Origin of the sequence: Streptomyces sp. NPDC085524 (genome assembly GCF_044541755.1) — a bacterium.
In the GTDB taxonomy this organism is placed as follows: domain Bacteria; phylum Actinomycetota; class Actinomycetes; order Streptomycetales; family Streptomycetaceae; genus Streptomyces.
Genome location: NZ_JBITTH010000024.1, coordinates 1 through 56959, shown reverse-complemented (window position 1 = coordinate 56959; position 56959 = coordinate 1). Strand labels below are relative to the sequence as shown.

Genomic DNA, 56959 nt, shown 5'->3' with positions numbered 1-56959 from the left:
CTTCGTGGCCGCCATCGCCTTCGCCACCATCCTCGCGGTGGTCGCCGGGATCACCCTGGCCTCCTCCGCCTCCGTCGCCCACGACCTGTACGCCTCCCTCAAGCGGCGGCATGCCCGGCAGCGCAGCGAGGTCGCAGTGGCCCGGACCGCGGCCGTGGGCATCGGGGCGGTGGCGATCGCGCTCGGACTGCTCGCCCAGAACCTCAACGTGGCCTTCCTGGTGGGGCTGGCCTTCGCGGTGGCTGCCTCGGCCAATCTGCCGGTGCTGCTGTACTCGCTGTTCTGGCGCGGGTTCACCACCCGCGGAGCCGTCTGGTCGGTCTACGGCGGGCTGATTCCGGCGGTACTGCTGGTCCTGGTTTCGCCGGTGGTGTCGGGCAGCCCGGAGTCCCTCTTCCCGGGGGCGGACTTCCAGTACTTCCCGCTCCAGAACCCGGGGATCGTCTCGATCCCGCTGGGCTTCCTGGCGGGCTGGCTGGGCACCGTCACCTCGGTGGAAGAGGCGGACGAGGCGAAGCACGCGGAGACCGAGGTCCGCTCGCTCACCGGCGCCGGGGCGGTGTGAGCCGTCAGGCCCCCTCGGAGGGCAGCCAGGTGTAGCGGTGCTCCGGACGGCCGGTCTCGCCGTAGCGCAGGGCGAGGGTGACGCGGCCGCTGCGGTCGAGGAGCTTCAGGTAGCGCTGGGCGGTCTGGCGGCTGATGCCCGCACGGTCGGCGATCTGCTGGGTGGACAGGGGGCCCTCGGCGGAGCGCAGGACCTGGCGGACCAGTTCGGCGGTGGTCCGGGAATGGCCCTTGGGGAGCTCGTTCGGGGATCCGGCAGCGGCCAGGGCCCCGAAGATCCGGTCCACCTCGGCCTGCTCGGCCTCGCCGCCGGTGTCCAGCGCGCGGCGCAGCGTGCCGTACGCCTCCAGCCGGGAGCGCAGGCCGGCGAAGGTGAAGGGCTTGACCAGGTACTGGAGGGCGCCGAGGCGCATGGCGGCCTGGACGGTGGCCAGGTCGCGCGCGGCCGTGACCATGATCACGTCCGTGCCGTGGCCGAGCCGGCGCATGTGGCGGACGAGGTCGAGGCCGTTCTCGTCGGGCAGGTAGTGGTCCAGCAGGACCAGGTCCACGGGATGCCGGGTGAGGAACTCCAGTGCCTCGGCGGCGGAGTGGACCCGGCCCGCCACGTGGAAGCCGGGAACCTTCGCCACGTAGGCCGCGTTGATCAGGGCAACACGCACGTCGTCGTCGACGACCAATACGTGGATCGGGGTCTCGTTCATCGCAGGGCCTCCGGGAGTACGACGGAGAATTCCGCCCCTCCGTCCGCTGTCCCGCCGGCCCGGGCCGTGCCGCCCTGCCGCTCCGCGAGGCGGCGTACGAGGGCGAGGCCCAGCCCGCGCTCGCGGTGGGCCTCGGGCTGCTTGGTCGACCAGCCCTCGGTGAAGATCTCCTCGCGGTGTGCGGCCGCGACCCCGGGGCCGCTGTCGCGCACCCGCAGGACCGCCGCCCGGCCTTCGGCGCGCAGTTCCACCTCGACCAGCGGCGATGCCGAGCCGACGGCGGCGTCCAGGGCGTTGTCCACCAGGTTCCCGACGATCGTGACGAGACCGCCCGGGTCCACCAGGCGGTCGGGGAGGAGGCTGGCCGCGGCCAGGCGCAGCGGGACGCCGCGCTCCGCCGCCACGGTCGCCTTGCCCACCAGGAGGGCGGCCAGCAAGGGGTCGTGGACCTTCTCGGTGACCTGCTCGGCGGTGGTGCGGTGCACGCCGACGACCTCCGTCACGAATTCCACCGCCTCCTCGTGCAGGCCCAGCTCCAGCAGGCCGAGGAGGGTGTGGAGACGGTTGGCGTGCTCGTGGTCCTGGGCGCGCAGGGCGTCGATCAGGCCCCGGGTGGAGTCGAGCTCGCGGCTCAGGTGCTCCAGTTCGGTGCGGTCGCGGAGGGTGGCGACGGCTCCGCCGTCCTCGGTGGGCATCCGGTTGGCGACCAGGACCCTGGGTCCCTGCACGGTGAGCAGGTCCCGGCCGGTGACCCGGCCGGACAGTACGTCGGCGGTGCGGCCTGCGCCGAGCACCTCGTCCAGCGGGCGTCCGGTGAGGCTGCCCGCGGGCGCCGTGGCCGCGTAGTCCGCCGTGCCCGCACTGCCGGCCGTGCTCGCGGAGCCGGCGCCGGGTGCCGTGCCGGGAGGGGCCGGGGAGTGCTGCGGGGTGAGGCCGAGCAGGCGGGCTGCCTCGTCGTTGACCAGGCGGACCCGGCCGTGCCGGTCGAGGGCGATCACGCCTTCGCGGATGGAGTGCAGCATCGCCTCGCGCTCCGCGAGCAGCCCGGCGATGTCGGAGAAGGCCAGGTCCCGGGTCTGCCGCTGGATCCTGCGGGACAGCAGGTAGGCGACGAGGGCGCCTGCCGCGAGGGCGCCGCCGGCGTACGCGAACAGCCCGGGGATGGCGCCGAGCAGCCGGTCGCGGACTCCGTCGTAGGCGATGCCGACCGAGACGGCTCCGACGATCTCTCCGTCGGCGGCGATCAGCGGGACCTTGCCCCGTGCCGAGCGGCCCAGGGTGCCCTCGTCGATCTCCATGACCTCACGGCCGGCCAGAGCCTCGCTCGGGTCGGTCGAGACGGGCAGTCCGATGCGGTCGGGGCTGGGGTGCGAGTGGCGGATCCCGTCCAGGTCGAGGACGACCACGTACTCGGCCCCGGTGGCCCGCCGCAGCCGCTCGGCGGTGGCCTGCACCGGGCTGTCCGCCGTCGCCCCGGAGTCCAGGAGGTCGGCGGCCAGGGAGGGGTCGGCCGCCGCGCTCTGGGCGATGGCCAGGGCGCGCCGCATGGCCTGGTCGTCGAGCTGTGCGCCGAGCGGTGCCAGGAACAGCCCGGTGGCCAGCACGACGACCCCGGCGGCGATGGCCAGCTGGGTCAGCAGGATCTGGGAGACGGCCCGTCTGGGCAGCCCGAGGCGCCGAGCGCTCATGTGGGGGAACCGCATGGACACCAACCGTAGGTCGGCCTCGGCACAAGCGGTATACGGGAGTCCCCGAGAACCATCTCGTCGCCGCACTCGCGATGGCATAGGCGCCCACGCTCGCCGTCTTCCCGGTCTTCCAGCGCAACATCATGAGCGGCCTGACGGCGGGCTCCCTCAAGGTCTGACCCGCGCTGGGGCCGCCCCCGGGCCAGGGCCGCCCCGAACCACGGCCGCCCCGCCCACGGGCCGCCCCCGCGTCCGCAGCTTCGCCGACGGGGACGGCACCGGCGACCTCGCGGGCGTCCGGGCCCTGCTGCCGTACCTCGCCGAACCCGGCGTGGACGCGCTCTGGTTCACCCCCTGGTCACGGCATCGGCTGCGGCGGGCGGGGCCCCTGGTACTGGCCGCTGGGCCGCATGCGCAGGGGGCGCTCCTGGTACTCCTCCAGCGCGTGCGCGATCCAGCCCGCCGTCCGGGACACCGCGAAGACCGTCTCCCCGGCCTCCGCCTCCATCCCGCAGGACACCGTCAGCACCGCCAGCGCCAGGTCCACATTGGGGTGCAGACCGCCCTGCCGGGCCATGACCGCGGCCACCTCCCGGGCCGCACCCAGGGCCGGACCGGCCTGCGCCAGGCCCTCCAGCCGGTCGAAGAGGGCCCGCGCCCGCGGGTCTTCGCCCCGGTACAGCCGGTGGCCCAGGCCCGGTACCCGGCGGCCCGCCCGCAGGTACTCCGCCACCACCGGCGCGGCCCCGCCCCGCTCCAGGACCTCCACCAGCATCCGGTGCGCCAGACGTCCGGCCGCGCCGTGCAGCGGACCCTCCAGCGCGCCGAGTCCCGCGGACACCGCCGCGTACGGATGGGCCCGTGCCGAGGCGGCGACCCGTACGGCCAGCGTGGAGGCGGCCAGATCGTGGTCCACCAGCAGCCCGAGCGCCAGGTCCAGCGCGGCGAGCGCATCCGGGTCCGGCTCCCGCGTGGTCAGGCGCGACCACAACTGCCGGGTGATGCGGCCGTCCCCGGCCCACTGGGCGGGGCCCAGCACCGGCAGTGCGGCGACCAGTGTGGGGATCAGGCAGCGCGCGGAGCCCAGTACGGCCGCCTCCGAGAGGTCGAAGCGCAGCGGATCGGCCACGGCCGCGGCGGCGACCGCCACCCGGAGCCGGTCGACCGGCCCGCTGTGCTCGGGCAGGGCCGCCACCGCCCGCCGGGCAGCGGCGAGGGGCTCCGGAGGAGCGGTGAACCGGGCGCCGTGGCCGATCGCCCCCGTCCAGAGCCATTCGGCCACCTCCTCGTAGCGGTACCGGGAGGCCAGGGCCACCGCGTCCACGCCCCGGAAGTAGTACCGGTCGGACTCGATGAGCGTGAGGGAGGTGCGTACGGACAGCTCCCCGCCCGCCGGAGCCGCGGCCTCGCGCCGGCTCCGCCGGGCCAGCTCCTCCACCTCGGCCGCATCGAAGGTGCTGCCCCGGCCGACGGGGTCGCGGCGGCTGGTGAGCTGGCCGCGGCTGACGTACGCGTACACCGTCGCCGGCTTCACCCCGAGCAGCCGGGCCGCTTCCTGCGTGCCGATCCTGCGCCCGTGAGCCGTTTCGGCGTCCCTCTCGTCGCTCATGGCGCACACCTTACAGAGTCCCCGTCAATGTTGATTCAATCAACTTTGACAAGGATTCAATCCATCATGGATGGTCGATCCATGAACACCACCGTCGAAGTACCCCGCGGTCTCGCGGGAGTCGTGGTCACCGAAACCGAGCTCGGTGACGTCCGGGGCCGTGAGGGCTTCTACCACTACCGCCAGTACTCGGCCGTCGAGCTCGCGGCCGGCCGCAGTTTCGAGGACGTCTGGCACCTGATGTTCCGCGGGGCGCTGCCCGCGGACGCCGCCGAGCGCGCCGCCTTCGCCGCCGAGATCGCCCCGCTGCGCCGGCTCCCCGAAGAGGTCCGCGACGCCCTCCCCGCCCTCGCGCGGGCCACCGCGCTCTCCGGCCCCCTCGCAGGGCTGCGCACCGGCCTCTCGCTGCTCGGTGCCTCGGCCGGCTTCCGGCCGGTCTACGACATCGACCCGGCCCGCCGAGCCGCCGACGCGCTCGCCGCCTGCGCCGCCGTACCGACCCTGCTCACCGCCCTGCACCGGCTGGGGCAGGGCCTGGAACCGGTCGAGCCGCGCGACGACCTCCCGTATGCCGAGAACTACCTGTACATGCTCACCGGGCAGGAACCCGATCCGGCCAAGGCCCGCGCGGTGGAGCGCTACCTCATCTCCACCGTCGACCACGGCTTCAACGCCTCCACCTTCACCGCCCGCGTCATCGCCTCCACCGGCGCCGACGTCGCCGCCTGCCTGACCGGTGCGATCGGTGCGCTCTCCGGTCCGCTGCACGGCGGCGCCCCCAGCCGGGCCCTCGACACCCTCGACGCGATCGGCACCGCCGACCGGATCGGGCCGTGGATCCGCGAGCGGGTCCTGGCGGGGGACCGGATCATGGGCTTCGGCCACCCCGTGTACCGCACCGAGGACCCCCGCTCGCGGATGCTGCGGGACATCGCGCGCCAGTTCGGCGGCCCCCTCGTGGACTTCGCCGTCGAGGTCGAGCGCCAGGTGGAGGAGATCCTCGCCGAGCTCAAGCCCGGCCGCGAACTGCACACGAACGTGGAGTTCTACGCGGGCGTGGTCATGGAGCTGTGCGGACTGCCCCGGGAGATGTTCACCCCCACGTTCTGTGCGGCCCGCGTGGTCGGCTGGAGCGCGAACGTCCTCGAACAGGCCGCCGACTCGAAGATCATCCGCCCTGCGGCCCGCTACACCGGCCCCACCCCGCCACAGCCGGTTCCCGCCCTCGACTGACCGCGCCGGTGGCCCGCCTGGCTACGATCGACCGGGTGAGCAGCAGGCAGACCATCCCGCCCATCCCCGTCGTCGTCCTCTCCGGATTCCTCGGATCGGGCAAGACCACCGTGCTGAACCACCTCCTCGCCAACCGCGGAGGCACCCGGATCGGAGTCGTCGTCAACGACTTCGGGTCGATCGAGATCGACGCCATGTCGGTGGCCGGACAGCTCGGCGACTCGATGGTCTCCCTCGGCGGGGGCTGTCTGTGCTGTGCCGTCGACGGCAGCGAGCTCGACGCGTACCTGGACAAGCTCGCCGCACCCGTCCACCGCATCGACGTGATCGTCATCGAGGCGAGCGGTCTGGCCGAGCCCCAGGAAATGGTCCGGATGCTCGTCGCCAACGAGAACCCGGCCGTCCGCTACGGCGGGCTGGTACAGGTCGTGGACGCGGCGGAGTTCGACGCGACCCGGACTGCGCACCCGGAGACCGACCGCCACCTCGCCGTGGCCGACCTCGTGGTGCTCAACAAGACCGACCGGGTGGACCGGGCCGAGCAGGCCCGCATCGGGGGACTGCTGGCCGGCCTGTGCGCCCCGGGCACGCCGGTCGTCGCCGCCGATCACGGGCGGATCGACCCCGAGCTGCTCTTCGACCGCCGCCCCTGGACCGAGACGCGCGGTCAGCTCTCCTTCGAGGACCTCCTGGCGGAGGCCGAGGACCACGGCCACGACCACGACACGCACGCGCACGCCGCCTACGACACCGTCGAGTTCGTCAGCGGACAGGCCCTCTCGCCGCGCCGGTTCATCGACTTCCTCGACCGCCGCCCGGCCGGCCTCTACCGGATCAAGGGCTTCGTGAACTTCGGCGTCCCCGGGCACGAGGAGAAGTACGAGGTCCACGCGGTCGGCCGCTTCCTCCGGTTCGCCCCCGGGCCCTGGGGGCGGGGCGAGGAGCGCCTGACCCAGCTCGTCCTGATCGGCTCCGGCACGGACGGGCCGGGCCTGCTCCGCGAACTGGAGGCCTGCCGGGAGGAGGCGCCGCACGAGCTCGGCCCCGAGAGCATGTGGGGGGTGCTGCGGTACGTGGCACGGCCCGCGGAGCCGGGGCCGGAGCCGGAGCTGGAGCCGGGGCCGACGGCCCCGGACTCGGAGGACCGGACCGAGACCTCCTAGCCGCTCGGACCCGCCCGGACCCCTACTCCACCTCGATGCCGAACTCCCGCAGCAGGTCCTCCAGTCCGCCCCGGTAGCCCTTGCCGCCGATCACGAAGTCCCAGTCGCCGTTGGCCCGGCGCCGGAACGAGCCCAGCACCAGCGCGGTCTCACCCGCCCGCCCGTCGGAGACCTCCAGCTGCCCGAGCTCCGAGCCGGCCGCGTCGAGCAGCCGGATCCGGGCGTCCGTGAAGCCCGCCAGGTCGGCGTGCGGATCGACCTCCGGGTCCACCGCGGCGACCAGCACCAGCCGGTCCGCCTCGCGCGGCAGGGCGTCGAAGGCGACCTCGACCGCCGCCTTGTCGGGCGCCGCGTGCGCCCGGGCCCGTACCGAACCGTCCGGCGTCCGCGGGTTGTTGAAGAACACGAAGTGCTCCTCGCTCAGCACCCGGTTGCCCGTGCAGACGAGCGCGCACACGTCGAGGGCGACCGAGCCCGACCAGGACATGCCGAGCACGTTGTGCTCCGCCGGAGGGGCCGCCGGCTCGGGCGTCCGCTGCGCCGGACCGCCGCCGAGGCGTCCGCGCAGCCCGTACTGGTGCAGCAGCTCCACGAGCTTGACGCCGGGGACCAGCTCGAGCGGTTTGCCCTCGGCGAACTCGTACGATCCGGCACCGAACGAAGCGGTGGTGACCAGTACCCCCTTGTTCGCGCCCGTGGCCTGGACCGTGCCGTACAGCTCCCGCACCACGTCGGGATTGAGCCGACTGCGGTAGCGCTTGACCTGTACCACGATCCGGCCGCCCCGGAGCGGAGCCGGGTCCCTCGCCTCGATGTCCACGCCGCCGTCGCCGGAGCGCTGGGTGGTCACGGCCTCCATGCCCATCGCCCGGAAGAGCTCCGCAACGAGCCGCTCGAACTCGATCGGGTCCATCTCGAAGAGATCCGGCTCGTCCCCGTCTCCCGCGGTGTGGCCGCCGTGGCTGACGACCCCGCCGCCCACCTCGTCGGGCCTGCGCCCCGGGCGGCGTACCGCGGCCGGCTGCTCGGGCTTCGCGGACAGCTCGCCGCGCAACCCCTCCACCAGGCAGTCCACTGCGCTGACCTGCTCCAGCCGGAGCCCCGCAAAAGCGGGCCGGGCCGCCGACACCGTGGCGAGCACGAGCTGTGCCTCCAGCCCCGTCACCGGATCGGGGGCGTCCACGAAGCCGTTGACGACCACCGAGTCGAGTGCGCCGAATTCGTCCGCCGCGTACAGCTCGTGGACCACCAGGAGAACGCACTGCGCCAGCAGGTCCCGGTACAGCTTCCGCCGCTCTGCCGCCGAGCGGGCTGTCTCCTTGTCCTGGCCCGTACTCGGCATGTACCGGACCGACTTGAGCTCGGGTACCACCGCGAACCCCGGCAGCTCCCAGTCCAGTACCAGCTGGCGCGGCCCCGGATCGTAGGCGGCCGTCACCTGCCTCGGCAGCGCCTCGGGCCAGGCCGTCGAGGCGTACAGGGCGGCCGAGAAGTACTCCACCACCGCTTCCGCGTCACCCGCCCGCAGGGCTCCAGCCAGTTCGGTGAGGCCGCTGTTGTGCGCCCGTATGCCGGCGAGCTGTTCCGCTGCCCACCGGTCGTACTGCTGCCGGTACGCCGCCAGCTGCTGCTGCCGCTGTGCCTCCGCGGCGTTCGCGGCCTGCCATGCCTGGGTGTACCGGGCGTGCGCCTCGCGTTCCGCCTGGGCCCGGCGGTTCGAGCCCAGCGTCCAGCCCGTGCTCTGCTGGAACTGGTGCAGCTGCGGCATCGGTACGGGATGTGCCAGCGCGCCCGGGACGAAGGGGTCGACCTGCTCGGGCCGGACCAGCCCGGCCATTCGGAACGCGGGCGCCCGGCACCCCGCCGCCAACAGGCCCTGGAGGGCCGCGACCTCCGCCTCGACGAGCTCCGTACGCCGGCGGGCGTCGGCCTCGCGGTGCTGGCGGTCCGCGGCACGCAGCTCCCGTCGGCGCTGATCGGCCTGGCGTTGCTGGATCACCTGCGTCTGCTGCATCCGGCGCTGGGCCTCCGCCCAGTCCCCGATCACTCCGCCCGCGCGACGACTCATCAGCTCTGTTCTCCCCACCCCACCAGTGCCAGGGGGAAAACACTAGTCGGCAAATGGGGTGTCCGGTCCCGGACCGGACACCCCCGCCCTGCTTCTACAGCGCCGGTCCCGCCAGCGTCGCGACCACCGCCGGCAGTGCGGCGCCCGAGCCGTCGCGGCGCGGGTCCGGGGCCGGGAGTTCGGCCGGGGTGCCGTTCGCCGCGGCCGCGCGGGCCGGGGAGCCGCCCGCCCAGGCCAGTACCAGCATGTCCTCGCCCTTCAGGAACCGCTGGCAGCGCACACCGCCGGTGGCCCGGCCCTTGCGCGGGTACTGGTCGAAGGGGGTCAGTTTCCCGGACAGCACCGAGTCGTCCAGCGTCCCCTGCGAGCCCGCGACCGTGAACACCACCGCGTCCCGGGCGGGGTCCACGGCCGAGAAGTGGATCACCTTGGCGTTGTCGGAGAGCTTGATGCCCGCCATACCGCCCGCCGGGCGGCCCTGCGGGCGCACCTGGCCCGCCGGGTAGCGCAGCAGCTGGGCGTCGTCGGTGATGAAGACCAGGTCCTCCTCGCCCGTGCGCAGCTCGACCGCGCCGACGATCCGGTCGCCCTCCTTGAGGGTGATGACCTCCAGCTCGTCCTTGTTGGCCGGGTAGTCCGGCACGACCCGCTTGACCACGCCCTGCTCGGTGCCCAGCGCCAGGCCCTGCGAGGACTCGTCCAGCGAGGTCAGGCAGACCACCTTCTCGTCCGCCTCCAGCCCGGAGAGGAACTCCGACACCGGGGCGCCGCCCGCCAGGTTCGGCGCGGCGTGCGTGTCCGGCAGCTGCGGCAGGTCGATCACCGACAGCCGCAGCAGCCGCCCGTACGAGGTGACCACGCCGACGTCGGCCCGCGCGGTCGCCGCGACCTGCGAGACGATCAGGTCGTGCTTGGCGCGCGCGCCGCCCTCGTCCTCGGGCAGCGCGTCGCCGGTCGCCGTGCGCGCCAGCAGGCCCGTCGAGGACAGCAGCACCCGGCACGGGTCGTCCGCGACCTCCAGCGGAACCGCGGCCACCGCCGTGCCCGCCGACTCCAGCAGGACCGTACGGCGCTCGGTGCCGAACTTCTTCGCGACGGCCGCCAGCTCCGTGGAGACCAGCTTGCGCAGCTCGGTGTCGGACTCCAGGATCCCGGTCAGCTCGTCGATCTCGCCGGTCAGCCGGTCGCGCTCGGACTCCAGCTCGATCCGGTCGAAGCGGGTGAGCCGGCGCAGCGGCGTGTCCAGGATGTACTGGGTCTGGGTCTCGCTCAGCGAGAAGCGCTCCATCAGGCGTTCCTTCGCCTGCGCGGAGTTGTCGCTGTCCCGGATGAGCCGGATGACCTCGTCGATGTCGAGCAGGGCCACCAGCAGGCCCTCGACCAGGTGCAGCCGGGCCCGGCGCTTGCCGCGGCGGAACTCGCTGCGCCGCCGGACGACCTCGAAGCGGTGGTCGAGGTAGACCTCCAGCAGCTCCTTGAGGCCCAGCGTCAGGGGCTGCCCGTCCACGAGCGCCACGTTGTTGATGCCGAAGGACTCCTCCATCGGCGTCAGCTTGTAGAGCTGCTCCAGCACGGCCTCGGGGTGGAAGCCGTTCTTGATCTCGATGACCAGGCGCAGACCGTGCGCACGGTCGGTGAGGTCCTTGACGTCGGCGATGCCCTGGAGCTTCTTCGAGCCGACCAGGTCCTTGATCTTCGCGATGACCTTCTCGGGGCCGACCGTGAAGGGCAGTTCGGTGACGACCAGTCCCTTGCGGCGCGCCGTCACGTTCTCCACGGTCACCGTCGCGCGGATCTTGAAGGTGCCGCGGCCGTTCTCGTAGGCGTCCTTGATGCCCGAGAGGCCGACGATCCGGCCGCCCGTGGGCAGGTCGGGACCCGGCACGAAGCGCATCAGCGCCTCCAGGTCCGCCTGCGGGTAGCGGATCAGGTGGCGGGCGGCCGCGATGACCTCGCCGAGGTTGTGCGGGGGCATGTTGGTGGCCATGCCGACCGCGATCCCGGACGCGCCGTTGACCAGCAGGTTCGGGTAGGCCGCGGGGAGCGCGACCGGCTCCTGCTCCTGGCCGTCGTAGTTGGCGGTGAAGTCGACGGTGTCCTCGTCGATCGACTCCGTCATCAGCGACGTGGCGTCGGCCATCTTGCACTCGGTGTAACGCATGGCGGCCGGCGGGTCGTCATTGCCGAGCGAGCCGAAGTTGCCGTGGCCGTCGACCAGCGGGAGCCGCATGGAGAAGGGCTGGGCCATGCGCACGAGGGCGTCGTAGATCGACGCGTCACCGTGCGGGTGGAGCTTGCCCATGACCTCGCCGACGACACGGGCGCACTTCACGTAGCCGCGGTCGGGGCGCAGCCCCATCTCGTTCATCTGGTAGACGATGCGCCGGTGCACCGGCTTCATGCCGTCCCGGGCGTCGGGCAGGGCACGGGAGTAGATCACCGAGTACGCGTACTCGAGGAAGGAGCCCTGCATTTCGTCGACGACGTCGATGTCGAGGATCTTCTCCTCGAAATCCTCCGGCGGCGGGGTCTTCGTGCTGCGGCGGGCCATCGCTGCGCGGCTCCTTAACCAAGAATGGGGTGTGCTGGGGTCTGGCTGGATCTTGCTGAGTCTGACGGGTGCGGCGTCGTCCGGCTGATTCGGGGCTGTCGGTACGACGCGGACCATTGTGGCCCGAGGCACCGACAACGCCGACTCCGACCCCGGGGGTCCCCCCATACGGAGTGCGGGGGAGTGACCCGGGAACTTATCCGGTGGGCGACGCGCTTGCATACAGTGGCAGGTCGAGAAGAAATCTCTGCATCGCGATCGAAGGGACCACATGCCCATGGGTCACACGGCCACAGCTCAGGCCGGCTCCGGCGGCCTGACAGCGACCGAGCACCGGCTGGCCAACGGCCTGCGCGTGGTGCTCTCCGAGGACCACCTGACCCCGGTCGCCGCGGTCTGCCTGTGGTACGACGTCGGCTCGCGCCACGAAGTCAAGGGGCGTACCGGTCTTGCTCACCTCTTCGAGCACCTGATGTTCCAGGGCTCGAAGCAGGTACCGGGCAACGGTCACTTCGAGCTCGTCCAGGGCGCCGGCGGTTCCCTCAACGGCACCACCAGCTTCGAGCGCACCAACTACTTCGAGACGATGCCGGCCCACCAGCTGGAGCTCGCGCTGTGGCTGGAGGCGGACCGGATGGGCTCGCTGCTGGCCGCCCTGGACGACGAGTCCATGGAGAACCAGCGCGACGTCGTCAAGAACGAGCGCCGCCAGCGGTACGACAACGTTCCCTACGGCACGGCGTTCGAGAAGCTGACAGCCCTCGCCTACCCGGAGGGCCACCCGTACCACCACACCCCGATCGGCTCCATGGCCGACCTGGACGCCGCGTCCCTGGAGGACGCGCGCAACTTCTTCCGTACGTACTACGCGCCCAACAACGCGGTGCTGTCGGTCGTCGGGGACATCGACCCCGAGCAGACCCTGGCCTGGGTCGAGAAGTACTTCGGCTCCATCCCGGCGCACGACGGCAAGCAGCCGCCCCGCGACGGCACGCTGCCCGAGATCATGGGCGGGCAGCTGCGCGAGGAGATCGTGGAGGAGGTCCCGGCGCGTGCGCTGATGGCCGCCTACCGGCTCCCGCACGACGGCACGCGCGAGTGCGACGCGGCGGACGTGGCGCTGACGATCCTGGGCGGCGGGGAGTCCTCCCTGCTCCACAACCGTCTGGTGCGCCGCGACCAGACGGCCGTCGCGGCCGGCTTCGGCATGCTGCGGCTGGCGGGGGCGCCCTCGCTGGGCTGGCTGGACGTCAAGACCTCCAGCGGGGTCGAGGTCCCCGTCATCGAGGCGGCCGTGGACGAGGAGCTCGCGCGGTTCGCCGCCGAGGGCCCGACCGCCGAGGAGATGGAGCGCGCGCAGGCGCAGCTGGAGCGCGAGTGGCTGGACCGGCTGAGCACGGTGGCCGGCCGCGCCGACGAACTGTGCCGGTTCGCGGTGCTGTTCGGTGACCCGCAGCTGGCGCTGACCGCCGTCCAGCGGGTCCTCTCCGTCACCGCCGAGGAGGTGCAGGCCGTGGCCGCGGCCCGCCTGCGCCCCGACAACCGCGCGGTGCTGGTCTACGAGCCGCTGCCGGGCTCTGCCGAGTCCGCCGAGTCCGACGAGAGCGACGAGAACGAGGGGGCGGAGCAGTGAGCGACACCGCAGCCGTCACGATGACCTTCCACCCGCGGCCGCAGGCCGGCGAGGCCAAGCCGTGGGCCTTCCCCGCCCCCGAGCGGGGCGTGCTGGCCAACGGCCTCACCCTGCTGCGCTGCCACCGCCCGGGCCAGCAGGTCGTCGCGGTCGAGATCAACCTCGCCGCCCCGCTGGACGCGGAGCCCGAGGGCCTGGACGGCGTGGCCACCATCATGGCCCGCGCGCTCTCCGAGGGCACCGACAAGCACTCCGCCGAGGAGTTCGCCGCCGAGCTGGAGCGCTGCGGCGCCACCCTCGACGCGCACGCGGACCACCCGGGCCTGCGGGTCTCCCTGGAGGTCCCGGCCTCCCGCCTGCACAAGGCCCTCGGCCTGCTCGCCGAGGCGCTGCGCGCACCCGCCTTCGCCGACAGCGAGGTCGACCGGCTGGTGCGCAACCGGCTCGACGAGATCCCGCACGAGCAGGCCAACCCGCAGCGCCGGGCCGCCAAGCAGCTCTCCAAGGAGCTCTTCCCGGCCACCCTGCGGATGTCCCGCCCGCGCCAGGGCACCGAGGAGACGGTCGCCCGGATCGACGCGACCGCCGTACGCGCCTTCTACGAGGCCCACGTGCGCCCCGCCACCTCCACCGCGGTGGTGGTCGGCGACCTGACCGGCATCGACCTGGACGCCGTGCTGGCGGACACCCTGGGCACCTGGACGGGCGACGCCGCCGAGCCGCTCCCGGTGCCTCCGGTGACCGCGGACGACACCGGCCGCGTGGTCATCGTGGACAGGCCCGGCGCCGTCCAGACGCAGCTGCTGATCGGCCGCATCGGGGCGGACCGCCACGACCGGGTCTGGGCGGCCCAGGTGCTCGGCACGTACTGCCTGGGCGGCACCCTCACCTCCCGCCTGGACAAGGTGCTGCGCGAGGAGAAGGGGTACACGTACGGCGTGCGCGCCTTCGGCCAGGTGCTGCGCTCCACCGCGGACGGCAAGGGCGCCTCGATGCTCGCCATCAGCGGCTCGGTGGACACCCCGAACACCGGACCGGCCCTGGAGGACCTCTGGAAGGTGCTCCGCACCCTCGCGGAGGGCGGCCTGACCGACGCCGAACGGGATGTGGCGGTGCAGAACCTGGTGGGCGTGGCCCCGCTGAAGTTCGAGACGGCGGCCTCCGTCGCCGGCACCCTCGCCGACCAGGTCGAGCAGGAGCTCCCGGACGACTACCAGGCGCAGTTGTACGCCCGGCTCGCCGAAACGGGCACCGTGGAGGCCACTTCGGCGGTCGTGAACGCCTTCCCGGCGGACCGGCTCGTCACGGTCCTGGTGGGCGACGCGTCGGTGATCGAGGAGCCGGTGCGCGCCCTCGGGATCGGTGAAGTCAGCGTCGTCACCAACTGAAGTGACCCACTGACGCTCCCAACTGGCGCCTGACCGGCGCTTCTTGAAGGGGCCCGGGCGGCTTGGCCGCTCGGGCCCCTTTTGTCTGTTTCGTGGCGAGGTTGCTTGTTTGCGGTGTGGCGTACGCAACAAAAAGGCGTGTCTGTTTGGTGATTGGCTGATGATCCGCCTAGCGTCGGCCGTGCTGTCCGTCAGTTGTACGCGCCGCATCCGCGGCACCGGGCAGCGATCGCCGAGTCCCCGTCAGGCGCGAGCCTGGGGAGCCGGGGACCCACATCAGTCCCTGGGGTGAATCGGACCCCCTCGCAAGAGGAGGCCCGTAGGAGACCTTCCTGCTCCGAACCCGTCAGCTAACCCGGTAGGCGAGAAGGAAGGAAAGGATCAGCCCCTTCATGGCGTTTGGCAGTCGTCCCGCCGGCTCCGGTAAGCACCGTGGTTCCAGCCGTCTGAGCCGCAAGACCGCCGGTTACGCCGGCATAGCCGCCCTCGCCACCACCGGCGTCGTCGGCACCCTCGCCGCCCCGGCCTTCGCCGCGGACAACGGCGCCAACGAGCACCAGGACAACGCGCTCGGCGCGGTCGTGGTCGCCGAGGAGCTCCCCGCCGACATCGCCGAGCAGGCCGACTCCCAGCAGCACGCCGCCGAGCAGGCCGCCGCCAAGGCGCAGGCCGAGGCCGACGCCAAGCAGGCTGCCGCCGAGGCCAAGCGCCTCGCCGAGGCCAAGGCGAAGGCCGAGCGCGACGCCGCCGAGCGTGCGGCCCGTGAGGAGGAGCGCAAGCGCCTCAACACCTTCGTGGCTCCGGTCGACGGCTCCTACGTCTCCACGCAGTACCACGCGGGCGGCGGCATGTGGTCCTCCGGCAGCCACACGGGCATCGACTTCCACGCCGACGAGGGCACCTCGGTGCACGCCGTGGGCGCCGGTGTCGTCGTCGAGGCGGGCTGGGGCGGCGCGTACGGCAACAACGTCGTCATCAAGCACAACGACGGCACCTACACGCAGTACGGCCACATGCTGCGGCTGAACGTCTCCGTCGGCCAGCAGGTCGTCGCGGGCCAGCAGATCGGCCTGTCGGGCTCCACGGGCAACTCCAGCGGCCCGCACCTGCACTTCGAGGCCCGTACCGGCGCCAAGTACGGCTCGGACATCAACCCCCTCGCCTACCTGCGCTCGCACGGCGTCGACGTCTGACCGACTCCTGCGCACCGCCTGCTCCACCGAAAGGCCCCGGCTCCCCGAGCCGGGGCCTTCGTGTTTCGGCGGGATTTCCGGATCTCCCCTTTCCGGCCGCTCTCGGAAATCATCGTGTGTTGCAATAGAGTCGCAGCAGTAGTGGCACCAATGAGGGTGTGAGTCGGAAAAAGCGGAGGTCCGGTCTTGCGTATTCCTGCGCACGCGGTATGCACGGCAATTCGCGACGACATCGTCTCCGGGGTCTTCGGGCCGGGCAGCAGACTGACCGAGGAGGTGCTGGCCCGCCGGTACGGGGTCTCCCGCGTCCCGGTCCGCGAGGCGCTGCGGACCCTGGAGTCCGAGGGGTTCGTGACCACGCGGCGGCACGCGGGGGCCTGCGTCGCCGAGCCGACGGAGCAGGAGGCGGCCGATCTGCTGGAGCTGCGGATGCTGCTGGAGCCGCTGGCCGCGGCCAGGGCCGCCCGGCGCCGCACCGAGGCGCACCTCAAGGTGCTGCGCGGGCTGGTCAGGTTGGGCCAGGAGCGGGCCAGGCGGGGCCAGGGGGAGGACCTGCGGTCCCTGGGCGGCTGGTTCCACGAGACGCTGGCCCAGGCCTCGGGCAGCCCGGGGCTGATCGCCCTGCTCACGCAGATGCGGCACAAGGTCGCGTGGATGTACGTGGTGGAGGCGCCGGCCCGGCCGGTGGAGTCCTGGGCGGAGCACGGCGCGGTGGTGGACGCCGTGGCCCGGGGCGACGCGGAGCGGGCGCGGGCGCTGGCCGCGGTCCACGCGGAGCGCGCGACGGGGGCGCACCGGCTGCGGATCCCGGCGGTGGTGAGCACTTCGCAACCTGCCGTAAACATGTCGAGCGGCCGGCATTAACAGGAGCCGTATACAAAGGACGGGTGCGAGTGCGCCGCCGGTCGAATTCGGATTCTCCGCGAATTCGCCGAGCGTGGTGCGGTCCGCTGTCCGCGCGTGGTGCCGGTGAATTCGGGCGCGCGGAATTCCGGTGCGTGCAATTCGCTTGCGGCGGGCCTGTGCGCGGGTGCGACCGGGCCGACGGTTCACGGGTGCGGCTCCGCCGCCGGGGCTCCGCCCGGACCCCGCTCCTCAGACGCCGGAGGGGCTGGAACGTGCCCGGCCTCGGCTCGCAGGTGCGCACCGGACGAGCTGGAGGACTGTGCCCCGCGCCGGCTTGCGGGTGCAGGGCGGCGGACATGACGAAGCCGCGGCCTCCGGGAGGGGGCCGCGGCTTCGGCGGGTGGTGCGGGCGAACCCGAAGGGTCAGACGGTCTCGGGGAGCTCCTCGAGACCCTCGGCGACCAGCTTCGCGAGGCGGTCCAGCGCGGCCTCCGCGCCATCGGCCTCGGAGGCGAGGACGATCTCCTCGCCGCCCTGGGCGCCCAGGCCCAGAACCGCCAGCATGGAACCGGCGTTGACGGGGTCGCCGCCGGCCTTCGCGATGGTCACCGGGACGCCGGAAGCGGTCGTCGCACGGACGAAGATCGAGGCGGGACGAGCGTGCAGGCCCTCGGCCCAACCGACGTTGACGCGGCGCTCTGCCATGGTGATGCCCTTCAGGTTCTTACGGTTGTCTAGACCAGTCTCTCATGAAGCCCGGAATGCTCGGACCGACCTTCGTCCCGGATCTCCCGCCGTTCGGCCATCCCCAGCTTGCACCGTTTCGTCCTGTAATGCCTATCGCGCCGCGCGAGCGCGACCCGCCCCGTCCGCGCGCGCTTCCGGCCCGTAAGGTATGGGCATGACCATCGAGTCGGACCCCTCGTACCCGGCCCACTGGGAAGCGGACGTCGTCCTGCGCGACGGCGGCACCGCCCGCATCAGGCCGATCACCACCGCGGACGCGGGCCGCCTGGTCAGCTTCTACGAGCAGGTCTCCGACGAGTCGAAGTACTACCGCTTCTTCGCGCCCTACCCCCGCCTGTCCGACCGCGACGTGCACCGCTTCACGCACCACGACTACGTGGACCGCGTCGGCCTCGCCGCGACCATCGGCGGGGAGTTCATCGGCACCGTCCGCTACGACCGCATCGGCCCCGACGGGCGGCCCTCCTCCGCCCCCGCCGACGAGGCCGAGGTCGCCTTCCTCGTCCAGGACGCCCACCAGGGGCGCGGCGTCGCCTCCGCCCTCCTCGAACACATCGGGGCGGTGGCCCGGGAGCGCGGCATCCGCCGGTTCGCCGCCGAGGTGCTGCCCGCCAACACCAAGATGATCAAGGTGTTCACGGACGTCGGCTACGAGCAGAAGCGCAGCTTCGAGGACGGCTCCGTCCACCTCACCCTCGACCTCGAACCCACCGCCCACTCCCTCGCCGTCCAGCGCGCCCGCGAACAGCGCGCCGAGGCCCGCTCGGTGCAGCGCCTGCTCGCCCCCGGCTCGGTGGCGGTCGTCGGCGTCAGCCGCTCCGGAGCGGGCGTCGGCGCAGCGGCCCTGCGCAACCTGCGCGACAGCGGTTTCCACGGCCACCTGTACGCCGTCAACGAGGCCGTCACCCGCGACCTGCTCGACGGCGTCCGCGCCTACCGCACCGTCGAGGCCATCGGCGCGCCCGTCGACCTCGCGGTGATCGCAGTCCCCGCCGACCGGGTCCCGGAAGCGGTGGCCGCCTGCGGCGAGCACGGGGTCCAGGGCCTCGTCGTCCTGTCCGCCGGATACGGGGAGAGCGGGCCGGAGGGGCTCGCCCGCCAGCGCGAACTGGTGCGCCAGGTCCGCTCGTACGGGATGAGGCTGATCGGCCCGAACGCCTACGGGGTGATCAACACCGCCCCGGAGGTGGAGCTCAACGCCTCCCTGACCCCCGCGCCGATGCCCATGCGCGGCCGGATCGGCCTGTTCACGCAGTCCGGCGCGATCGGCATCGCCCTGCTCTCGGCCCTGCTCCGCAGGGGGGAGGGGCTGTCCTCCTTCGTCTCGGCGGGGAACCGGGCCGACGTCTCGGGCAACGACATCCTCCAGTACTGGTACGACGACGAGGCGACCGACGTCGCCCTCATGTACCTGGAAACCCTCGGCAACCCGCGGAAGTTCACCCGCCTCGCCCGCCGCACGGCCGCCGCCAAGCCGGTGGTCGTCGCCAAGGGCGGCCGGCACACCCCGGCCGGTCACGTCGTCCCCGGCACCCGGCTGCCCGACGCCACCGTTTCCGCCCTGCTGCGGCAGGCGGGCGTGATCCGGGTCGACACCGTGACGGAGCTGGTGGACGTCGGCCTTCTGCTGGCCGCGCAACCGCTGCCCGCCGGCCCCCGGATCGCGATCCTCGGCAACTCCGAGTCCCTCGGTGTGCTCACCTACGACGCCTGCCTGACCCAGGGCCTGAGCCCGCTGCCGCCGCTGGACCTGACGACCGCGGCCTCCCCGGCCGACTTCCGCGACGCGCTGGCCGCCGCGCTGGCCTCCCCCGACAACGACGCCGTCGTCGTCACCGCCATCCCGTGGGTGAGCGAGCACGCGCTGGCCGACGACCTGGCCGACGCCCTGCGGGACGCCGTGACCGAGGTGCCGGGCAAGCCGGTCGCCGTCGTGCACGTGGAACTCGGCGAACTGGTGGCCGCCCTGTCCGCGGCCCGCGCCTCCGATCCCGAGGAGCCCCTCCCGGCCGGTCCGGCCCCTGAGGTACGGACCCCCGCCGCACCGCCGGCCGACGCACCGGCCGCGCCCCCGGCCGGGACGCCCGCCCCCGCCGCGCTCCCGCCCTTCGCCACCGCCCCCGCCGTGCCGGCGGCCGGATACCCGGACCGGATCCCCAGCTACCCCGCGGCCGAGCGGGCCGTACGGGCCCTCGCCGAGGCCGTCCGCTACGGCCAGTGGCGGCAGACCGCCGCCGACGCGGCCGGGCAGGTCCCCGAGTACGAGGACATCGACGAGGCCGGCGCCGCCGCCCAGCTGGAGGCACTGCTGGCCGACCTCGACCCCGACGGCGGGGGCGTGCTCACCCTGGCCGACTGGGACGGCCGCGAGCTGCTCGCCCGGTACGGGATCCGCGTGCTGCCCGCCCTGCCCGCGCCCAGCCCCGACGCCGCGGTCCGGGCCGCCGGGGTCCTCGGCTACCCCGTGGCCCTCAAGACCACCGCCCCGCACCTGCGCCACCGTGCGGACCTGGGCGGCGTACGGCTCGACCTCGCCAACGAGACCGAGCTGCGGCGTTCGTACGAGGAGCTCACCGAGGGGCTCGGCAAGCCCGCGGAGCTCCTGCCCGTGGTGCAGGCCATGGTGCCGCGCGGGGTCGACACCGTCGTCCGGGCCGTCGTGGACCCGGCCGTCGGCGCGGTCCTCTCCTTCGGGCTGGCCGGGGTCGCCTCGGAGCTGCTCGGTGACACCGCCCACAGGCTCGTCCCGGCGACCGACCGGGACGCCGCAGGACTGATCCGGTCCATCCGGACCGCTCCCCTCCTCTTCGGCTGGCGCGGCAGCGACCCCGTCGACACCCCCGCCCTGGAGGAGCTGCTCCTGCGCGTGTCCCGCCTGGTGGACGACCACCCCGAGGTGGTCGGGGTCTCGCTGGAGCCCGTGGTGGTCGCGACCGAGGGCTTCTCCGTGCTCAGCGCCACCGTCCGGGTCGCGCACCCGCCGGTCCGGGGCGACCTCGGCCCGCGGACGCTTCCCAGCTACTGAGCGGGGTGCGGGGAAGGCCGGGGTGCCCCGAACGGGCCTTAGGATGGACCTCATGGCGAAATCCGGTACGACGACCCAGGGGCTGCGCACGGCGATCGAGCGCAGCGGCTACTACCCGGCCCTCGTGGCCGAGGCGGTGGAGGCCGCGGTGGGCGGCGAGCCGATTTCGTCGTACCTGGTCCACCAGGAGACGACCTTCGACTCCAACGAGGTGCGCCGTCACGTCACCGTGCTCGTCCTGACGGGCAACCGTTTCATCGTCAGCCACACCGACGAGCAGGCCGCCGACGCCGGATCCCCGTCCCCGTACGCGACCACCTCCACCGAGTCGGTCAAGCTGTCCAGCATCTCCTCCGTGGTGCTCAGCCGGGTCGTCGCGAACCCGGAGTCCTACACCCCCGGCACCCTGCCCCGCGAGGTCGTCCTGACCATCGGCTGGGGCGCGGTCTCCCGGATCGACCTGGAGCCGGCCGCCTGCGGCGACCCGAACTGCGACTCCGACCACGGCTACACCGGCAACTCCACCGCCGACGACCTGAGCCTGCGCGTCAGCGAGGCCGGCGACGGCCCGGAGGCGGTGCGCCAGACGCTGGTCTTCGCGCAGGCGCTCTCCGAGGCGACGGCGGCGACGTCCGCCCCCTCCGCCCGCTGATGGCGTACTCCGCACCGCAGGGCTGGGACGAACCGGAGCTGCTGGACCTGGCAGGCGCCCCCGTCCCGCACTACGGCACCGGTTCGCTCGCCGACCTGCTGCCCACGCTCGTGGCCGGTCAGGACGTCCCCGGTTTCACCGCGTCCATCGCCGAGCTGACGCCGGCCGACCGGAACTGCGTGTTCCTGGTCGACGGCATGGGCTGGGAGCAGATCAAGGCCCACCCGGACGAGGCCCCGTACCTCACCTCCCTCCTCGGGAGCTCCCGCGGCGGCACCGGCCGCCCGATCACCGCGGGCTTCCCGGCGACCACCGCGACCTCGCTCGCCTCGGTCGGCACCGGCCTGCCGCCCGCCCGCCACGGCCTGCCCGGCTACGCCGTCCGCAACCCGGCCAGCGGCGAGCTGATGAACCAGCTCCGCTGGCACCCGTGGACCCCACCGAAGCCCTGGCAGCCGTACCCGACCGTCTTCCAGCTGGCCGACAAGGCCGGGGTGCACACCGCCCAGGTGTCCTCGCCGGCCTTCCAGACCACCCCGCTCACCAAGATCGCGCTGTCCGGGGGCACCTTCCACGGCCGGATGACCGGCGAGGAGCGGATGGACCTCGCCGCGCTCCAGCTCGCGGCCGGCGACCGCTCGCTCGTGTACACGTACTTCAGCGAGCTCGACGGGGCCGGCCACCGGCACGGCGTGGACTCCGACGCCTGGCGCGGCCAGCTGATGTACGTCGACCGGCTCGTCCAGCGCCTCGCCGAGCAGCTGCCGCCGCGCACGGCGCTGTACGTGACCGCGGACCACGGCATGGTCGACGTCCCCTTCGACGAGGACTCCCGCATCGACTTCGACGAGGACTGGGAGCTCGGCGCCGGTGTCGCCCTGCTCGGCGGCGAGGGCCGGGCCCGGCACGTGTACGCGGTCCCGGGCGCCGAGGCCGACGTCCTGACCGTGTGGCGCGAGGTGCTCGGCGACCGCTTCTGGGTCGCCGGCCGCGAGGAGGCCCTCGAACTGGGCTGGTTCGGCGCGCCGGGGGAGTGCGACGAGCGCGTGCTCGGCCGCATCGGGGACGTGGTCGCGGCCGCCCAGGCCGACGTGGCCATCACCGCCTCCCGCAACGAGCCCAACGAGTCTGCGCTCGCCGGGATGCACGGCTCGATGACCGCGGCCGAGCAGCTCGTCCCGCTGCTCGAAATCCGCTCCTGACCCTCGCCGCCCGCCCTGCTCCTCCTGTCACCCTCCTCCCGCCCACGACCCGAAAGGTCCCGTACTTCCCATGCCCGAACTCGCCTTCTTCTCCGGGACCATGGACTGCGGGAAGTCGACCCTGGCGCTTCAGATCGAACACAACCGATCGGCGCGGGGGCTGCAGGGAATGATCTTCACGCGCGATGACCGCGCGGGCGAGGGGAAGCTCTCGTCGCGTCTGGGGCTGGTGACCGATGCGGTGGAGGCCGGGCCGGGTCTGGACCTGTACGGGCATGTGGTGGAGCAGCTGTCGCGGGGCGGCAAGGTCGACTACGTGATCGTGGACGAGGCCCAGTTCCTGGCCCCCGACCAGATCGACCAGCTGGCCCGGATCGTCGACGACCTGGACCTGGACGTCTTCGCGTTCGGCATCACCACCGACTTCCGCACCAAGCTGTTCCCCGGCTCCCAGCGTCTGATCGAGCTCGCCGACCGCGTGGAGACCCTGCAGGTCGAGGCGATGTGCTGGTGTGGCGCGCGGGCCACTCACAACGCTCGCACGGTGGGCGGGGAGATGGTCGTCGAGGGCGAGCAGGTCGTGGTGGGGGACGTGGCCCGGTCGGCGGCCGAGGTGGGGTACGAGGTGCTGTGCCGCCGCCATCACCGGCGGCGGATGACGAGTGCCGCGTCGCGGGCGGGTTCGCTGTCGCCGGACGTGCTGCCGGTCACCTCCGGCTGAACCCCGGTCGACGCTGCCGGAAATCGCCACAGCGCCCGGCGTGAGCGCAGGTCGCCGAAGAGGGTGCCGGCCGCGCCGTCGACGCTGGTCCGCGTGGTGGCGATGTGTCCTCCGGCCTGGTTCCGGATGCCGCCCGCCTCGGCGGCGCGTGCGGGCAGGCGGCGGGGCCCGGGCTCCGTGACCGGTCGCGTTCGGTGTGGTCGCGGGGCCGGCCGCGGGAGCCGGCCGGCCCCGGCCCGGTCTCCTGCCCCCCCGCCGGGGGCTCCGCGCGGACTGACCTATTCCCCGCTGGCAGGCGTCGACGGGCGCGCGGTTGGATGCCGTTGGAGGGGGGAGTCGACATGAGGCGTTTGTCCTGTCCGTCGGGTGAGTGGGAGATCGCACGGGCGTTGCCGGACGAGCGATTACGGCCGGGGGTGCACAGCTACCGGGGATTCCGGATCGCACCGAGGAGGCCGCAGTGCCGCCTGGAACTGCCCCAGGAGACGGTGACGCTGGTCATCGGCTTCGAGGGCCCGGTGCGCATCACGGACGCCGTGCACCCCGCGTGTACGCCGTACACCTCACTGGTCGCGGGCCTGCACACCCGCGCCGCACTGGGGGAGCACGACGGCCGGGCCTCCGGGATGCAGGTGATCCTCACCCCCTGGGCCGCCTTCCGTTTCCTCGCCGTCGACATGCACGAGCTCGCCGAGTCCGTGGTCGACCTGGACGCGGTCCTCGGTGCCCGGGGCCGGGCCCTCGCCGACGCGCTCGCCGCCGCCCCGGGCTGGGCCGAACGGTTCACCCTCCTCGACCGGGTGCTGACCCGCGCCTGCGCGTCCGGGCCCGTGGTCTGCCCGCAGGTGCTGCGGGCCTGGGAGCTGCTCTGCGTCGGCCGCCGGCACCTTCCCGTCGGAAAAGTGGCCGCCGAGGTCGGCTGGAGCGAACGACAGCTGCGACGACGCTTCCAGGAGCAGATCGGACTGTCCCCGATGGCCGTCACGCGCGTGGTCCGGCTGCGGCACGCGCTGCACCTGCTCACCACCGGAGCGTCGACCACGGCCACCGCCGCGGCCTGCGGATTTCACGACCAGCCGCACTTCCAGCACGAGTTCAAGGCGATGACCAGCCTGACGCCCGCAGAGTTCCTGGCCCACCGGGCCCAGGCCATCGCCGGGCCCGCCTGCGTCGACCGCATCGCCGGCCGGGTCACCAGCGTCCTCCTCCCCGCCTGAGCAGGGCACGCACGGCGGCCGATTTCTACAAGACGGGCCGTGCCCCGCGATGACAGGGTGATGCCGCCCCGCCCGGAGACGCTTCCCCTGCCAGAGAGAGTGAAGGTGGCCAAGGTGCCGTCGGATGACGAAGTGATCGTGGTGCGGACCCCCGAGGAGTTCCTCGGCATGCCCGAGGAATACCAGTCCATGGCGAAGAGGCAGATGCTCATCCACGCGGAGGGCGAGCTGTCGGGCGCCGACGACTACATCCGGGTCTTCTACCCGCTGGCGCCGAACGCTGAGGAGCGGCAGGTCTGCTGCGAGCGCGCCGCCGAGGAGATCAACCACTTCAAGGTGGCCAGCGCGGTCCTGTCGGACCTGGGCATCGACACCACGCAGATGTCGACCCAGACGCTGGAGGAGCGGCGCAAGCTCTTCCTGACGGCCGACTTCCACAACAGCACCACGTGGGCCGAGCGCGGAGTGGTGTCCTGGCTGATCGAGGACGCCGTGATGGAGCTGCTCAAGGAGATGTCCGCGAGCAGCTACCGCCCTTGGGCCGACTCCTTCCGCACCGTCATCCAGGACGAGCGCGTGCACATCGCGCACGGTGCCCGCATCGTCCGCGGCCTGGTCAAGGACCGCGAGGGCAAGAAGCAGGTGCAGGCGGCGGTCGACCGGCTGTGGCCGCACTCGCTGGACGTCTTCGGCAGTCCGGACTCCAAGAAGGCGGAGATCGCGGTCGGCTGGGGCCTGAGGACCCGTACCAACGCCGAGGCCCGGCACGACTGGGAGGTCCGCGGTGGCGCGAAGGTGAAGAAGCTCGGGCTGACCCTTCCGGTCTGACCCGGCCCGATCTGCGGAAGACCGGCAGCAGAACAGAGGAGACCCCGAGCATGTCTGCCCAGCCACTCAACCTCACCCGTCGGCCCCTCTCGCGGGACGAGATCCGTGCCCGCGTCGCCGGCATCATCGCAAAGGAACCGGAACTGGGCGCCAGGCTCGACGCGCTGCGCAGCTTCGGACGGCAGGTGCGCAACACGGAGATACACCTCACCGGTGCCTGCAACATCAGGTGCGACGGCTGCTGGTTCTTCGCACACGACTTCGACTCGGCCGTCACGGACGAGCGCGATCTGGCCAAAGTGCGCGGCTTCGTGGAGCGCCTGAAGTCAGACGGGGTCACCTCGGCGCTCCTCATCGGCGGGGAGCCGACCCTCGTCCCGGACAAGATAAGACCGTTCGTCGAGCTGCTCGACTACGTGACCATCTCGACCAACGGGCTCCTCGCCCTGCCCCGGGAGGGGTTCGAGGACGTGGCGATCGCCGTGTCCGTCTTCGGCGGCGGTCCGCTCGACGACCGGCTCCGGGCGATCCACCCCAACGGCCGCCGCTTCTCCGGCCTGATCGACACCGCCCTCGCCAACTACCGCGACGACCCCCGGGCCACGTTCATCTACGCGCTGACCGAGCCCGGCGCCGGCTACATCGAAGAGACCGTCCGCAAGATGGCCGACAACGGCAATCTGGTCAGCTTCAACTTCTACAGCGAGTACGGCGGCGACCATCCGCTCAAGGCGCTCGAAGGCCGCAAACTGCTCGACGAGGCCCTGCGCGTCAAGGAGCTGTTCCCCCGGGCGGTGGTGAACGACCCGTATTACATCGAGGCCCTCATCACCGGCCGCTCGCACGGCCGGGACTTCGGGTACGACGTGTGTCCGAGCATCAGCGTCGACCACAAGGCGCACGCGGAGCGCATCGCCAACGGGAACCCGGTGCTGCCCGGATTCAACGCATGGGGCGCCGACCTCGAAACCGTCCAGTTCTGCTGCACTTCCGGCCACTGCGGGGACTGCCGGGACAGCCAGGCGGTGCACAGTTGGCTCCTGATGAGCATGCACGAGTTCCTCGAAAGCCCGGACGCCCTGCGCACCTGGCTCGGCGTCTCGGAGGGCTACTGGCGCCAGTGGAGCTGGTCGCCGTACAGCCCGCACCGCACCACGGCCTGACCGAACCACCGTAGCCCCGAGAACCAGGGAAGGGACGCACTCACGTGCCCCAGCCGTTCAGCGTTCGCATCGCCGTCCGCGAGTACGAGCTCGATACCCGCGGCCACCTCAACCAGGCGGTCTACCTCCAGTACTGCGAGCACGCGCTGTGGGAGGTGCTGCTGGCCGCGGGCATCCCGGGCGACAAGCTGCTGGCCGGCGGGGTCGGGCCGGCCCAGCTGGAGTGCACCCTGAAGTTCAAGCGCGAGCTCCAGGGCGGGGACCGGGTCGATGTGGTCTGCACCTTCGAGTGGGGGACGGGCAAGACCTTCCGGCTGCGCCAGGACATCCGGAAGGCGGACGGCACCCTGGCCTGCGAGGTGACGGGCACGATCGGCCTGCTCGACCTGGCCCGCCGCACCCTGGTCGCCGACCCTGGCGGCTACCTCCGCAAACTGGCCGAGGACCCCACGGTCATCGGCCTCTGACGGGGTCCCGGGTTCCCGGACGCCCTGCCGGCGGGCCACGCCCCGACCGGGGCGGTCACTTCTCCGCCTTCGGGGCCGTGGCGGGCGAGTAGAGGAACGAGAAGCGTTCCATCACGTTCCGGCGCTGCGTGTTGTGGAACGCGGCGATGCGCCACGCGCCGTCGGTGTCGCGGACCAGGGTGTACGTCTGGACCTTGGTCAGCTCGGCGGGCGCGGGCCGGCTTCCGGTGTAGTCGTCGCCGCGGCCCGTGAGGATCGCGGCGTCCTTGCCGAGGAAGCGCAGGTCGAGGTAGGCGGCCGCGAGCTTCGTGTCCTTGACGAAGTCCTTGAAGAGCGCGCGGTGGCCCTCGGTGATGTCGGAGCGGCCCTCGTAGTGGCTGCCGACGTACGTGGTGTAGGTGGCCTCCTCGGTGAACTGCCGGCCGTACGCCTCCGCGTCGCCCCGGCCCCACGCGGCGGTGAGCGCGTCGAGGGTGGCGCACACGGCCTCGCCGTCGGCGCGGTCCGCGCCAGCCGGGATGACCTCGGTGCAGGACTGCGTACCGGTGCGCTGCACGTCGGAAGTGGTGTCGAGGTAGAGGTACGTGCCGCCGGCTCCGAGTGCGAGGACGGCGGTGGTGACGAGGGCGGCGCGCTTGATGGTCCTGGTGTTCACGGGATACCTCTCCGGTTGCCGGATGCGGGCAGGTGACGGCTGCCGCCGTGTTGATTACACTGGCGCAGCAACTGCACGCATGCATTATCTGCACGCGTGCAGATAAATCGCAAGGGAGAGGTGTCGCGATGGCGGAAGAGGACGACCGGCGGGCGGTCTTCCGGGAGTACGTGGACGCCGTGGGCCTGCACGGCATGGCGGGCGCCGAGGCGGCCGGCCTCCAGGCCTCCGAGTGGTACGCGCTCAGCCGCATCACCCTGGCGGGCGGCCTGACTTCGGGTGAACTGGCGGCCGGGACGGGGCTCACCACGGGGGCGACCACGCGGCTGATCGACCGGCTGGAGCGTGCCGGGTACGTACGCCGCACCGCCGACCCGGCCGACCGCCGCAAGGTCGTGGTCGAGGCCGTCCCCGGTGCGCTGGCGGACGTCGAGGCGGCCGTGGGCCCCGCCCGCCGACGGATCGCCGACGTGCTCGCCGGGTACACCCCGGACCAACTGGACCTGCTCTTCGACTACTTCACTCGGGCAGCCCCCGCCTTCCGCGAGGCGACGGAGGAGATCCGGGCGGTGAAGAAGGAGGGCGGGACGCCTCGTTGACGGACCCCGCCGCCCGGACACCGCACCGAGGAGGGAGAATCCCTTCATGGGATTCGGCCTCTACCTCGGCATACCGATCGCTGTCGCGGCACTGCTCCTCGTCGCCGCGGGGATCGCCACCCTCACCAAGGGCTGGCTGCTGCCCTGGCAGCGCAAACACGTCGTCCGCCCGCAGCTGTTCGGCTGGGCGCAACTGCTGCTCGCGGCAGCGCTGAGCGTGCAGCTGGCCGGCCTGCTGGTGGTCCCGGGCCCCTACAAGAGCCTCTTCTCCATGCCCGGGACCGTGATGCTGCTCTTCGCCCTGGTTATGGTCACCCGCGCCCAGCGTCCGCCGCGGCCCGGCCGGCGCGGCTGACGCGGGGGACGCCGCGGGCCGGCCCGGACCGCGAGGTCAGTCCCTGCCGCGCGAGCGGACGAGGGTGAATACCGCGCCCTCCGGGTCGGCGACCGTGGCCACCCGGCCCTTGACGCCCTCGTGCGGCGGTTCGACGACGCGCCCGCCGAGGTCGGCGACCCGGACCGCGGCCGCGTCGGTGTCCTCCACCTCGAAGTACGCCATCCAGTGCGGCCCCCGGTCGTGCGGCAGCGAACGGCCGATCCCGTGCACGGCGGCCACCGGACGGCCGCCCACCTGGAGGGTGAGGTGGTCGAAGTCCTCGGCACCCGGATCGTGGGCGGACACCTCGTGGCCGAAGACGTGCTGGTAGAACTTGCCGACCGTCGAGGTGTCCTGCGTGATCAGCTCGTTCCAGACCGGGGTGCCCGGCGGGCCGGGCACCTGGGTGCCCGTGTGGCTCCGCGCCTGCCACAGCCCGAAGATCGCGCCCAGCGGGTCGGAGCAGATCGCCATCCGCCCCGCGCTGCCGCCGTCCAGCGGGCCCACCGCCACCGTGCCGCCGCACGAGCGGATCGCCTCGGCGCTCGCGTCGGCATCGTCGGTGGCGAAGTACGTGGTCCACGCCACCGGCAGGTGCCGGTCCGGCGGCATCTCGCCGATCCCCGCGACCTCCCGGCCGTTCAGCACCGCCCGGACGTACGGACCCAGTTGCTCGGGGCCCGGCTCGTACTCCCAGCCGAACAGATCGGCGTAGAAGTCCTCCGTCGTCCCGAGACCGTGCACCATGAGACTCACCCAGCACGGGGTGCCGGGCGTGTGCCGCGTCGCTGCCGCTGCCTCGGTCATGTGAGCCGTCTCCTCCGTCGAGTTCGAGTCGCTCGCCGGTGCTGATGCTTCCACTCCCGGGGCCCCGGCGCGCCCCGACCGGGCCGCATGGACGAGCCGGGGACATAGATGACCGGATCGGTGCGTCCGCATGGTGACGGGCGTGTTACGCGGGGCCCGGGCGGGGAGGAAGATGGGCCGCATGACTGCGAATTCTGCGATCCTCTCCGCCGCCGAGCTGCAGGCCGAGCTGGCCGGCTCCCGGCCGCCGGCGCTGCTGGACGTCCGCTGGCAGCTCGGGGGCCCCGACCAGCGCCCCGCCTACGAAGCCGGGCACCTGCCCGGCGCCGTGTACGTCGACCTCGACCGCGAACTGGCAGGTCCGCCCGGTGCGGGCGGCCGCCACCCGCTCCCCGACACGGAGGCCTTCGGCGCGGTGATGCGGCGGGCCGGCGTCACTTCCGACGGGCCCGTGGTCGTGTACGACGGAGGCCAGGGCTGGGCCGCGGCCCGCGCGTGGTGGCTGCTGCGCTGGACGGGTCACCCGGACGTGCGGGTGCTGGACGGGGGCCTGGCCGCGTGGGTGGCCGCCGGGGGCACCGTATCGGCCGACCGGGTGACTCCCGTGGAGGGCGATTTCAAGCCAACCCCGGCCGCCTCGGGGTTGCTGGACGCCGACGGCGCCGCCGTACGGGCACGTACGGGCCTGCTCCTGGACGCCCGGGCGGGGGAGCGCTACCGCGGTGAGGTCGAGCCGATCGACCCGGTCGGCGGCCACATCCCGGGCGCGGTGTCGGCCCCGACCACGGACAACGTGACGGGGGACGGCCACTTCCGCCCGGCGGACGAGCTGCGCGCCCGCTTCGAGGGGCTCGGCGTCACGGAGGGCACGGCGGTGGGCGTGTACTGCGGCTCGGGCGTGTCCGGAGCCCACGAGGTCCTCGCCCTGGCCGTGGCCGGCATCGAGTCCGACCTGTACGCGGGCAGCTGGTCGGAGTGGTCCTCCGACCCGGCCCGCCCGGTGGCCACCGGCCCGGACCCGCAGTAGTCCCGGCACGCGGCAGCCGGGCCGCCGCCGGGAGATCCCGGCCGCGGCCCGGCCCGCGGGCAGATCCTGCGCTATTCCTGCTTCTTGCGCCGCGTCCCGAAGACGATCTCGTCCCAGCTGGGCACCGCCGCGCGGCGGCCCGGACGGACCCCGTCGGCCTCGGCCTGGCGGTCGGTGGTGCCGGTCAGGCGGTCGCGGTGGCCCGCCACCGTACGGGGCATCAGGACGTCCGCGTACGCGGCACCCGCGCCCGCCGAGGCGGCAGGGGCCGGCGGCTCCTCCACCTCCGGTTCCGTCGCCGCGGTTTCGGTGCGGTCGGGCACCACCAGGTCGCCGCGGAAGCTCGGGACGGCCTCCAGCAGGCTCGTGAGGGTGTCCCGCTCCTCCTCCGGATCCGGCTGGGGGAGGGCCGCCCTGGCCTCGGCCCGCTCCAGCTGCCGGTCGAGAGCCCGGTCCATCGGCCGGTCGAGGGTGCGGTCCAGCGGCCTGTCGCGCGGCAGACGCGCGATCCTCGGCACGAACGGGAAGCTCGGCTCCGGCGCCGCCGGGAGGTCCTCCGCCTCGCCGATGAGGGAGCGGGCCTCGTCGTCCACGGCCACGACCAGGCGGCGGGGCGGATCGTAGGTCCAGCTCGCCGAGTGCGGCTCGCCCGCGACCCGGTAGACGAGCAGGACCTCCCAGGTCCCGTCGTCGCGGCGCCACGAGTCCCACTGGACGGATTCCTTCTCGGCCCCGCGCAGGGTGAGGCGTTCCTGCACGGCCTCGCCCAGCTGCGGCCCGGTGTTCTCGCCGGGGCGGCGCACGGGGGTCTTGCGGGCCCGCTCGGCCATGAACGCGCGCTCGGCGAGCACCGGGCCCTCGAAGCGGCGTACGCGGTCGACGGGGATGCCGGCGAGTTGAGCGACCTCCTCAGCGGAGGCACCGGCCCGTATGCGGGCCTGGATGTCGCGGGGACGGAGGTGGCTCTCGACCTCGATCTCGATCTGGTTCAGGCGTGCTCGATCGTTGCGTACGGCGGCCCGAAGCCGCTCGTCGATCGGAAGCGTGTACTCCGTGCTGTCCGCAGCCTTGAGCACCAGTCGTGTGCCGTCATTGGAGACGGCCACGACACGCAGTTCGGGCATGGGGACCTCCCGGGTGGTGCCTGCCGACGTCACGTGCGTCGCTGCTTCCGCTAGTCGAGTGTGGCCTGCCCGGGTGCAGCCTGCCACAACCTTGCCGAGTTAAACCGGCGTGTCGGGCATGCGCCCTTGATCGCCGTTATGGCACGGTTACCTGTTGGGCACGCACAGTGACCGACTGGTTACTGTGCGCAGCAGGAGCCCGTGCGATATCGCGGTATCGCCGGTCTTCGAGTGCCGTTTTCCATCAATCGGCCCCCTCTCCCGAGTCCGGACATCCGTAAGGAAGGACAGCCCCAGGGATCGCCACAGTACTCCATTCGGGCCACCTGGGTGGACCGCCGCGCCGCCGAACTTCTCCCGGACGGCGGGAGTTGGCCTGCCCTCCGGCGGGTCCGACCTGCACCCGTGTCCGATTCGGGGTGTCTTGCTTCACAGAATCCCCAGAAACGGAACTTTCCGTTTCGCCCGGGTGTCAGTAACTGCCGAGGGACTCGCACACGCAAGGGGCGCGACGCGCAGGAGATGGCGATGGGTCAGAAAGCGGCGCACGACGCCGAACCGGAGATACGGCAGACACCGGACGCGCCGGAGAGGAAGAAGCTCGACCTGAGCGCGGCCCAGGTGGCCGGCAGTTCCCTGGCCACCGTCGCGGCGGCGCTGCTGGCGTCCAAGATGGGCGTCTACGGGACGATCCTGGGCGCGGGTGTGGTGAGCGTGGTCGCGACGGCCGGCGGACCGGTCATCCAGCACTTCTTCCGGCGCACCGGCGACCAGCTGCGCGAGAGCACCCGCCCCAGGTCCCGCCAGGTGCCGGCGCCCGCCCCCGCAGGGGAGTTCGGCGAGGCCACCGTGCACGGCACCCGCGTACGGGGCTGGAAGCGCACGGCGGTTGCGGCCGGTGCGGCCTTCGCCATCTCCCTGGGGGCCCTCGGGACGTACGAGGCCGTCGCCGGAACCTCCGTCAGCAGCGGCGGCGGGACCATCTTCTCGGGCGGTACGCGCAAGGCGGGCGAGGAACGGCGGGTCCCCCCGGGCGACGGGCCGGGCACCGGCGGCAAGCAGCGCGGGGAGAGCGGGCGGGGCGAGGACCCGAAGGACGGGCGGAGCCCGGGCGCCGGACCCTCCCCGGAGCCGGACCCCTCGGGCTCCCCGCCGGTCGGCGGCCGCAGCCCGGCCGCCGACCCGAGCCGCTCGGAGTCCGGCCGCCCGTCACCCACGCCCACGCCGACCCCGCCGGCCCCCAGCACCGCACCGGCCCCCACCCGCACGCCGAACGCGGACGCACCGACGCGGACGGGCCAGGGGGAGCGGAGCGGCACCCCCTGACCCGGGACGGCCGGCCCGCGGCTCAGTCGCCCAGGACCCGCCGGAGGTAGTCGTTGCCGAACACCCGGTCCGGGTCCAGGCGGTCGCGCAGCGCGGTGAACTCGCCGAACCGCGGATAGGCCTCCGCGAAGTACTCCGCGTCGCGCGTGTGCACCTTGCCCCAGTGCGGACGGCCGCCGTGCGCGGTGAAGATGCGCTCGGCCGCCGTGAAGTAGGCCTGGTACGGGGTGCCCTTGTACATGTGCACCGCGACGTACGCCGACTCGCGCCCGGAGGCCGTCGACAACGTGATGTCGTCCGCCGGGGCCGTCCGCACCTCCACCGGGAAACTGATCCGCAGGCTCGAGCGGTCGACCATCGCCCGCAGCTCCCGCAGGGCCTCGACGAGCTGCTCGCGCGGCAGTGCGTACTCCATCTCCACGAACCGCACCCGGCGCGGGCTGGTGAACACCTTGTACGGGATGTCCGTGTAGGTGCGCGCCGAGAGGGCACGGCTGGCGACGCGGGCGATGGAGGGGATCGTCGCCGGGACCGCGCGGCCCAGCGAGTTGACGGCCTGGAAGAGGCCGTTGGACAGCAGCTCGTCCTCGATCCAGGCGCTGACCGGTCCGGGCGGGGCGGCGGGGCCCTGGCTGCGGTTGTTCCGCTTGGTGTTGCAGTTGCCGGTGTGCGGGAACCAGTAGAACTCGAAGTGCTCGTTCTCCGCGAAGTGCTGGTCGAACTCCGCCGTGACCCGGTCGAAGCGCATGGGCTCCTCGCGGGCGGTCAGGAAGAAGAGCGGTTCGACGGCGAAGGTGATCGCCGTGACGATGCCGAGCGCGCCGATGCCGACCCGGGCCGCGGCGAAGACCTCCGGATTCTCCTTCTCGGAGCACCGCAGCAGCTCGCCGTCCGCCGTGACCAGCTCCAGGCCGCGGATCTGGGCGGCGATGGAGGCCGAGTCGCGGCCGGTGCCGTGCGTTCCCGTGCTGGTGGCGCCGGAGACGGTCTGCTCCATGATGTCGCCCATGTTGGTGAGCGAGAGGCCCTCCCGGGCCAGCGCCGCGTTCAGGTCCTTGAGGACCGTGCCCGCCTCCACCGTCACCGTCGCGGCGGCGCGGTCGATCTCCCGGATCCCGGCCAGCGCCTGCGGCCGTACGAGCACCCCGTCGGTCGCGGCGGCCGCGGTGAAGGAGTGGCCGGTGCCGACCGCCTTCACCCGCAGGCCGTCCTGGGCGGCCCTGCGGACGGCCTCCTGAAGCTCCCCGACCGAAACCGGGGTCACGGTGCGGACGGGCGTGGCGGTGACGTTCCCCGCCCAGTTACGCCACGCGGTCGGCCTGCTGTTCGCTGCTGTCGCCGTCGCCATCGCTGACGCGCTCCTCCCCTTGCGCCGGCCTCGTCAGCCGGCGGTATCCCGCGAACGCCACCGCCGCCGCGGCCACTCCCGCCGAGATGGAGACGACGTACCCGCTGCGCGCCCCGGCGGCGTCGATGACCAGACCGGTCACCGAGGAGCCGACGGCGACGCCGACCGCGAGGCCGGTGCTGATCCAGGTCATGCCCTCGGTCAGCTTCGCGCGTGGGACGTGCGCCTCTATCAGGGCCATCGTGGTGATCATCGTGGGAGCGATGGCGAGGCCCGAGACGAAGAGCGCCACGGCCAGAAACGGCAAGTTCCCGGCCAGTAGGAGGGGGATCATACTCACGGCCATCGCACATATGCCCAGTACCCAACGGCGTTCCGTCCGGCCCTTGAGATGGAGCAGGCCGAAGACGATTCCGGCGATACAGGACCCGAACGCCCAGATGGCCAGGATGAGGCTGGCCGCGGACTTGTGGCCCTGCTCCTCGGCGAAGGCCAGTGTGGACACGTCGATGGAGCCGAAGATCGCGCCGGTCGCCACGAAGGTCGCCGTGAGCACCTGGAGGCCGGGGGAGCGCAGGGCCGAAGTGTGCTTCCCGGCCGTCTCGCGCGGGTGCGGCTCCGGCTCGGTGGAGCGCTGCGCGGTGAGCAGCCAGACGCCGGCCATCAGGCAGACCGCGGCGATGAGCGGGCCGGCCTCGGGGAACCAGGTGGTGGACAGGCCGATGGCGATGATCGGGCCGAAGATGAAGCAGATCTCGTCCACCACGGACTCGAAGGAGTACGCGGTGTGCAGCTCGCGCGGGGAGTCGGCGTAGAGCACGGTCCAGCGGGCGCGGACCATCGACCCCACGCTCGGCACGCATCCCGCGATCGCGGTGAGGACGAAGAGCGTCCAGTCCGGCAGCCCGTTCGCGGCGGCCAGCAGCAGTCCGGCGACCGCCGCCACGGATATCAGGGTGGCGGGCCGCAGGACCCGGCGCTGCCCGTACTGGTCCACCAGGCGGGACACCTGCGGACCGATGACGGCGGCGGAGAGGGCCAGGGTGCCGGTGAGTGCGCTGGCCATCGCGTAGCGGCCGGTGATCTCGGAGATCATCGTCAGGATGCCGACGCCGACCATGGAGATCGGCAGCCGGCCGATCAGGCCGGCGGCGCTGAACGCCTTGGTTCCGGGAGCCGCGAAGATGGCGCGGTAGGGACTGGGCAAGGGCCCTCCGTAAGGGACGTCATCGGCTCGTACAGCTTACGACCGCCGACCGGGCGCCTGCACGCGGAAGTTCCGGATCATGGAACTTAGGCTTACCTTACCTGTTCTGCGGGGCGCGTCGGGGCCGGGCCGGTTCCCGCGCGAGGACGCCGGGTGGCAGGATTCGGGGCATGTCAGACCAGCCCCTCCCGCCCGCCGGCGGGCCCGCCGCCCCGTACGACGCCCTCCTGCTGCTCTCCTTCGGCGGCCCCGAGGGACCCGACGACGTCGTGCCGTTCCTGGAGAACGTCACCCGCGGCCGGGGCATCCCGCGCGAGCGCCTCAAGGAGGTCGGGCAGCACTACTTCGGCTTCGGCGGGGTCAGCCCGATCAACGCCCAGAACCGCGAGCTGCTGGACGCGCTGCGCAAGGACTTCGCCCAGCACGGGCTGGACCTCCCGGTCTACTGGGGCAACCGCAACTGGGCCCCGTACCTGACCGACGTGATGCGGGAGATGGCCGCCGACGGGCGCCGCCGCATCGCGGTCCTCGCGACCAGCGCGTACGCCTCGTACTCGGGCTGCCGGCAGTACCGCGAGAACCTCGCCGACGCGCTCGCCGCGCTCGCCGAGGAGGGCGTGACCGAGCTGCCCAAGGTGGACAAGCTGCGGCACTACTTCAACCACCCCGGCTTCGTACAGCCCATGATCGACGGCGTGCTCGCCTCGCTGGAGTCCCTGCCGGAGGAGGTCCGGGCCGGCGCCCGCCTGGTCTTCACCACGCACTCCATCCCCACGGCGGCGGCCGACGCCTCCGGCCCGGTCGAGGAGCACACGCAGGACGGCGAGGGCGGGGCCTACGTCAAGCAGCACCTGGACGTGGCCAAGGTGATCGCGGACGCGGTGCGGGCCGAGACGGGCACCGAACTGCCCTGGGACCTCGTCTACCAGTCGCGCAGCGGCGCCCCGCACATCCCGTGGCTGGAGCCGGACATCTGCGACCACCTGGAGGCCCTGCACGGAGCGGGCGCCCCTGCGGTGGTCATGGTCCCGATCGGCTTCGTCTCGGACCACATGGAGGTGCTGTACGACCTCGACACCGAGGCGAAGGCGAAGGCCGCGGAGCTCGGCCTGCCGATCGCCCGCTCGGCCACGGTCGGGGCCGACCCGCGGTTCGCGGCGGCGGTGCGGGAGCTCGTGCTGGAGCGGGCCGCGGCCGAACGGGGCGAGAGCGTTGAGCGGTGCGCGCTCGGGCTGCTGGGCGCGAGCCATGACCTGTGCGCGGTGGGCTGCTGCCCGGCGCGCAGCCCCCGGCCGGCGGCCGCGGGCGTGGACAGTCCGTACGCGTAGGGAACGCAGAGGGGTAGCGGGACCGTGATCTCCGAAGAACTGAAGGCCGAACTGCTGGACGTGGGCCTGTACGCCGCCCGGCAGGCCGGTGCGCTGCTGCGCGACGGCCGGCCGGCCGATCTGGCGGTGGCCGCGACCAAGACCAGCCCGATCGACGTGGTGACCGAGATGGACATCGCGGCGGAGAAGCTGATCACCGGCATCCTCGCGGAGCGCCGGCCCGCGGACGGGCTGCTCGGCGAGGAGGGGGCCGACACCCCGGGCACGAGCGGGGTGCGGTGGGTCGTGGACCCGCTGGACGGCACGGTGAACTACCTCTACGGGCTGCCGAGCTGGGGCGTGTCCATCGCGGCCGAGTACGGGGGCGAGACGGTGGTCGGCGTCGTGGCGGCGCCGATGCGCGGGGAGACGTACCACGCGGTGCTGGGCGGCGGGGCGTGGCTGGACGGGGCGCGCCTCGCGTGCCGGGCGGCGGCGCCGCTGGACCAGGCGCTGCTGGGTACCGGTTTCGGGTACCTCCAGAGCCGACGGGCGCACCAGGCCGAGGTCGTGGCGCGGATCATCCCGCTGGTCCGCGACATCCGGCGGGGCGGCTCGGCGGCGCTCGACCTGTGCGACGTGGCAGCCGGGCGGCTGGACGGGTACTACGAGCGGGGGCTCAACCCGTGGGACCTGGCCGCGGGCGACCTGATCGCCCGCGAGGCCGGTGCCCTCACCGGCGGCCGGCCGGGGGAGCGGGCGTCCGGGGAACTTGTGATCGCCGCCACGCCGGCGGTGTTCGCCTCGCTGCAGCCGCTGCTCGACGAGGCGGGCGCCTGGCACGACTGACCGCGCGGGCTCGCCGCCCTGGGTCCCTCCCCCGCCGTCTCGAGCGCCGGCGGGGCCGGGAGGCGGGGCGCGGCCCCGGGCCCTGCGGTTCAGGCGCGCGGCGGGGCCGGTTTCGGGGCTCCGCCCCGGACCCCGCGCCTCGAACGCCGGCGGGGCTGGAGCCGCCCCCGCGGCTCGAATGCCGGCGGGGCTGCAATCGCCCCCGCGGCTCGAAGCCGACGGGGTCGGTGGCGGGTGGTTCCGGCGGCGGGCGGGGGTCGGTGGGGCTCGAGTGGCGGTGGGGCGGAATTTCAGGTTCCAGGTTGGGGGCCGGGGCGGGGTTCCCCGGGCATGAGCGAACCCCGGCGCCCGAGGGGGCGGCCGGGGTTCGTCGGCTTACCGGACCGGAGGTCAGGCGGCGGAGACGGGGACTCCGTGTTCCGCGGCGAGGCGCTGGAGGTCCTCCAGCTCCGCCAGTTCCACTTCCGCGAGGAAGTCGTCGCCCGTCTCGCGGGCCTGCCTGAGGTCCGACTGCGTGGCCCTGATGCGCTGCAGGAGACCCGCGGTGAATGCGTCCATGATGGGGTTCGCCCCCTCTTCGTGGGTCGGCGGCGGCACGTGGCTGTCCGCCGTCAGGGAGTGGATGGGGTGTGCTTGTCGTCCTCCCCAGCCCCCCGGGCCCGGAAACCTCACCACGTGAGCCAATCCTCACTCCCGTCCCGCCCGCCCCCGTCCGTGCGGGCGCCTTACAGCCGGTTTACCGGCGAAACGGGCAGGATGGACGACGCAGTAGACGCAATGCAGGTGTGCCCTGATGGGCTCGGAGGAAGGAAACGACGTGCGCGTACTCGTCGTCGAGGACGAGCAGCTGCTCGCCGATGCGGTGGCCACCGGCCTGCGCCGGGAGGCCATGGCCGTGGACGTCGTGTACGACGGCGCCGCCGCCCTGGAGCGGGTCGGCGTGAACGACTACGACGTGGTCGTGCTCGACCGGGACCTCCCGCTCGTGCACGGCGACGACGTGTGCCGGAAGATCGTCGAGCTCGGCATGCCCACGCGCGTGCTGATGCTGACCGCCTCCGGGGACGTCAGCGACCGCGTGGAGGGGCTGGAGCTGGGGGCGGACGACTACCTGCCCAAGCCCTTCGCCTTCACCGAGCTGACCGCCCGCGTACGGGCGCTCGGGCGGCGCACCACCGTCGCCCTGCCGCCCGTGCTGGAGCGGGCCGGGATCAAGCTGGACCCGAACCGTCGCGAAGTGTTCCGCGAGGGCAGGGAGGTACAGCTGGCGCCCAAGGAGTTCGCGGTGCTGGAGGTCCTCATGCGCAGCGAGGGGACAGTCGTTTCCGCCGAGCAGCTGCTGGAGAAGGCATGGGACGAGAACACCGATCCCTTCACGAACGTGGTGCGGGTGACGGTCATGACGCTGCGGCGCAAGCTGGGGGAGCCACCGGTCATCGTGACCGTCCCTGGCTCCGGGTACCGGATCTGACGAGGGTGGCGACGACTCCGGCGCCACCCGCGGCGCCACCGAAACCGACCTGGGACCCCGGCCAGCCCGAGGGTCCCTTCCCATGGCTGAGGCCGACCATCCGGATACGCCTCACGCTGCTGTACGGCGGGATGTTCCTGATCGCCGGCATCCTGCTGCTGTCGATCATCTACCTGCTCGCCGCGCAGGCCCTCCGCGAGGGCAACATGATCCCGTACAAGATCATCGACGGGCAGAACGTCAAGGTCGCCAGCGACACCTGTCCCGGCGTCGCCAACATCCGGGACTGGGACCAGTTCAACGTCGCGATCAACCAGTGCATGGCCGCGCAGCGCCGGCACTCGCTGGACGACCTGCTGAGCCGGTCGCTGATGGCCCTGCTGGGCCTGAGCATCATCGCCTTCGCCTTCGGCTACGCGATGGCCGGCCGGGTGCTCTCGCCGCTGGGCAGGATCACCCGCACCGCCCGCCGGGTGGTCGGCTCCGACCTGACCCGGCGCATCGAGCTGGACGGGCCGGACGACGAGCTCAAGGAGCTGGCCGACACCTTCGACGAGATGCTCGACCGGCTGGAGCGGGCCTTCACGGCCCAGCAGAGGTTCGTGGCGAACGCCTCGCACGAGCTGCGGACGCCGCTCGCGATCAACCGGACCCTGCTGGAGGTGCACCTGTCCGACCCGGGGGCCCCGGTCGAGCTCCAGCAGCTCGGCAAGACCCTGCTCGCCACCAACGAGCGCAGCGAGCAGCTGGTCGAGGGCCTGCTGCTGCTGGCCCGCAGCGAGAACCAGATCGTCGAGCGCAAGCCCGTGGACCTGGCGGAGGTCGCCTCGCGCGCCGTCGACCAGGTGCACGGGGAGGCCGAGGCGAAGGGCGTGGAGATCCGCGGCGAGCGCGCGCTGGCCGTCGTACAGGGCAACGGCGTCCTGCTGGAGCGGATCGCCCTCAATCTGGTGCAGAACGCCGTGCGGTACAACGTGCCGGAGGGCGGCTGGGTGGAGGTCACGACCGGCGTCCAGCACGGCCAGGCGGTGCTCCTGGTGTCGAACACGGGTCCCGTCGTTCCCGCGTACGAGGTGGACAACCTCTTCGAGCCCTTCAGGCGGCTGCGTACGGAGCGAACGGGCAGCGACAAGGGTGTCGGGCTCGGCCTGTCGATCGCGCGCTCCGTGGCGCGCGCACACGGCGGGAGGATCCAGGCGGTGCCCAGGGAGGGCGGTGGCCTCGTGATGCGTGTCACTCTTCCCTTGTGAGAGTCCCGCCCCGTGTTCGCTGTTGGCTGAATACTTGTCCTGTGCAATCGCTTGCCTCTGTGTGATCGATCACAGTTCCGAGTGTCCGGCCATGTGCGTTCGGTGACCTCCGGGCGGCCGGAAAGCCCGGGAAGTCCGGGTTTCCGGCCCCCCTGATGGCGGGAAATAGACGGGGTGGCGTTTGTGCAAGACGACCCCCGGACCGTGTACGGTCCCGGTCGTCATCCCAGCCAATCGGCTCTTCAGGCGTGCGGCTGGGTGTCGATTGAGTAACAGACCTTGATGTGAGGCAAAATCTCCGCCTCAGGTCGGGCACAAGTCCGGCCTCTCGCGCGTTACCTGCGCTGAGACACCGCTAACACCCAGAGGGGGAGAGCGAAAAATGGCAACGGACTACGACACCCCACGCAAGACCGACGACGACGTCGACAACGACAGCATCGAAGAGCTGAAGGCGCGGCGCAACGAGAAGTCCACCTCGTCCACGGACATGGACGAGTTCGACTCGGTCGAGAGCATGGACCTGCCCGGCGCGGACCTCTCCAACGAGGAGCTGGCCGTTCGGGTCCTGCCCAAGCAGGCCGACGAGTTCACCTGCATGAGCTGCTTCCTGGTGCACCACCGCAGCCAGCTCGCACGAGAGAAGAACGGTCAGCCGATCTGCCGCGACTGCGACTGAGAGGCGTCGGCCGTGGCTGGCTCGACACCGTTTCGCAAGCTCGGCTTGCGTAAACGTGGTGAATCGGCGGAGACGCAGGTGGGAGCCATGGACCCGGAAACGGGTCCTGGAGCCCCCGGCGGACCCGCCGTGTCCTCGGGTGCCGTGACAGCGGTGCCGTCGGCCACAGGGGCCGACGAGGCGTCCGGACAGGGGTCCGGGGCCCGTCGGCTGGCAGCCGTCAAGAACGGTGTACGCAAGGGCGGCGCGGGCATCAGGGCCGCCGCCCTGTACATCGCCGACCGGATCATCGAGAACGCACCGCGCGTTCCGGTCCGGGACCTCGCGACCCTGCGCAAGCAGTTTCCGGGTCTCGGCCCCGATCAGCTCGCCGACAAGCTGATCACGGGCGCCGCCAACGGCACCTCCACCGTCGGCGCCGGCATCGGAGCGGCGGCCATGCTGCCCGTTCCGCCCGCCATGGTGATGGAACTGACCGCCGAGATCACCGGGGTCGCGGCGATCGAGCTGAAGCTCATCGCCGAACTCCACGAGGTCTACGGCCTGCGGGCGCCCGGCACGCTCGCGGAGCGCAGCTTCGCCTACCTGACCGCGTGGACCGAGGAACGCGGGGTGGACCTGACCAAACCGACGACGCTGAACGCGGCGCTCGGCGGTCAGATGAAGCGCGAACTGCGCCAGCAGATCATGAAGCGGATGTTCCGCAGCCTGCCGAACCTGATGCCGTTCATGATCGGCGCGGCGGTGGGTGCGGTCATGAACCGCCGCGACACCCGGAAAGTCGCAGAGAAGGTCCGTGGGGACCTCCGGAGCCGCGCCGTGCCCTGGGACGCCCTGCCGCAGCTTCCGCCCCTGGAACAGCCCTCCCAGCCCCTTCCCGAGGCCACCAGGGCCGCACTCGAGGGGTCCGTGGAGTGGTAGCGCCGGACACCCCCTAGGCGGTCTTCGAGGCGAGGATGGCCGCCCGCAGGGCCTCCGGCTCGCGGGTGGAGACGTAGACGTACGGGGTCGGGTCCGCCGGGTCCGTGACCTCGATGCGGAGCGCCGTCGGGACGTAGCTGCGCATCAGCATGAAGGCGCGGGTGTCGGCCTTGTACGTGCGCCAGGCGCGGGCCTCCTCGGCGTCGAGGACCTCGGGCTCGCCCAGGGCCGCCACCGGGATCCGCGCCTCCCCGGCGGCCAGCGCTCCGTTGACCACGCGCACGCGCGCGGACCCGTACGAACTGACCAGCAGCCCCGACAGCGCCGTACCGCCGACCAGGCCCGCCAGCAGCGGCAGCGTGCCCAGCGGCAGCAGCATCAACGCGCACGCCAGACCGATGAGTACGGAGATGACCCACCAGCTGCGGGGGGCGGTCAGGCGTTCGTCGTGGTGCGCGGGGGAGAGCTGCATGCCGTCAAGCCTGCCACGAGGCGACCGGCGGGTAGCCGCGCGGGTAAGGTCTGCGGCTGTGAGTGGACGAAACACAGCGTTGACGCCCCCGGCCGATGCCGTCGCACCGGTCCGGCACCCCGACGCCCCGGCACCCGGCGAGCTGCTCGGCGCGCACTACGAGCACTGCTTCGGCTGCGGCGGGGGCCAGTCGCACGGACTCCACCTGGAGGCCCGGGCGGGCGAGGGCGTGCGCGTCAGCGCCGAGTTCACCGTCAAGCCCGCACACCAGGGCGCCCCCGGCCTCGCCCACGGCGGGGTGCTGGCCACCGCGCTCGACGAGACCCTGGGCTCCCTGAACTGGCTGCTGCGCGTCATCGCGGTGACGGGCCGGCTGGAGACCGACTTCGTGCGGCCGGTGCCCGTGGACACCGTGCTGCACCTGGAGGCCGAGGTCACCGCCGTGGCCGGGCGCAAGATCTACTGCAGCGCGGTCGGCCGCATAGGCGGGCCCGAGGGCCCGATCGCCGTGCGCGCGGACGCGCTGTTCATCGAGGTGAAGGTCGACCACTTCATCGACAACGGTCGGCCCGAGGAGATCCAGGCGGCCATGGCCGACCCGGACCAGGTCAGGCGCGCACGCGCCTTCGAGGTGAACCCCTGATGTCCCTGAACGACAACGACCCCCGTCATGGCGTGGACGTGCTGATCCGCCGCGTCGACCCCGAGGTGCCCATCCCGTCGTACGGTCACCCCGGCGACGCCGGCTGCGACCTGGTGACCACCCAGGCCGCCGAGCTCGCCCCCGGTGAGCGGACCGTTCTGCCCACCGGCGTGTCCATCGCGCTGCCCGACGGGTACGCCGCGTTCGTGCACCCGCGCTCCGGGCTCGCAGCCCGCTGCGGGCTCGCGCTCGTGAATGCCCCGGGGACGGTGGATGCCGGGTACCGTGGGGAGATCAAGGTGATCGTGGTCAATCTCGACCCTCGCGAGAGCGTCAGGTTCGAGCGTTTCGACCGCATTGCCCAGCTGGTTGTCCAGCGGGTCGAGAAGGTGCGCTTCCACGAGGTGGCGGAACTTCCCGGCTCGGCCCGGGCCGAGGGGGGTTTCGGCTCCACCGGCGGTCATGCGGCCGTGGCCGGATCAGGCGCTGGTCAGCAGGGTGGGAATGGCTACGCTTCGGTCGTAACCGACCGGGAAGGACAGTGACGTGTTCGGACGTCGCAAGAAGAACGACTCCGTCAAGGACGGCGGCGCGGCCGAGCAGGTCGTCGACAGCGTGGACGCTGCGGCCGACGCCGATGAGCAGGACGCTGCACCGCGCCGCGTGAACCTGCCGCCGGCCCCGCGGCCGGACGGCCCCTGGGACGTCTCCGAGGTGCCCGGCAGCCCGGCCGAGGGCCGGGTCGACCTGGGCGGCATCCTCGTACCCGGCGTCGAGGGCATGGAGCTGCGCGTCGAGGTCGCCGGTGACGCGATCGTGGCCGCGACCGTGGTGCTGCGCGACAGCGCCGTACAGCTGCAGGCCTTCGCCGCGCCCAAGAAGGAAGGCATCTGGGGCGAGGTCCGCGAGGAGATCGCCGCGGGCATCACCCAGCAGGGCGGCATCATCGACGAGGTCGAGGGGCCGCTGGGCTGGGAGCTGCGCGCGCAGGTCCCCGTACCGCTCCCGGACGGGCAGACCGGCGCCCAGCTGGTCCGCTTCGTCGGTGTCGACGGCCCGCGCTGGTTCCTGCGCGGTGTGATCTCCGGCCAGGGCGCGGTGCGCCCCGAGTCGGCCGGTCTGCTGGAGACGATCTTCCGGGACACCGTCGTCGTCCGCGGCGACGGCCCGATGGCCCCGCGTGACCCGATCGTCCTGAAGCTGCCGAACGACGCCCAGATGGTGCCGGACGGCGTGCAGACGGAGGAGCAGGAAGGCTCCCGCTTCGGCGGTGGCATGGGTCAGCTGGAGCGCGGCCCGGAGATCACCGAGGTCCGCTGACCCCCGCCGTCGTGAGGGCTGCGAACGTTTCAGGCCGTGGGCCGTACTCCCTGGGGGTACGGCCCGCGGTGTTTCGCGGCGCCCGCGTCAGGGATCCGTCAGGGATGGGCCGCGGAGCCGCCAAAGGTGCGTGAACGGGGCAAACGTCCTTGAGAATGGGCCCATGGGACGCGGCAGGCTAAGGATCTATCTCGGCGCGGCACCCGGTGTGGGCAAGACCTACGCGATGCTCTCCGAGGGCCACCGCAGGGTGGAGCGGGGCGCCGACTGCGTCGTCGGCTTCGTCGAGCACCACGGGCGGCCCCGGACCGAGGTGATGCTCCGCGGGCTGGAGCAGGTCGAGCGCGGGAAGCTGACCCACCGGGGCGCGGTGTTCACCGAGATGGACGTGGACGCGGTTCTGGCGCGCAGGCCGGCGGTCGCGCTCGTCGACGAGCTCGCGCACACCAACGTCCCCGGCTCGCGCAACGCCAAGCGCTGGCAGGACGTCGAGGAGCTGCTGAGGGCCGGCATCGACGTCGTGACCACCGTCAACATCCAGCACCTGGAGTCCCTCGGGGACGTGGTCGAATCGATCACCGGGGTCCGGCAGCGGGAGACCGTGCCGGACGAGGTGGTCCGGCGGGCCGATCAGATCGAGCTGGTCGACATGGACCCGACCGCGCTGCGGCGGCGGATGGCGCACGGGAACATATACAAGCCCGACAAGGTCGACGCGGCCCTGTCGAACTACTTCCGGCCCGGCAACCTCACCGCGCTGCGCGAGCTCGCGCTGCTGTGGGTGGCCGACCGCGCGGACGAGTACCTCCAGGAGTACCGGGGCGAGCACGGCATCCGCTCCACCTGGCAGGCGCGCGAGCGGATCGTCGTGGGGCTCACCGGCGGGCCGGAGGGGCGCACCCTGATCCGGCGCGCCTCCCGGATGGCGGCCAAGGGCTCCGGCAGCGAGATCCTCGCCGTCTACATCGCCCGCAGCGACGGCCTGACCGCGGCTTCGCCGAAGGAGCTCGCGATCCAGCGCACGCTGGTCGAGGACCTTGGCGGAACGTTTCACCATGTGATCGGCGACGACGTCCCGGACGCGCTGCTCGAATTCGCCCGCGGGGTCAACGCCACCCAGATCGTCCTCGGCTCCAGCCGCCGCAAGACCTGGCAGTACGTCTTCGGGCCCGGCGTCGGCGCGACCGTCGCCCGGGACTCGGGCCCCGACCTCGACGTCCACATCGTCACGCACGAGGAGGTGGCCAAGGGGCGCGGGCTGCCCGTCGCCCGCCCCGGGGCCCGCCTCGGCCGGGCCCGGATCCTCGCCGGGTGGGCGGTCGGCGTGCTCTTCCCCGTGCTGCTCTGCCTGCTGCTCACGCACGTCGAGGCGGACCCGGGGCTCGCCAACGACATGCTGCTCTTCCTGGCGCTGACCGTCGCGGCGGCGCTGCTGGGCGGGCTCTGGCCGGCCCTGGCCTCGGCCGCCTTCGGCTCGCTGCTGCTGAACTACTACTTCGCCCCGCCCCTGCACCGGTTCACGATCTCCGACCCCAAGAACATCGTGGCGATCGCCGTCTTCTTCGGGGTCGCCGTCTCGGTCGCGTCGGTGGTGGACCTGGCCGCCCGGCGCACCCACCAGGCCGCCCGGCTGCGCGCCGAGTCCGAGATCCTCTCCTTCCTGGCCGGCAGCGTGCTGCGCGGCGAGACGGCGCTGCCCGCACTGCTGGAGAGGGTCCGCGAGACCTTCGCGATGGAGTCCGTGGCCCTGCTGGAGCGCGCGGGCGACACGGAGCCCTGGACACGGGCCGACAGTGTCGGCCCGGCTCCCGTGGACCGGCCCGAGGACGCCGATGTGGACATGCCCATCGGGGACCACATGGCGCTGGCCCTGTCCGGCCGGGTGCTGCCCGCCGAGGACCGCCGGGTCCTGGGCGCCTTCGCGGCCCAGGCGGCCGTCGTACTGGACCGCCAGCGCCTCGTCGGGGAGGCCGAGGAGGCCCGCCGGCTCGCCGAGGGCAACCGGATCCGGACCGCGCTGCTGGCCGCCGTGAGCCACGACCTCCGTACGCCGCTCGCGTCCATCAAGGCCTCCGTGAGCTCCCTGCGCTCCGACGACGTGGAGTGGTCCGAGGAGGACCGCGCCGAGCTCCTCGAAGGCATCGAGGACGGCGCCGACCGGCTCGACCACCTCGTGGGCAACCTGCTCGACATGTCCCGGCTCCAGACCGGCACCGTGACCCCGCTGATCAGGGAGATCGACCTCGACGAGGTGGTCCCGATGGCGCTGGGCGGCGTACCGGAGGACAGCGTGCTGCTGGACGTGCCCGAGACGCTGCCGATGGTCGCGGTGGACCCGGGGCTGCTGGAGCGGAGCGTGGCCAACGTGGTGGAGAACGCCGTCAAGTACAGCCCGCCCGGCGAGCCGGTGCTGGTGGCGGCCAGCTTCCTCGGCGACCGGGTCGAGGTGCGCGTCGTCGACCGCGGACCCGGCGTGCCCGACGAGGCCAAGGACCGGATCTTCGCCCCCTTCCAGCGGCACGGGGACGCCCCGCGCGGCGCCGGAGTGGGCCTCGGCCTCGCCGTGGCCCGGGGCTTCGCCGAGGCCATGGACGGCACCCTGGCGGCCGAGGACACTCCCGGGGGCGGGCTGACGATGGTGCTCACGCTCCGGGCCGCGACCCGGGCGGGCCCGCCGCCGCGCGTCCCGGTGGACGGCGAAGCGCGCAGCACCGGACCCGGCGCGGACATGATCGTGGAAGACCTGGAAGACCTCGCAGCGGAACGACAGAAGGCAGGACCTCAATGACCCGGGTGCTCGTGGTGGAAGACGAGCCGCAGATCGTCCGAGCCCTCGTGATCAATCTCAAGGCACGCAAGTACGAGGTCGACGCCGCCGCCGACGGTGCGAGCGCACTGGAACTCGCGGCCGCCCGCCACCCCGACGTGGTCGTGCTCGACCTCGGCCTCCCCGACATGGACGGGATCGAGGTGATCAAGGGCCTGCGCGGCTGGACCCGCGTGCCGATCCTCGTCCTCTCGGCCCGCCACACCTCCGACGAGAAGGTCGAGGCCCTCGACGCGGGCGCCGACGACTACGTCACCAAGCCCTTCGGCATGGACGAGCTGCTGGCCCGGCTGCGCGCGGCCGTCCGGCGGGCCGAGCCCCCCGCGGGCTCCGGCGGGGACGAGGTGGTCGTGGAGACCGCGGGCTTCACGGTGGACCTGGCCGCCAAGAAGGCCGTGCGCGAGGGACGCGACGTACGGCTGACCCCCACCGAGTGGCACCTGCTGGAGGTCCTCGTGCGCAACGGCGGCAAGCTGGTCAGCCAGAAGCAGCTCCTCCAGGAGGTGTGGGGGCCCTCGTACGGCACCGAGACGAACTACCTGCGGGTCTACATGGCGCAGCTGCGCCGCAAACTGGAGGCCGATCCCTCGCATCCCCGGCACTTCATCACCGAGCCGGGCATGGGGTACCGCTTCGAGAGGTAGCTTCGATGGGTGGTCGGCGCGCCGGTAGGCTTCCTGTTATGAGTGCTGAACCGCGTCCCGAGAAGTCCGTGAAGCCGGCCAGGGCGGCCAGGCCGGCGGGCCGGTTCCGCCGGATGATCGAGCGGCTGTCGTCCTCGCAGGAGGAGCTGCATTCGGCGGAGCTGCAGGAGGACGCAGAAGCCGCGGGGTGCACGCGGATCTGCGACTGCCACGACCGCCAGATAGTCAAGGTGACGGGCACCCTGCGCACCGTCACCCTGCGGCCCCGCGCGGGCGTTCCCGCCCTGGAGGCCGAGCTGTTCGACGGCTCGGCGGCGCTGGACGTGGTCTGGCTCGGGCGTCGCTCGATCGTGGGAATCGAGCCCGGCCGCCGGCTGATCGCCTCCGGGCGCATCTCCATGAGCCACGGCCGCCGGGTGCTCTTCAACCCGAAGTACGAACTCCGACCGCTCGGACAGGAGCACTGACCGGTGATGTCACTCGACGGACCGAACCCTCCGGAACCCGCCGCCGCACGCGCTGCCACGCCTGACGAGGACCAGAAGGCGGTGACGCAGGCGGCGCTGTTCGACGCGTTCGGGGGCATCCGGGGCACCGTGGAGACGATGCTCCCCGGGCTGCTCTTCGTGATGATCTACACGATCAACAAGGACGTGAAGCTCTCCGCGATCGCGGCGGGCGCGGTCGCCGTCCTGCTGGTGATCGTCCGGCTGCTGCGCAAGGACACCGTGAAGCACGCCTTCAGCGGGGTCTTCGGCGTGGGCGTGGGCGTCGCCTTCGCCCTGTTCACGGGCAGCGCGAAGGGCTTCTACCTGCCGGGCATGATCTACGGCGTGGGCCTGGGCGTGGCCTTCACGGTCTCGGCGCTGGTGGGCTTCCCGCTGCTGGGCGTGATCCTCGGGCCGGTGTTCAAGGAAAACCTGTCCTGGCGCACGCGCAACCCGGGGCGCAAGAAGGCGTACGTGAAGGCCAGCCTCGCGTGGGGGCTGATCTTCCTCGCCAAGTACGCGATCCTCTTCCCGCTGTACTGGTGGGGTGACGCGACGCAGCTCGGCTGGGTGCTGATCGCGCTGAAGCTGCCGCCGATGGTGCTCGCGGTGTACTTCACGTGGGTGTTCCTGGCGAAGGCGCCGCCGCCGATCGACGTGATCGCGGAGTGGGAGGCCAAGGAGGCCGCCGCCGGCAAGTCGGGGGCCTGAGCCACACGCCGAAGGGGCGGGGTGACCATGTCGGTCACCCCGCCCCTTCGGCGTTCTCGGGTGCGGCGCCGTTGCCGGGGGCTCCGCCCCCGGACCTCCTCGCCTCAAACGCCGGCCGGGGGCTGGAAGGGCAGGGCTAGCGGCGGGCCTGGAGGAGGTCCTCCAACTGCTCCTCGCGGGCCTGGGCGGCCACGAAGAGGAGTTCGTCGCCCGCTTCCAGGGTCTCCTCCGAGTGCGGGGTGAGGACCCGGTTGCCGCGGATGATCGTGACCAGCGAGGTGTCCTCGGGCCAGGTGATCTCGCTGATCTGGGTGCCCGCCACCGAGGAGTCCGCCGGCAGGGTCAGCTCGACGAGGTTCGCGTCGCCGTGGCTGAAGCGCAGCAGCCGCACCAGGTCGCCGACGCTGACGGCCTCCTCGACCAGGGCCGACATCAGACGCGGCGTGGAGACCGCGACGTCGACGCCCCAGGACTCGTTGAAGAGCCACTCGTTCTTCGGGTTGTTCACCCGCGCCACGACCCGGGGGACCCCGTACTCGGTCTTGGCGAGGAGGGAGACGACGAGGTTGACCTTGTCGTCACCGGTGGCGGCGATGACCACGTTGCAGCGCTGCAGCGCGGCCTCGTCCAGCGAGGTGATCTCGCAGGCGTCGGCCAGCAGCCACTCGGCCTGCGGCACCCGCTCCACCGAGATGGCGGTCGGCGCCTTGTCGACGAGGAGGACCTCGTGGCCGTTCTCCAGCAGTTCACCCGCGATGGAGCGGCCCACCGCGCCGGCTCCGGCGATCGCGACCCTCATGCGTGTGCCTCCTCGGGGCCCTCGGCGAAGGCCGCCTCGACCTTGTCGATCTCGTCCGTGCGCATCATCACGTGGACGAGGTCGCCCTCCTGCAGGACCGTCTGCGACGAGGGCAGCATGGCCTCGCCCAGGCGTGTGAGGAACGCGACCCGCACGCCCGTCTCGTCCTGGAGCTTGCTGACCTTGTGCCCGACCCAGGAGGCGGAGGTGTGCACCTCGGCGAGCTGTACGCCGCCGCTCGGGTCGCGCCACAGGGGCTCGGCGCCCGAGGGCAGCAGCCGGCGCAGCATCTGGTCGGCGGTCCACCGCACGGTCGCGACGGTGGGGATGCCGAGGCGCTGGTAGACCTCGGCGCGCTTGGGGTCGTAGATGCGGGCGGCGACGTTCTCCACGCCGAACATCTCGCGGGCCACGCGTGCGGCGATGATGTTGGAATTGTCACCACTGCTGACCGCGGCGAAGGCTCCCGCCTCCTCGATTCCGGCCTCGCGCAGCGTGTCCTGGTCGAATCCCACTCCGGTGACCCGGCGGCCGCCGAATCCGGCGCCCAGGCGGCGGAATGCGGTGGGGTCCTGGTCGACCACGGCGACCGTATGTCCCTGCTGTTCCAGGGTCTGTGCGAGAGCGGAGCCCACTCTTCCGCAGCCCATGATGACGATGTGCACGGCCGTCCTTCCGGCTGTCAGCGGCTCGCTGGTTCCCAGCCTCATTGCATGCTCTGGCTTAACAGGGTCTCAGACCATGGCCCAAGCTACACACGGGCGGTCACGTGTGTGACCTCTTGTGGTGCGGTTGGGGTCCTGCGGAGGAGGAAATGGGGTGGGATTGCAGTGTGAGGGGGTGGGGGGTTCGTCAGCCTGATTTCGAACGCATACGATCCTCTGCGTGTCCAAACTGACCGACCTGCCCAAACGGATCCTGATCGGCCGGGCGCTACGCAGCGACCGTCTGGGAGAAACACTCCTCCCCAAACGGATCGCCCTCCCCGTCTTCGCCTCCGACCCGCTCTCCTCGGTGGCATATGCCCCGGGCGAAGTCCTGCTGGTGCTCTCGATCGCCGGCGTCTCGGCGTACAGCTACAGCCCGTGGATCGCCCTCGCGGTCGTCGTGCTGATGTTCACCGTCGTCGCCTCGTACCGGCAGAACGTCCACGCCTACCCCAGCGGCGGCGGCGACTACGAGGTGGCCAACACCAACCTCGGGCCCAAGGCCGGTCTCACCGTGGCCAGCGCCCTGCTCGTCGACTACGTGCTGACCGTCGCCGTGTCGATCGCCTCGGGCGTCGAGAACCTCGGCTCGGCCATCCCCTTCGTCGTAGAGCACAAGGTGTTCTGCGCCATCGGGATGATCATCCTGCTCACGCTGATGAACCTGCGCGGCATGAAGGAATCCGGAAAACTCTTCGCGATTCCGACCTACGTCTTCGTCGCCGGCGTATTCATCATGATCGCTTGGGGGGCCTGGAAGGGCCTCGTCCTCGGTGACACGATGAAAGCCCCGACCGCCGATTTCGAGATCAAGGCCGAACACGCGGGACTGGCCGGCTTCGCACTGGTCTTCCTGCTGCTGCGCGCCTTCTCCTCGGGCTGTGCCGCACTCACCGGCGTCGAGGCGATCAGCAACGGCGTCCCCGCCTTCCGCAAGCCCAAGAGCAAGAACGCCGCGACCACCCTGGCCCTCATGGGCGCGCTGGCCGTGACCATGTTCTGCGGCATCATCGCCCTGGCGATGGCCACCAACGTCAGGATGGCCGAGAACCCTTCGGAAGACCTGCTCCTGAACGGTGTGCCGGTCGGCCCCTCGTACGTCCAGAACCCGGTGATCTCGCAGGTCGCCGAGGCGGTGTTCGGTGACGGCTCGTTCCTCTTCATCCTGCTCGCCGCCGCCACCGCGCTCGTGCTGTTCCTCGCCGCGAACACCGCCTACAACGGCTTCCCGCTGCTCGGCTCGATCCTCGCCCAGGACCGCTACCTGCCGCGCCAGCTGCACACCCGCGGCGACCGGCTCGCCTTCTCCAACGGCATCGTGCTCCTCGCGGGCGCCGCAGCACTGCTGACCTGGCTCTACGGGGCCGACTCGACGAAGCTCATCCAGCTCTACATCGTCGGCGTCTTCGTCTCGTTCACGCTCAGCCAGACCGGCATGGTGCGCCACTGGAACCGGCACCTGAAGTCCGAGACGGACCCGGCCAAGCGCCGCCACATGATCCGCTCCCGCGCGATCAACACCTTCGGCGCCTTCTTCACCGGCCTGGTGCTGGTCGTCGTACTGGCCACCAAGTTCACGCACGGCGCCTGGGTCGCCCTGCTCGGCATGGTGATCTTCTACGCCACGATGACCGCGATCCGCCGGCACTACGACCGGGTCGCCGTCGAGATCGCCGCGGCCGAGGAGCGCCCCGACGAGTACGTGCGCCCCTCGCGCGTGCACTCCGTCGTCCTGGTCTCCAAGCTCCACAAGCCCACCCTGCGCGCGCTGGCCTACGCCAAGCTGCTGCACTCCAACCGGCTGGAAGCGCTCAGCGTCAACGTCGACGAGGCCGAGACCAAGGCCCTCAAGGAGGAGTGGGACCGGCGCGGGATCAACGTCCCGCTCAAGATCCTCGACTCGCCGTACCGGGAGATCACCCGCCCGGTGGTCGAGTACGTCAAGGGCCTGCGCAGCGAGAACCCGCGCGACGCGGTCAGCGTGTACATCCCCGAGTACGTCGTCGGGCGCTGGTACGAGCACCTGCTGCACAACCAGAGCGCGCTGCGCCTCAAGGGCCGGCTCCTCTTCACCCCCGGTGTGATGGTCACCTCGGTGCCCTACCAGCTGGAGTCCTCGGAGCTCGCGAAGAAGCGGGCGAGGAAGCACGCGGAGTGGAACGCCCCGGGCGCGGTGCGCCGCGGACCGGTGGACGCCCCGCGGGCGAAGGACCCGGCGGCGAAGTAGCGCCCGCCGGACCGGATGGCGAACGGCCGGACGAGACCCACGTAAACTGGTGGGTCGGTCGTCCGGCCGTTCCTTTTGATCCTTTCCCTCCCCTTGGAGTCTCCCCACCATGACCGAGCAGAACGAGAAGCAGTCACTGGTCGGGGAGGAGTACGAGGTCGAGGTCGGCCCCGTCGCACACGGCGGCCACTGCATCGCGCGCACCGCCGACGGCCGCGTCCTGTTCGTCCGCCACACCCTGCCCGGCGAGAAGGTCGTCGCCAAGGTCACCGAGGGCGAGACGGACTCCCGCTTCCTGCGCGCCGACGCCATCACCGTCCTCACGGCCTCCAAGGACCGCGTCGAGGCACCCTGCCCGTACGCCGGCCCCGGCAAGTGCGGCGGCTGCGACTGGCAGCACGCCAAGCCCGGCGCCCAGCGCCGGCTCAAGGGCGAGGTCGTCGCCGAGCAGCTGAAGCGGCTCGCCGGGCTCACCCCGGAGGAGGCCGGCTGGGACGGCACCGTCATGCCGGCCGAGGGCGACAAGCTGCCCGCGGGCGAGGTCCCGCAGTGGCGCACCCGCGTCCAGTACGCGATCGACGAGACCGGCCGGGCGGGCCTGCGCAAGCACCGCTCGCACGACATCGAGCCCGTCGACCACTGCATGATCGCGGCGCCCGGGGTCTCGGAGCTCGGCATCGAGAAGCAGGACTGGCCCCAGATGGCCACCGTCGAGGCCATCGCCGCGACGGGCTCCCAGGACCGCCAGGTCGTCCTCACCCCGCGCCCCGGCGGCCGCCTGCCCCTCGTCGAGCTCGACAAGCCCGTCTCGGTCCTCCGGGTCGAGGAGAAGGACGGCGGCGTCCACCGCGTCCACGGCCGCCCCTTCGTCCGCGAGCGCGCGGACGGCCGTACCTACCGCGTCGGCATGGGCGGCTTCTGGCAGGTCCACCCCCAGGCCGCGGACACCCTGATCAAGGCCGTCATGCAGGGCCTGATGCCGCGCAAGGGCGAGATGGCCCTCGACCTCTACTGCGGCGTCGGCATCTTTGCGGGCGCCCTCGCGGAACGCCTGGGCGAGACGGGCGCCGTCCTCGGCATCGAGTCGACGAAGCGCGCTGTCGAAGACGCCCGCCACAACCTGGCCGACTTCCCCCGGGTCCGCATCGAGCAGGGCAAGGTCGAAACCGTCCTCCCGAAGACCGGCATCACGGAGTGCGACCTGGTCGTCCTGGACCCCCCGCGCGCCGGCGCCGGCAAGCAGACGGTCCGCCACGTGGCGGGCCTGAACGCCCGCCGCATCGCCTACGTGGCCTGCGACCCGGCGGCGCTGGCCCGCGACCTGGGCTACTTCCGCGAAGCCGGCTACCGTCCCCGCACCCTCCGCGTCTTCGACCTCTTCCCGATGACCCATCATGTCGAGTGCGTCGCGATCCTTGAGCCTGCCGAAAAGGGTGCCTGACCTGCGGTTTCGTCGAGTGTGCGTCATGTGCGCTACGTGCGTTACGGGCGATGTCTTGACGCAAATCTGACGCACGTGGCGCACGCGTGACGCACGTTGGACGCACGCCGGACGTTCTTTCTGACGGGCCGCCATGACCGGAAGGCCGCCTCCTGAGACGGGCCGTGTGTCCCGTCGGGGAGGTGGCTTTCGCGCAGTCGGGCCGTGCTGCCGCTTGCCCTGTGGGCGTCTCGGACGGCCCCCTCATGCGCATCGAGAGTGAGTAGCGACGGGTAGGGCTCCTGCTCTCCGCGTAGATGCCGTTCTTCGGCTCGCTGCTATTCCGTCTTGATGGCCGTCAGCACGTTCAGGCGGGCAGTAGTGCGTGCCGGCCACATGGCGGCCAGGGCGCCGACCACGGCGGCGAGCAGGAGGAAGATGCTGATCCGGTCGTAGGGAAGGACCAGTTGGTAGTCGGGGACATCCTTGGAGAAGGTGGTGCCGATCGCCCAGGCGAGGAAGACGCCGATCGCGATACCCAGGACCGCGCCGAAGAGGGAGATGACGACGGCCTCCAGGCGGATCGTGTTCTTGAGCCGGCTGCGGTCGAGGCCGATCGCCCGGAGCATGCCGATCTCCTGGGTCCGCTCGAAGACGGACATCGCCAGGGTGTTGACCACGCCGAGCACCGAGATGATCAGTGCCATGCCGAGCAGGCCGTACATGATGTTCAGCGCCAGGTTGATGGTGCCGCCCATCTCGTCGCGCATGTCCTGGCGGGTGGCGACGGTCATCGCCGGGTTGTTGCCGAGCGCGTCGATGATGGCTTTCTCGCTCGCCTTTGACTCGCCGCCTGTGGTGTTGACGTACACCTCGCGGATGTACTGGTCCTCGCTGTGCTCGCTGAGGATCTTGCCGTCCATGATGTAGGGGGACAGCAGGCTCTCCATGTCCTTGTAGACCGCGCCGACCTTCAGCGTGGACTTCCGGCCGTCGTCGAACTGGGCCTGGAGGGTGGAGCCGACCGCGAGGTTCTCGTTCTTCGCCGTCTTCTCCGCGACCGCGACCTCACCCTTGGCGAGGCGGTCCAGTGAACCGCTGAGGACCTCGATGTTCAGCAGGTTGCCGATGGCGGCCGGGTTGACGCCCGAGGCCAGGCGGATCGTGCCGTCGGCCGAGAAGGAGCCGTCCGTGTGCGGGGAGACCTCCTTGATGCCGCGGGCTTTGGCCAGGGTCTCGACCACCGACGCGTCGAGTTCGCCCATGCCGTTGGACATGGAGACTTTGTAGTCCGCCTTGAGCTTGTCCGTGCTCATCCGGTCCACGGCCTTGCCCATGGTGATGCCGAGCACCGACATGGTGGTGACCAGGGTCAGGCCGATGGCGAGCGAGGCGGCGGTGACGGCGGTGCGGCGCGGGTTGCGCACGGCGTTCTGCGCGGCCAGCTTGCCGGGGACGCCGAAGACCTTTTCCAGGGCGGGGCGAGCGGCCGCGATGACCGGATGGGAGAGCAGCGGCAGCAGCACGATCAGGCCGATGAGCATCAAGAAAGCGCCGATGCCGATGACCGTGCGGCCGTCGAAGCCCATGGACACGCCGAGCAGGACCAGGCCGGTACCCAGGACGCTGATCACCGAGCCGATGGTGTTGCGCCTCACGAGGGACTTGGCGGTGGCCGACAGGTGGGCGCTGCCCATGGCGGCGACCGGAGGGATACGGCCGGTGCGCCAGGCCGGGAACACGGCGGCGACCAGGGTGACGAGCACGCCGATGACGAGGGCGGTGACGACGGTCGACGAGGCGACGACCAGGCTGCCGGACGGGATCTTGGCGCCGAGGGAGTCCATCAGGGAGCGCATCGCGACGGCGAGCCCCACACCGCAGGCCAGGCCGATGGCGGAGGCGACCGCGCCGACGACCAGGGCCTCGGACATCACCGACCGGATCACCTGGCCGCGCTTGGCGCCGACGGCGCGCAGCAGGGCGAGCTCCTTGGTGCGCTGGGCGACCAGCATGGTGAAGGTGTTGTAGATCAGGAAGACGCCGACGAACAGGGCGATGCCGGCGAACGCGAGCAGCATGCTGCTCACGGTGCTCATCTCCTTCGCGATGCTCTCGGCCTGTTCTTTGGCGAGCGCCGCGCCGGTCTGGGCCTTGGTGTTCTCGCTGTCGAGCAGCGGTTTGATCCCGTCCAGCAGCTGCTCGGCGGAGGTTCCGGCCCTGGCGGCGACGGACAGCTCCTGGTAGAAGCCGGGCTCAAGGTAAAGCTTCTGGGCGACGGCGGTGTCGAAGAGGACAAGGCTGCCACCGGCGTTGACGGCGCCGTCCTCGGTGGTGAAGACGCCGGAGAGGGTGTACTCCTTGACCGGGCTGTTGGTGGCGACGCGGACCTTGTCGCCGACCTCGTACTTGCCCGTGGCGGCGGTCGCCTTGTCCAGGGCGATCCGGTCGGCCCCGGCCGGGCCCTTGCCGGCGGTGAACGTGTAGCGGGGGTCCTTGCCGTCTTTGCCGGGGGCGTAGTTGGCGCCCTTGTTGGACCAGCCGGAGCCGATCAGCCTGCCGTTCTCGTCGCCGACGCCGGCGAAGCCGGAGAGGCGGCCGGACACGGACTCGACACCCTTGAGGACCTTGACCTGGTCCAGGGTTTTTTGGCTGATGCCGGGCTCGGTCTTCTTGCCGTTCTCCTCGCCGTTTCTGCCGTACGAGGTGACGGAGACGGCGATGCCGTCGTAGTTCTTGGCGGACTGGCTGGAGAGGGACTTGCTGAGGGTGTCGGTGAAGGTGAGAGTGCCGGAGACGAAGGCGACGCCGAGGGTGACGGCGAGCACCGTCATCAGCAGTCTGGCCTTGTGCGCGAGGACGTTGCGCAGGGCGGTACGGAACATGAGGGTCTCAGTTCTGGTGGCTGGAAGTTCGGAGGTGGCTTCGGGGGGCCGCCCTGCGGGCGGCGCGCAGCCGGTTCAGCTGGTGCGGCCCTTGGCGTCGAAGGCCTTCATCAGGTCGAGCACGCCGTCGGCGGTGGGTGCGTACATCTCGTCGACGATGCGGCCGTCGGCGAGGAAGATGACGCGGTCCGCGTAGGAGGCGGCGACC

General features: G+C 72.0%; 50 protein-coding genes, 2 pseudogenes and 1 riboswitch (1 of these 53 cut by a window edge). Of the genes and pseudogenes, 35 read left to right on the top strand and 17 right to left on the bottom strand.

What is annotated here, in order from left to right; genetic code table 11:
- Window positions 1–565: the end of a cation acetate symporter gene (locus ACIGFK_RS30900; protein WP_376656746.1), read on the top strand. It extends 1028 nt beyond the left edge of the window; 565 of the gene's 1593 nt are visible here — the last part of the coding sequence; its start codon lies off the left edge, out of view; the stop codon is at window positions 563–565.
- A gap of 4 nt (window positions 566–569) precedes the next feature.
- On the opposite strand, the gene ACIGFK_RS30895 is transcribed toward ACIGFK_RS30900, so the two are convergent.
- Both ACIGFK_RS30895 and ACIGFK_RS30890 read right to left on the bottom strand, forming a co-directional pair.
- On the bottom strand, window positions 570–1268 hold the full coding sequence (locus ACIGFK_RS30895; protein ID WP_376656745.1) for a response regulator: 699 nt from the start codon (window positions 1266–1268) through the stop codon (window positions 570–572).
- Complete coding sequence (locus ACIGFK_RS30890; RefSeq protein ID WP_376656744.1) at window positions 1265–2956, bottom strand: ATP-binding protein; 1692 nt, start codon at window positions 2954–2956, stop codon at window positions 1265–1267. Before ACIGFK_RS30890 ends, ACIGFK_RS30895 begins: the two co-directional genes overlap by 4 nt.
- 53 nt (window positions 2957–3009) lie before the next feature.
- Here ACIGFK_RS30890 and ACIGFK_RS30885 point away from each other — a divergent pair.
- Window positions 3010–3135: pseudogene (locus tag ACIGFK_RS30885) on the top strand (carbohydrate ABC transporter permease); the annotation flags it as partial.
- A gap of 179 nt (window positions 3136–3314) precedes the next feature.
- Here ACIGFK_RS30885 and ACIGFK_RS30880 read toward each other — a convergent pair.
- Window positions 3315–4565 (bottom strand): citrate synthase, encoded by a 1251-nt coding sequence (locus ACIGFK_RS30880; protein ID WP_376656743.1) that lies wholly within the window; start codon window positions 4563–4565, stop codon window positions 3315–3317.
- Between the two features lie 66 nt (window positions 4566–4631).
- On the opposite strand from ACIGFK_RS30880, the gene ACIGFK_RS30875 reads away from it, so the two are divergent.
- Both ACIGFK_RS30875 and ACIGFK_RS30870 read left to right on the top strand, forming a co-directional pair.
- A complete protein-coding gene (locus ACIGFK_RS30875) occupies window positions 4632–5798 on the top strand; it encodes a citrate synthase/methylcitrate synthase (RefSeq protein WP_386466295.1) in 1167 nt (388 codons plus the stop codon).
- Window positions 5799–5833: 35 nt separating this feature from the next.
- Window positions 5834–6961, top strand: coding sequence for a CobW family GTP-binding protein (locus tag ACIGFK_RS30870; protein ID WP_386466292.1), 1128 nt, complete (start codon window positions 5834–5836; stop codon window positions 6959–6961).
- Between the two features lie 22 nt (window positions 6962–6983).
- Here the strand turns inward: ACIGFK_RS30870 and ACIGFK_RS30865 are convergent, their stop codons facing one another.
- Both ACIGFK_RS30865 and ACIGFK_RS30860 read right to left on the bottom strand, forming a co-directional pair.
- Window positions 6984–9029 carry a restriction endonuclease gene (locus ACIGFK_RS30865; RefSeq protein WP_376656740.1) on the bottom strand — a complete coding sequence of 682 codons (2046 nt, stop codon included), beginning with the start codon at window positions 9027–9029 and terminating at the stop codon, window positions 6984–6986.
- 94 nt (window positions 9030–9123) lie between these two features.
- Window positions 9124–11580, bottom strand: a complete 2457-nt coding sequence (locus ACIGFK_RS30860; RefSeq protein ID WP_376656739.1) for a DNA topoisomerase (ATP-hydrolyzing) subunit A — start codon at window positions 11578–11580, stop codon at window positions 9124–9126.
- A gap of 277 nt (window positions 11581–11857) precedes the next feature.
- On the opposite strand from ACIGFK_RS30860, the gene ACIGFK_RS30855 reads away from it, so the two are divergent.
- The 4 genes from ACIGFK_RS30855 to ACIGFK_RS30840 all read left to right on the top strand — a co-directional run bounded on the left by ACIGFK_RS30855 (window position 11858) and on the right by ACIGFK_RS30840 (window position 16658).
- Window positions 11858–13213, top strand: coding sequence for a M16 family metallopeptidase (locus ACIGFK_RS30855; RefSeq protein ID WP_376656738.1), 1356 nt, complete (start codon window positions 11858–11860; stop codon window positions 13211–13213).
- 20 nt (window positions 13214–13233) lie between these two features.
- Entirely contained in the window at window positions 13234–14601 is a 1368-nt protein-coding gene (locus ACIGFK_RS30850; RefSeq protein WP_376656750.1) for a M16 family metallopeptidase, read from the top strand.
- Window positions 14602–14821: 220 nt separating this feature from the next.
- Window positions 14822–14981, top strand: a riboswitch (cyclic di-AMP (ydaO/yuaA leader).
- Window positions 14982–14993: 12 nt separating this feature from the next.
- The gene (locus tag ACIGFK_RS30845) at window positions 14994–15794 is read left to right on the top strand and encodes a M23 family metallopeptidase (protein WP_376656737.1); all 801 of its coding nucleotides are present in this window, start codon (window positions 14994–14996) and stop codon (window positions 15792–15794) included.
- 186 nt (window positions 15795–15980) lie between these two features.
- Entirely contained in the window at window positions 15981–16658 is a 678-nt protein-coding gene (locus ACIGFK_RS30840) for a GntR family transcriptional regulator (RefSeq protein ID WP_376656736.1), read from the top strand.
- Between the two features lie 405 nt (window positions 16659–17063).
- Here ACIGFK_RS30840 and ACIGFK_RS30835 read toward each other — a convergent pair whose 3' ends face one another.
- Window positions 17064–17345, bottom strand: coding sequence for an HPr family phosphocarrier protein (locus tag ACIGFK_RS30835; RefSeq protein WP_376656735.1), 282 nt, complete (start codon window positions 17343–17345; stop codon window positions 17064–17066).
- 190 nt (window positions 17346–17535) lie between these two features.
- Between ACIGFK_RS30835 and ACIGFK_RS30830 the strand changes: the two genes are divergently transcribed.
- From ACIGFK_RS30830 to ACIGFK_RS30795, 8 genes are all read left to right on the top strand, one after another.
- Window positions 17536–20412, top strand: coding sequence for a GNAT family N-acetyltransferase (locus tag ACIGFK_RS30830; RefSeq protein WP_376656734.1), 2877 nt, complete (start codon window positions 17536–17538; stop codon window positions 20410–20412).
- A gap of 52 nt (window positions 20413–20464) precedes the next feature.
- Window positions 20465–21064: a DUF5998 family protein gene (locus ACIGFK_RS30825; protein WP_362294668.1), complete on the top strand. Its 600-nt coding sequence runs from the start codon at window positions 20465–20467 to the stop codon at window positions 21062–21064.
- Window positions 21064–22266: an alkaline phosphatase family protein gene (locus tag ACIGFK_RS30820; RefSeq protein WP_376656733.1), complete on the top strand. Its 1203-nt coding sequence runs from the start codon at window positions 21064–21066 to the stop codon at window positions 22264–22266. Before ACIGFK_RS30825 ends, ACIGFK_RS30820 begins: the two co-directional genes overlap by 1 nt.
- A 70-nt stretch (window positions 22267–22336) precedes the next feature.
- The gene (locus ACIGFK_RS30815) at window positions 22337–22987 is read left to right on the top strand and encodes a thymidine kinase (protein WP_376656732.1); all 651 of its coding nucleotides are present in this window, start codon (window positions 22337–22339) and stop codon (window positions 22985–22987) included.
- 341 nt (window positions 22988–23328) lie between these two features.
- A complete protein-coding gene (locus tag ACIGFK_RS30810) occupies window positions 23329–24204 on the top strand; it encodes a helix-turn-helix transcriptional regulator (protein WP_400054471.1) in 876 nt (291 codons plus the stop codon).
- Window positions 24205–24318: 114 nt separating this feature from the next.
- A complete protein-coding gene (locus ACIGFK_RS30805) occupies window positions 24319–25032 on the top strand; it encodes a Phenylacetic acid catabolic protein (protein ID WP_376656730.1) in 714 nt (237 codons plus the stop codon).
- A 50-nt stretch (window positions 25033–25082) separates the two neighbouring features.
- Window positions 25083–26195: a radical SAM protein gene (locus ACIGFK_RS30800; RefSeq protein ID WP_376656729.1), complete on the top strand. Its 1113-nt coding sequence runs from the start codon at window positions 25083–25085 to the stop codon at window positions 26193–26195.
- A gap of 44 nt (window positions 26196–26239) precedes the next feature.
- On the top strand, window positions 26240–26662 hold the full coding sequence (locus tag ACIGFK_RS30795) for an acyl-CoA thioesterase (RefSeq protein ID WP_327382868.1): 423 nt from the start codon (window positions 26240–26242) through the stop codon (window positions 26660–26662).
- A gap of 55 nt (window positions 26663–26717) precedes the next feature.
- Here ACIGFK_RS30795 and ACIGFK_RS30790 read toward each other — a convergent pair whose 3' ends face one another.
- The gene (locus tag ACIGFK_RS30790) at window positions 26718–27317 is read right to left on the bottom strand and encodes an SgcJ/EcaC family oxidoreductase (RefSeq protein WP_376656728.1); all 600 of its coding nucleotides are present in this window, start codon (window positions 27315–27317) and stop codon (window positions 26718–26720) included.
- Between the two features lie 128 nt (window positions 27318–27445).
- Here ACIGFK_RS30790 and ACIGFK_RS30785 point away from each other — a divergent pair, with 128 nt between their 5' ends.
- Complete coding sequence (locus ACIGFK_RS30785) at window positions 27446–27916, top strand: MarR family winged helix-turn-helix transcriptional regulator (protein ID WP_376656727.1); 471 nt, start codon at window positions 27446–27448, stop codon at window positions 27914–27916.
- A gap of 46 nt (window positions 27917–27962) precedes the next feature.
- Window positions 27963–28271, top strand: coding sequence for a hypothetical protein (locus ACIGFK_RS30780; protein ID WP_376656726.1), 309 nt, complete (start codon window positions 27963–27965; stop codon window positions 28269–28271).
- A 36-nt stretch (window positions 28272–28307) separates the two neighbouring features.
- Here the strand turns inward: ACIGFK_RS30780 and ACIGFK_RS30775 are convergent, their stop codons facing one another.
- Window positions 28308–29099 carry a VOC family protein gene (locus ACIGFK_RS30775; RefSeq protein ID WP_376656725.1) on the bottom strand — a complete coding sequence of 264 codons (792 nt, stop codon included), beginning with the start codon at window positions 29097–29099 and terminating at the stop codon, window positions 28308–28310.
- A 181-nt stretch (window positions 29100–29280) separates the two neighbouring features.
- Between ACIGFK_RS30775 and ACIGFK_RS30770 the strand changes: the two genes are divergently transcribed.
- Window positions 29281–30126 (top strand): sulfurtransferase, encoded by an 846-nt coding sequence (locus ACIGFK_RS30770; RefSeq protein ID WP_400054466.1) that lies wholly within the window; start codon window positions 29281–29283, stop codon window positions 30124–30126.
- A 71-nt stretch (window positions 30127–30197) separates the two neighbouring features.
- Here the strand turns inward: ACIGFK_RS30770 and sepH are convergent, their stop codons facing one another.
- Window positions 30198–31283, bottom strand: coding sequence for a septation protein SepH (gene sepH / locus ACIGFK_RS30765; RefSeq protein ID WP_376656723.1), 1086 nt, complete (start codon window positions 31281–31283; stop codon window positions 30198–30200).
- 495 nt (window positions 31284–31778) lie between these two features.
- Here sepH and ACIGFK_RS30760 point away from each other — a divergent pair, with 495 nt between their 5' ends.
- A complete protein-coding gene (locus ACIGFK_RS30760; RefSeq protein WP_400054464.1) occupies window positions 31779–32576 on the top strand; it encodes a hypothetical protein in 798 nt (265 codons plus the stop codon).
- 22 nt (window positions 32577–32598) lie between these two features.
- Here the strand turns inward: ACIGFK_RS30760 and ACIGFK_RS30755 are convergent, their stop codons facing one another.
- Window positions 32599–33924, bottom strand: a complete 1326-nt coding sequence (locus tag ACIGFK_RS30755) for a D-arabinono-1,4-lactone oxidase (RefSeq protein ID WP_376656721.1) — start codon at window positions 33922–33924, stop codon at window positions 32599–32601.
- Window positions 33878–35131, bottom strand: coding sequence for an MFS transporter (locus ACIGFK_RS30750; RefSeq protein WP_376656720.1), 1254 nt, complete (start codon window positions 35129–35131; stop codon window positions 33878–33880). The genes ACIGFK_RS30755 and ACIGFK_RS30750 overlap by 47 nt, the downstream gene beginning before the upstream one ends.
- Before the next feature lie 170 nt (window positions 35132–35301).
- Between ACIGFK_RS30750 and ACIGFK_RS30745 the strand changes: the two genes are divergently transcribed.
- Both ACIGFK_RS30745 and ACIGFK_RS30740 read left to right on the top strand, forming a co-directional pair.
- Window positions 35302–36459 (top strand): ferrochelatase, encoded by a 1158-nt coding sequence (locus tag ACIGFK_RS30745; protein WP_376656719.1) that lies wholly within the window; start codon window positions 35302–35304, stop codon window positions 36457–36459.
- A gap of 27 nt (window positions 36460–36486) precedes the next feature.
- Entirely contained in the window at window positions 36487–37287 is an 801-nt protein-coding gene (locus ACIGFK_RS30740; RefSeq protein WP_376656749.1) for an inositol monophosphatase family protein, read from the top strand.
- 390 nt (window positions 37288–37677) lie between these two features.
- Here ACIGFK_RS30740 and ACIGFK_RS30735 read toward each other — a convergent pair whose 3' ends face one another.
- Window positions 37678–37845: a hypothetical protein gene (locus ACIGFK_RS30735; RefSeq protein WP_376656718.1), complete on the bottom strand. Its 168-nt coding sequence runs from the start codon at window positions 37843–37845 to the stop codon at window positions 37678–37680.
- Between the two features lie 259 nt (window positions 37846–38104).
- Between ACIGFK_RS30735 and ACIGFK_RS30730 the strand changes: the two genes are divergently transcribed.
- From ACIGFK_RS30730 to ACIGFK_RS30715, 4 genes are all read left to right on the top strand, one after another.
- A complete protein-coding gene (locus ACIGFK_RS30730; protein ID WP_030036265.1) occupies window positions 38105–38758 on the top strand; it encodes a response regulator transcription factor in 654 nt (217 codons plus the stop codon).
- Between the two features lie 5 nt (window positions 38759–38763).
- The gene (locus ACIGFK_RS30725) at window positions 38764–40008 is read left to right on the top strand and encodes a sensor histidine kinase (protein ID WP_376656717.1); all 1245 of its coding nucleotides are present in this window, start codon (window positions 38764–38766) and stop codon (window positions 40006–40008) included.
- Window positions 40009–40390: 382 nt separating this feature from the next.
- Entirely contained in the window at window positions 40391–40687 is a 297-nt protein-coding gene (locus ACIGFK_RS30720; RefSeq protein WP_376656716.1) for a DUF4193 domain-containing protein, read from the top strand.
- A 12-nt stretch (window positions 40688–40699) separates the two neighbouring features.
- Window positions 40700–41608, top strand: coding sequence for a hypothetical protein (locus tag ACIGFK_RS30715; protein ID WP_386466158.1), 909 nt, complete (start codon window positions 40700–40702; stop codon window positions 41606–41608).
- A 13-nt stretch (window positions 41609–41621) separates the two neighbouring features.
- Here ACIGFK_RS30715 and ACIGFK_RS30710 read toward each other — a convergent pair whose 3' ends face one another.
- Complete coding sequence (locus ACIGFK_RS30710) at window positions 41622–42080, bottom strand: DUF3093 domain-containing protein (protein ID WP_376656714.1); 459 nt, start codon at window positions 42078–42080, stop codon at window positions 41622–41624.
- A 58-nt stretch (window positions 42081–42138) separates the two neighbouring features.
- Between ACIGFK_RS30710 and ACIGFK_RS30705 the strand changes: the two genes are divergently transcribed.
- The 7 genes from ACIGFK_RS30705 (at window position 42139) to ACIGFK_RS30675 (ending at window position 48713) form a co-directional block, all read left to right on the top strand.
- Window positions 42139–42723: a PaaI family thioesterase gene (locus tag ACIGFK_RS30705; protein ID WP_376656713.1), complete on the top strand. Its 585-nt coding sequence runs from the start codon at window positions 42139–42141 to the stop codon at window positions 42721–42723.
- Window positions 42723–43268 (top strand): dUTP diphosphatase, encoded by a 546-nt coding sequence (gene dut, locus ACIGFK_RS30700; protein ID WP_376656712.1) that lies wholly within the window; start codon window positions 42723–42725, stop codon window positions 43266–43268. Before ACIGFK_RS30705 ends, dut begins: the two co-directional genes overlap by 1 nt.
- A 1-nt stretch (window position 43269) precedes the next feature.
- On the top strand, window positions 43270–44043 hold the full coding sequence (locus tag ACIGFK_RS30695) for a DUF3710 domain-containing protein (RefSeq protein ID WP_376656711.1): 774 nt from the start codon (window positions 43270–43272) through the stop codon (window positions 44041–44043).
- 163 nt (window positions 44044–44206) lie between these two features.
- Complete coding sequence (locus ACIGFK_RS30690) at window positions 44207–46831, top strand: DUF4118 domain-containing protein (protein WP_376656710.1); 2625 nt, start codon at window positions 44207–44209, stop codon at window positions 46829–46831.
- Window positions 46828–47514 carry a response regulator gene (locus tag ACIGFK_RS30685; protein ID WP_376656709.1) on the top strand — a complete coding sequence of 229 codons (687 nt, stop codon included), beginning with the start codon at window positions 46828–46830 and terminating at the stop codon, window positions 47512–47514. The genes ACIGFK_RS30690 and ACIGFK_RS30685 overlap by 4 nt, the downstream gene beginning before the upstream one ends.
- A gap of 38 nt (window positions 47515–47552) precedes the next feature.
- Window positions 47553–47981: an OB-fold nucleic acid binding domain-containing protein gene (locus tag ACIGFK_RS30680; RefSeq protein WP_376656708.1), complete on the top strand. Its 429-nt coding sequence runs from the start codon at window positions 47553–47555 to the stop codon at window positions 47979–47981.
- 3 nt (window positions 47982–47984) lie between these two features.
- On the top strand, window positions 47985–48713 hold the full coding sequence (locus tag ACIGFK_RS30675; protein ID WP_376656707.1) for a DUF3159 domain-containing protein: 729 nt from the start codon (window positions 47985–47987) through the stop codon (window positions 48711–48713).
- A 136-nt stretch (window positions 48714–48849) separates the two neighbouring features.
- Here the strand turns inward: ACIGFK_RS30675 and ACIGFK_RS30670 are convergent, their stop codons facing one another.
- Window positions 48850–49512 carry a potassium channel family protein gene (locus ACIGFK_RS30670; RefSeq protein WP_386466150.1) on the bottom strand — a complete coding sequence of 221 codons (663 nt, stop codon included), beginning with the start codon at window positions 49510–49512 and terminating at the stop codon, window positions 48850–48852.
- Complete coding sequence (locus ACIGFK_RS30665; RefSeq protein ID WP_376661626.1) at window positions 49509–50177, bottom strand: potassium channel family protein; 669 nt, start codon at window positions 50175–50177, stop codon at window positions 49509–49511. The genes ACIGFK_RS30670 and ACIGFK_RS30665 overlap by 4 nt, the downstream gene beginning before the upstream one ends.
- Before the next feature lie 220 nt (window positions 50178–50397).
- Here ACIGFK_RS30665 and ACIGFK_RS30660 point away from each other — a divergent pair, with 220 nt between their 5' ends.
- Together ACIGFK_RS30660 and ACIGFK_RS30655 are read left to right on the top strand one after the other, a co-directional pair.
- Entirely contained in the window at window positions 50398–52446 is a 2049-nt protein-coding gene (locus tag ACIGFK_RS30660; protein ID WP_376661627.1) for an APC family permease, read from the top strand.
- Window positions 52447–52555: 109 nt separating this feature from the next.
- On the top strand, window positions 52556–53887 hold the full coding sequence (locus tag ACIGFK_RS30655) for a class I SAM-dependent RNA methyltransferase (RefSeq protein ID WP_376661628.1): 1332 nt from the start codon (window positions 52556–52558) through the stop codon (window positions 53885–53887).
- Between the two features lie 317 nt (window positions 53888–54204).
- On the opposite strand, the gene ACIGFK_RS30650 is transcribed toward ACIGFK_RS30655, so the two are convergent.
- Both ACIGFK_RS30650 and ACIGFK_RS30645 read right to left on the bottom strand, forming a co-directional pair.
- On the bottom strand, window positions 54205–56751 hold the full coding sequence (locus tag ACIGFK_RS30650; RefSeq protein WP_400054454.1) for an ABC transporter permease: 2547 nt from the start codon (window positions 56749–56751) through the stop codon (window positions 54205–54207).
- Window positions 56752–56826: 75 nt separating this feature from the next.
- Window positions 56827–56959, bottom strand: a pseudogene (locus ACIGFK_RS30645) (ABC transporter ATP-binding protein); the annotation flags it as partial.

Coding starts and splice junctions, on each gene's coding strand:
- ACIGFK_RS30895 (WP_376656745.1), bottom strand. CDS start 1,268: ATGAACGAGACCCCGATCCACGTATTGGTCGTCGACGACGACGTGCGT.
- ACIGFK_RS30890 (WP_376656744.1), bottom strand. CDS start 2,956: ATGAGCGCTCGGCGCCTCGGGCTGCCCAGACGGGCCGTCTCCCAGATC.
- ACIGFK_RS30880 (WP_376656743.1), bottom strand. CDS start 4,565: ATGAGCGACGAGAGGGACGCCGAAACGGCTCACGGGCGCAGGATCGGC.
- ACIGFK_RS30875 (WP_386466295.1), top strand. CDS start 4,632: ATGGATGGTCGATCCATGAACACCACCGTCGAAGTACCCCGCGGTCTC.
- ACIGFK_RS30865 (WP_376656740.1), bottom strand. CDS start 9,029: ATGAGTCGTCGCGCGGGCGGAGTGATCGGGGACTGGGCGGAGGCCCAG.
- ACIGFK_RS30860 (WP_376656739.1), bottom strand. CDS start 11,580: ATGGCCCGCCGCAGCACGAAGACCCCGCCGCCGGAGGATTTCGAGGAG.
- ACIGFK_RS30855 (WP_376656738.1), top strand. CDS start 11,858: ATGGGTCACACGGCCACAGCTCAGGCCGGCTCCGGCGGCCTGACAGCG.
- ACIGFK_RS30850 (WP_376656750.1), top strand. CDS start 13,234: ATGACCTTCCACCCGCGGCCGCAGGCCGGCGAGGCCAAGCCGTGGGCC.
- ACIGFK_RS30845 (WP_376656737.1), top strand. CDS start 14,994: ATGGCGTTTGGCAGTCGTCCCGCCGGCTCCGGTAAGCACCGTGGTTCC.
- ACIGFK_RS30835 (WP_376656735.1), bottom strand. CDS start 17,345: ATGGCAGAGCGCCGCGTCAACGTCGGTTGGGCCGAGGGCCTGCACGCT.
- ACIGFK_RS30830 (WP_376656734.1), top strand. CDS start 17,536: ATGGGCATGACCATCGAGTCGGACCCCTCGTACCCGGCCCACTGGGAA.
- ACIGFK_RS30825 (WP_362294668.1), top strand. CDS start 20,465: ATGGCGAAATCCGGTACGACGACCCAGGGGCTGCGCACGGCGATCGAG.
- ACIGFK_RS30820 (WP_376656733.1), top strand. CDS start 21,064: ATGGCGTACTCCGCACCGCAGGGCTGGGACGAACCGGAGCTGCTGGAC.
- ACIGFK_RS30815 (WP_376656732.1), top strand. CDS start 22,337: ATGCCCGAACTCGCCTTCTTCTCCGGGACCATGGACTGCGGGAAGTCG.
- ACIGFK_RS30810 (WP_400054471.1), top strand. CDS start 23,329: ATGAGGCGTTTGTCCTGTCCGTCGGGTGAGTGGGAGATCGCACGGGCG.
- ACIGFK_RS30800 (WP_376656729.1), top strand. CDS start 25,083: ATGTCTGCCCAGCCACTCAACCTCACCCGTCGGCCCCTCTCGCGGGAC.
- ACIGFK_RS30785 (WP_376656727.1), top strand. CDS start 27,446: ATGGCGGAAGAGGACGACCGGCGGGCGGTCTTCCGGGAGTACGTGGAC.
- ACIGFK_RS30780 (WP_376656726.1), top strand. CDS start 27,963: ATGGGATTCGGCCTCTACCTCGGCATACCGATCGCTGTCGCGGCACTG.
- ACIGFK_RS30775 (WP_376656725.1), bottom strand. CDS start 29,099: ATGACCGAGGCAGCGGCAGCGACGCGGCACACGCCCGGCACCCCGTGC.
- ACIGFK_RS30770 (WP_400054466.1), top strand. CDS start 29,281: ATGACTGCGAATTCTGCGATCCTCTCCGCCGCCGAGCTGCAGGCCGAG.
- ACIGFK_RS30760 (WP_400054464.1), top strand. CDS start 31,779: ATGGGTCAGAAAGCGGCGCACGACGCCGAACCGGAGATACGGCAGACA.
- ACIGFK_RS30755 (WP_376656721.1), bottom strand. CDS start 33,924: ATGGCGACGGCGACAGCAGCGAACAGCAGGCCGACCGCGTGGCGTAAC.
- ACIGFK_RS30745 (WP_376656719.1), top strand. CDS start 35,302: ATGTCAGACCAGCCCCTCCCGCCCGCCGGCGGGCCCGCCGCCCCGTAC.
- ACIGFK_RS30735 (WP_376656718.1), bottom strand. CDS start 37,845: ATGGACGCATTCACCGCGGGTCTCCTGCAGCGCATCAGGGCCACGCAG.
- ACIGFK_RS30720 (WP_376656716.1), top strand. CDS start 40,391: ATGGCAACGGACTACGACACCCCACGCAAGACCGACGACGACGTCGAC.
- ACIGFK_RS30710 (WP_376656714.1), bottom strand. CDS start 42,080: ATGCAGCTCTCCCCCGCGCACCACGACGAACGCCTGACCGCCCCCCGC.
- dut (WP_376656712.1), top strand. CDS start 42,723: ATGTCCCTGAACGACAACGACCCCCGTCATGGCGTGGACGTGCTGATC.
- ACIGFK_RS30690 (WP_376656710.1), top strand. CDS start 44,207: ATGGGACGCGGCAGGCTAAGGATCTATCTCGGCGCGGCACCCGGTGTG.
- ACIGFK_RS30685 (WP_376656709.1), top strand. CDS start 46,828: ATGACCCGGGTGCTCGTGGTGGAAGACGAGCCGCAGATCGTCCGAGCC.
- ACIGFK_RS30680 (WP_376656708.1), top strand. CDS start 47,553: ATGAGTGCTGAACCGCGTCCCGAGAAGTCCGTGAAGCCGGCCAGGGCG.
- ACIGFK_RS30670 (WP_386466150.1), bottom strand. CDS start 49,512: ATGAGGGTCGCGATCGCCGGAGCCGGCGCGGTGGGCCGCTCCATCGCG.
- ACIGFK_RS30655 (WP_376661628.1), top strand. CDS start 52,556: ATGACCGAGCAGAACGAGAAGCAGTCACTGGTCGGGGAGGAGTACGAG.
- ACIGFK_RS30650 (WP_400054454.1), bottom strand. CDS start 56,751: ATGTTCCGTACCGCCCTGCGCAACGTCCTCGCGCACAAGGCCAGACTG.